This window comes from Oleiagrimonas sp. C23AA (assembly GCF_011759385.1).
GTDB lineage: Bacteria > Pseudomonadota > Gammaproteobacteria > Xanthomonadales > Rhodanobacteraceae > Oleiagrimonas.
In genome coordinates this window covers 1-57,671 of sequence record NZ_JAARLY010000012.1, presented here as the reverse complement: position 1 = coordinate 57,671, position 57,671 = coordinate 1, and the positions used below count along the sequence as shown (strand labels likewise).

Sequence of the window (57,671 nt, the reverse complement as noted above, 5' to 3'; positions counted from 1 at the left end):
TCGTGCTCGTACTCGTCCTTGTACTCCTCATTACCAGCGGAGGTGCGGGTTAGCGGTACGCGTCCAAAGGCAACACCAAGGACCACACCAAAACCCCGCACCCGGCAACGGAGGCGGGGTTTTTTTGTGGCCCCGCACCGACACCCAAGCGGAGCCAGTCATGCCGACATCCCCATCCAGCCCAGCCAGCACGCCGGTCGCCGATGCGACCGACGACCATGTACGCATTTTCGACACCACGCTTCGTGATGGCGAACAGGCGCCGGGCTTTTCCATGAATCGCGCGCAGAAACTTCGCCTGGCGCACGTGCTCGGCGAGCTGGGTGTGGATGTGATGGAAGCGGGTTTCCCGCAGGCCTCGCCGGATGATTTTTCCGCTGTGCAGGCGATTGCCCGCGAGGTACGCAACAGCACCATCTGCGGCCTGGCACGCTGCCAGATCGGCGATATCGAAACCACCGCGCGGGCCATCGAGCCGGCCGCTTCCGGTCGCATCCACGTGTTCATTTCGACCAGCCCGCTGCACCGCGAACACAAGTTGCGCATGGACAAGAGCCAGGTGCTGGAAGCCACCGCCCGCTGTGTGGAACGTGCCCGCCAACTGTGCGACGACGTCGAGTTTTCCGCCGAGGATGCGCTGCGCACCGAGCCGGAATTCCTGGCCGAAGTATTCGGCGTGGCACTGGACGCTGGCGCCACCACACTGAACGCGCCAGACACCGTCGGCTACGTGACACCCGACGAAATCCGCCAGATGTTCACCTATCTGCGCGAGCATGTTCGCGGCGCCGAACGCGCCATTTTTTCTGCGCACTGCCACGACGACCTGGGCCTGGCGGTAGCCAACAGCCTGGCCGCCATCGGCGCCGGCGCACGGCAGATCGAGTGCACCATCAACGGCATCGGCGAGCGCGCCGGCAACGCCTCGCTGGAGGAAGTGGTGATGGCGCTGAAGGTGCGCCCGGCGCTGTACGGCACCGACACCCGCATCGATACGCGCAAGCTGTATCCGGCCTCGCGCCTGCTGAGCCAGCTGACCGGCCAGAGCGTGCCGCGCAACAAGGCCATTGTCGGCGCCAACGCCTTCGCGCACGAATCGGGCATTCATCAGCACGGCATGCTGCGCCATCGCGGAACCTACGAAATCATGCAGCCGGCCGATGTCGGCCTCACCCAGACCAAGCTGGTGCTGGGCAAGCATTCAGGCCGCGCCGCGCTGCGCCAGCGCCTGGCCGAGCTGGGCCAGACCCCGGACGAGGCGGCGATGGATGGCATCTTCGCACGCTTCAAGGCGCTGGCCGACAAGAAGCGCGAGATCTTCGACGCCGACCTGGAAGCACTGGCGCTGGGCCGCGACCCGGACGCCGCCGGCCCCTGGCACATTACCCATCTGCACGCCGCCTCGCACCTGGGCGGCAGCGCTTCGGCCTCGGTCAAGCTGACCCACGAAGATGGCCACGAGGTCAGCGAGGCGGCCATCGGCGATGGCCCGGTCGACGCGGTGCTACGCGCCGTCGAGCGAGCCACCGGCGAAGCACTGGCATTGACTGACTTCAACATCCGCGCGGTCAGCGAAGGCGGCGACGCCCAGGGCCAGGCCACGGTGGACGTGGAACATGCCGGCCGCCGCTGGCGCGGTCAGGGCTTTTCCACCGACATCGTCGAGGCCGCCGCGCTGGCCGCCCTGCAGGTCGCCAACCGCATCGCACGCCACCAGGGCGACGCCCCGACCTCCACACCCGCCCCATCCAACCCGGCCAAACCCGCCGCGGCTCACGCCTGACGGCACGCGAGGACCCCATGAGCGATTCCACCATGATCTGGCACAACGGCACCCTGAAGCCCTGGCACGAAGCCACCGTGCACGTCAGCACGCACGCCCTGCATTACGGCTCGTCGGTGTTCGAGGGCGAGCGCGTCTACGCCACGCCGGACGGCCCGCAGTTCTTCCGCCTGGCCGATCACACCCGCCGCCTGTTTGCCTCGGCGCGCGTCTACGGCATCGACGTCGGCTACGACGAGGCCGAAATCGACACCGCCTGTCGCGAAGTGGTCCTCGCCAGCGGCCTGCCCTCGGCCTATGTGCGGCCGCTGGTGTTCCGCGGCGCCGGTGGACTGGGTGTGCTGCCCAAGGATGAGAGCGCGGTGGAGGTGGCGATCCTGGCGCTGCCCTGGGGCAGCTATCACGGCGATGCCCGCGAGCAGGGCGCCGATGTCTGTGTCAGCAGCTGGAACCGCGCCGCGCCCAACACCTTTCCCAGCTGGGCCAAGGCCGGCGGCAACTATCTCAACAGCCAGCTGATCGCGATGGAAGCGCGACGCGGCGGTTATGCCGAGGGCATCGCGCTGGGCTGCGACGGCATGCTTTCCGAAGGCGCCGGCGAGAACATCTTCCTGGTGCTCAACGGCACCCTGGTCACACCGCCGACCAGCGCCGGCGTGCTGGTCGGCATCACCCGCGACAGCGTGATCACTCTGGCCCGCAGCCTGGGGCTGCGCGTGGAGGAGCGCGAACTGCCGCGCGAGGCGCTGTACTACGCCGAGGAAGTATTCATGTGTGGCACCGCCGCCGAGATCACGCCGGTGCGCTCGGTCGACCGCATGACCGTCGGCAAGGGTGGTGTCGGGCCGATCACGCGCGCGCTGCAGGAAGCCTTCTTCGGCCTGTTCGACGGCCGCACCCACGATGCCTGGGGCTGGCTGTCGCCGGTCGGTGACACCGGCGCCGCCTCAGCCGCTGAAGCTCGCGCGTCGCTGGTCGAGGCCACCGCATGAACCCCGCCATTTCTTCCACTGTTGCCGGAGCCCGCGCATGACCGCTCCCCGTACCCTGTTCGAGAAAGTCTGGGATGCCCACCAGGTAGCCCCCGAAACGGCCGAGACGCCGGCCATCCTCTACATCGACCTGCACCTGGTGCACGAGGTGACCTCGCCGCAGGCCTTCGATGAGCTGCGCAGCCGCAGCCTGCCCGTGCGCCGCCCTGATCGCGTGCTGGCCACGCTGGATCACTCCACGCCGACGCTGCCGGCCGATGCCTCGGGCAAGCGCCCCTACGCCACCGCGCAGGCCGAGGCACAGGTGAACAAGCTGGAGGCCAACTGCGCCGAGTTCGGCATCCACCTGCACGGCTGGGACAGCGACCAGCGCGGCATCGTGCACGTGATCGGCCCCGAAATGGGCGCCACGCAGCCAGGCATGACTATCGTCTGCGGCGACAGCCACACCGCCACCCATGGCGCCTTCGGTGCGCTGGCATTCGGCATCGGCACCACCGAAGTCGGCCACGTGCTGGCCACGCAATGCCTGCTGCAACGCAAGCCGAAAACCTTCGCCATTCACGTCGACGGCGCGCTGCAACCGGGCGTGTCGGCCAAGGATCTGGTGCTGCACATCATCAGCCAGATCGGCATTGGCGGCGGTACCGGTCACGTGCTGGAATTCCGCGGCCCGGCCATCGAAGCGCTGTCGATGGAAGCGCGCATGACGGTGTGCAACATGGCCATCGAGGCCGGCGCACGCGCCGGCATGATCGCGCCGGACGAAACCACCTTCGCCTGGCTGAAAGGTCGCCCCAGCGCACCACAGGGCGAGGCCTGGGAACGTGCCGTGGCGCACTGGAAAGCCCTGGCCAGCGATGAGGGCGCAAGCTACGATCGCGAAGTGCGCATCGACGCCAGCGCGATCACGCCGACCGTCACCTTCGGCACCCATCCGGGCATGGCCTCGGCCATGCATACGCCGATTCCGGCGGCAGCCAACGGCCAGGAGCAACGCGCGCTCAACTACATGGGCGTCAGCGCCGGACAGACCATGGCCGGCACACCGGTCGATGTGGTGTTCATTGGCAGCTGCACCAATTCGCGCCTGTCCGACCTTCGCGATGCCGCCGCCATCCTGCGCGGACGAAAAGTCGCCGAAGGCGTGCGCATGCTGGTGGTGCCCGGCTCTGAAGCGGTACGCCGCGACGCCGAGGCCGAGCACCTGCACGAAGTGTTCCTGGCCGCCGGCGCCGAATGGCGCGTGCCCGGCTGTTCGATGTGCATCGCCATGAACGGCGACCTGGCCCAACCCGGGCAGCTGGTGGTGTCCACCTCCAACCGCAACTTCGAAGGCCGCCAGGGCAAGGGCGCGCGCACCGTGCTGGCCAGTCCCGCCACCGCCGCGGCCTCGGCCATCACCGGCCAGGTCACCGACCCGCGCGAGTACGCCCGCACCGAGGAGGCCGCCGCATGAAGCCGATCACCACCATCCGCTCGCATACGGCCGTGCTGCCGTACGAGAACATCGACACCGACCGCATCATCCCGGCACGTTTTTTGACCACCACCGAACGCGCCGGCCTGGGCAAACACTGCTTCGAGGACTGGCGCTATCAGGCCGACGGCAGCGACAACCCGGAGTTCGAGCTCAACCGTCCCGAGGCTCGCGGCTGCCGCATTCTGGTGGCCGGCCGCAATTTCGCCTGCGGCTCCTCGCGCGAGCACGCGCCGTGGGCCTTGCTCGACTACGGCATCGACGCCGTGCTGTGCAGCGAGATTGCCGACATCTTCCGCAACAACGCGCTGAAGAATGGCCTGCTGGCCGTGGTGGTAAGCGAGGCTGAGCACCGCTACCTGCTCGACCATCCGGGCATCGAGCTGAACATCGACATTGCCGCCGGCAGCATCGAGCTGCCGGACGGTGGACGCTTCTCGTTCGAGCTGGACGGCTTTGCCCGGCACTGCCTGCTCAACGGCGTCGACCAGATGGGCTACCTGCTGCAACACGCCGAGGCCATCGACAGCTACGAGCAACGCACGGCGCAGGCGGCGTGAAGGCGGCCGGTGCCAGCCACAAGCGGCCGCCACGCTCTCTCACTCCTCACTTCTCTGCACTCACTTCTCCGCTCTTAAACTCCAGGAATCAGCATGCAAGCCAATCTGGTCATTCTTCCCGGTGATGGCGTCGGCCCCGAGGTCGCTGCCGCTGCCGTGGAGATTCTCGACGCCGTGGCCGAGCGCTTTGGTCACCGGTTCGACTACACCGAGCAACTGATCGGCGGCGCCGCCATTGATGCCACCGGACAGCCGCTGCCCGAGGCCACGCGCCAGGCCTGCGAAGCGGCCGACGCGGTGCTGCTGGGCGCCGTTGGCGGGCCGAAGTGGTCCGATCCCAACGCGCCGGTGCGCCCGGAGCAGGGCCTGCTGGGCCTGCGCGCGGCGCTGGGCGTCTACGCCAACCTGCGCCCCTTGCGCGTGCATCCGAAGCTGGCGGCCTTTTCACCGCTGAAGAACGAGCGCCTGAAGGACGTCGATTTCGTGGTGGTGCGCGAGCTGACCGGCGGCGCCTATTTCGGCGCCAAGACGCGCACCGATGACGCTGCCACCGACGAGTGCAAGTACACCGTGGCCGAAATCGAGCGCGTGCTGCACAAGGCCTTTGCCATGGCCCGCGAGCGCGGTAAGCACCTGACCTCGGTGGACAAGGCCAACGTGCTGGAAACCTCGCGCCTGTGGCGCCGCGCCGCCACGCGTGTGGCCGCCGAGTACCCGGACGTGACGCTGGAACACCAGCTGGTCGATTCCATGGCCATGCTGATGCTGACGCAGCCGTCGCGTTACGACGTCATCGTCACCGAGAACCTGTTCGGCGACATCCTCACCGACGAGGCGGCGGCGCTGGCCGGCTCGCTGGGGCTGCTGCCCTCGGCCTCGCTGGGCCAGGGCACGCGCGGCCTGTACGAGCCCATCCACGGCTCGGCCCCGGACATCGCCGGCCAGGGCGTGGCCAACCCGCTGGGCACCATCGCCAGCGCCGCGCTGCTGCTGCGTCATTCGCTGGGACTGGAAGACGAAGCGGCCGCCATCGAAACGGCCATCGACCAGGTGCTCGAACACGGCCCCTACCCGCGTGACCTCAGCGGCCAGGCCGGTACCGCCGAAATCACCGCCGCGGTGAAGGCCGCGCTCGGCGCCCAGGGCGCCGCCCGTCACGTGGCCTGAAAGCGGCCCACCACAAGGACTTTTGACTCCGATGCGAAGCGACACCATCAAGAAAGGACCCGACCGCGCGGCGGCGCGCGCCATGTTGCGCGCCACCGGCATGGACGATGACGCCATCGCCAAGCCACTGGTGGCGGTGGTGCACACCTGGTCCAACGTCAGCCCCTGCAACATCAACCTGCGCGACCTGGCCGACGAAGTGGCCGAAGGCATTCGCGCCGCCGGCGGCACGCCGGTGGAATTCAACACCATTGCGGTGACCGATGGCATTGCCATGGGCACCTCGGGCATGCGCAACTCGCTGGCCAGCCGCGAGGTGATCACCGATTCCATCGAGCTGGCCGTGAATGGCCACTGCCTGGACGCGATGGTAGTGCTGTGCGGCTGCGACAAGACCATTCCGGCCGCGGCCATGGCGCTGGGCCGGCTCAACATTCCCGGTGTGGCGCTGTACGGCGGCAGCATCGACCACGGCAAGCGCAACGGCAAATCGATCACCATCCAGAACGTGTTCGAGGCCATCGGCGCGCATGGTGCCGGCAAGATCTCCGACGAGGAACTGAAGGACGTCGAGGTCAAGGCCTGCCCCGGCGCCGGCGCCTGCGGCGGCCAGTACACCGCCAACACCATGGCCATGGTGCTGACCGCGCTGGGTGTCTCGCCGGTGGGCTACAACGACATTCCGGCGCCGCACGCCGACAAGCCCGGCGTGGCCCGCCGCTGCGGCGAGTTGGTGATGGAGTGCCTGCGCGAGAACCGCCGCCCGCGCGACATCATGACCCGCGAGGCCTTCATCAATGCCGCGCGTCTGGCCGCCGCCACCGCCGGCTCGACCAATGCCGCACTGCATCTGCTGGCCATTGCCGCCGAGGCCGAGGTCAAGCTGGACCTGGAAGATTTCAACACCGCCTCCGAACAGACGCCGGTGGTCGCCGACCTGATGCCGGCCGGCCGCTACAGCGCAGTGGAAATGTTCGAGGCCGGCGGCGTGGCCGAAGTCTCGCGCATTCTGCGTGATGCCAAGCTGCTGCACGACGTGCCCACGGTGACCGGGCGCAGCTATTTCGAGGAAATCGATGCCGCCCCCGGCGCTACCGCCGATCACCCGGTGTTTCGCAGCGCCAAGGACCCGCTCAAGCCGCGCGGCGGCTATTCCATCCTCTACGGCAACCTGGCGCCGGACGGCTGTGTGCTGAAGCTGGCCGGTCAGGGCCGCACCGACTTCGAAGGCCCGGCACGCGTGTTCGACTGCGAGGAAGACGCCTTTGCCGCCGTGCAGCACGGCGATATCCAGGCCGGCGATGTGATCGTGATCCGCCACGAAGGCCCGGCCGGCGGCCCGGGCATGCGCGAAATGCTCGGTGTCACCGCGGCCCTGGTCGGGCGCGGCCTCGGCAACGACGTGGCGCTGATCACTGACGGGCGCTTCTCCGGCGCCACGCACGGCTTCATGGTTGGCCATGTGGCGCCGGAAGCGGCGCGCGGCGGCCCCATCGCCCTGCTCGCCGACGGCGACACCATCCGCATCGACAGCGCCACCCGCACGCTGTCCACCGACGCCGATCTGGACACGCGGCGCCAGCAGTGGCAGCCGCCACGCCCGCGCGTCACGCGTGGCGCCCTGGCCAAGTACGCCCAGCTGGTCGGCTCGGCGTCCGAGGGCGCCATCACCCAGCCTTCTGCCCCTTACCAATGGAGAAACCGATGAGCACTGCAGCAACCACCGACGCTTTGAAAGATGCCCGCATCGCGGTCCTCGGCTATGGCAGCCAGGGCAGCGCGCATGCCAAGAACCTGCGCGACTCCGGCCTGGATGTCGTGGTCGGCCTGCGCCCGGGTGGCGCCTCCTGGCCCAAGGCCGAGGCCGACGGTTTCGTCGTCAAGAGCCCGGCCGAGGCGGTGGCCGACGCCGACCTGATCGCGGTGCTGACGCCAGACATGGTGCAACCGACGCTGTACACCGAGTCCATCGAGCAGCAGGCCAAGCCCGGCGCGGCGCTGCTGTTCGCGCACGGTTTCAATGTGCATTTCGGAGAGATCAAACCGCGTGACGACCTGGACGTGATCCTGGTCGCACCGAAAGGCCCGGGCGCGCTGGTGCGCCGCGAGTTCGAGCGCGGCCACGGCGTGCCATGCCTGTATGCGGTGCACCACGATGCCACCGGGCATGCCCTGGACAAGGCACTGGCCTATGCCGCCGGCCTGGGCGGCGCGCGCGCGCTGCTGATCGAGACCGACTTCAAGGAGGAAACGGAAACCGACCTGTTCGGCGAGCAGGCGGTGCTGTGCGGCGGCGCCACCGAACTGGTGCAAAAAGGTTTCGAGGTGCTCACCGAGGCCGGTTACAAGCCGGAGGTGGCCTATTACGAGGTGATGCACGAGCTCAAGCTGATTGTCGACCTGTTCTACGAGGGCGGCATCGCGCGCATGCTCGAGTTCATCTCCGAAACCGCGCAGTACGGCGACTACGTCAGCGGCCCGCGGGTCATCGACGACAGCACCAAGGCGCGCATGAAGGACGTGCTCAAGGACATCCAGGACGGCACCTTCGCCAGGAACTGGACCGCCGAATACAAGGCGGGGCTGCCCAACTACAAGAAGTTCAAGCAGGCCGATCTCGAGCACCCGGTGGAAAAGGTCGGCGCCAAGCTGCGTTCGCGCATGACCTGGCTGCAACCGAAGGACGATGCCGAGCCGATGAAGAAGGCCGGCTAACGGCCACCTCCACCCGCGGCGCCCGTCGCCAACTCGCGGGCGGGCGCCGCGTGACAGTTTAAGGAAACCATTCGACGTGAACGTGCCATTGCAACAGGCCATGGCGGCTGCCAGCCATCCGCGCGCCGGCCAGGCCATGAGCGGGGCCGACGTGATTGTGCAGGTACTGGCCGACGAAGGCCTGGACACGCTGTTCGGCTATTCGGGCGGGGCGATATTGCCGGTGTACGACGCGGTGTTCCGCTACAACGCCGCCCACGGCACGCCCGACAGCGAGCCGCTGCCGCTGGTAGTGCCGGCCAACGAACAGGGCGCCGGTTTCATGGCCGCCGGTTACGCGCGCGCCTCGGGCAAGGTCGGCGTGGCCATCGTCACCTCCGGCCCGGGCGCCACCAACACGGTGACGCCGGTGCGCGACTCGATGGCCGACTCCATTCCGATGGTGGTGATCTGCGGCCAGGTGGGTACCGCCGCGATCGGCTCGGATGCCTTCCAGGAGGCACCGATCACCAACATCATGAGTGCCTGCGCCAAGCATGTGTTCCTGGTCACCGAACCCGAGCGCCTGGAAGCCACCCTGCGCACCGCCTTCAGTCTGGCCCGCTCGGGGCGTCCGGGGCCGGTGGTGGTGGACGTGCCCAAGGATGTGCAGAACGCTGCCGTCACCTTTGCCGGCGAAGGCGAGCTGCCCCTGCCCGGTTATCGCGCACGCCTGGCCGAGATCGAGGCGGCCGAACTGACCGATGCCGATTGCGCGGCGCTGTTCGAAGCGCTGATGGGCTCACGGCGGCCGCTGATCTACGCCGGCGGTGGCGTCATCGCCAGCGAGTCGAGCGACCTGCTGCGCCAGTTCAGCGAGACGTTCGGTCTGCCGGTCACCACCACGCTGATGGGCATCGGCGGCGTTGACACCACCTCGCCGCTGGCCCTGCACATGCTGGGCATGCACGGCACCGCCTACGCCAACTACGCGGTCGACGATTGCGATTTCCTGCTCGCGCTGGGTGCGCGCTTCGATGATCGCGTGGCCGGCAACCCGGAGCAGTTCGCCGCCGGGGCGCGTTTTATCGCACAGGTGGATATCGACCCGGCCGAGGTCAACAAGGTCAAGCCGGTTCATTGGCACCACATCGGCCCGCTGCGCGTGGTGCTCGAGCGCCTGCTGGCCTACGGCAAGGCGCACGGGATCCGTCCGCAGCTGGCCGAGTGGCATCAGCACGTGGCCGTGCTCAAGCGCGACTACGCCATGAACTACGACCGCCGCGCGAAGAAAATCCAGCCTTATGCGGTGCTCGAGGCGATCGACCGCCACACTGACGGGCGCGCCATCATTACCACCGGGGTTGGCCAGCACCAGATGTGGGCGGCGCAATACCTGAGTTTCCGCGAGCCGCGTCACTGGCTGACCTCGGGCTCCATGGGCACCATGGGTTTTGGCCTGCCGGCGGCCATCGGTGCGCAATGCGCCAGGCGCGACGCGCTGGTGATCGACATCGATGGCGATGCCAGCATCCGCATGAACCCCGGCGAGCTGGAAACGGCCACCACCTACGGGCTGCCAATCAAGGTGGTGGTGATGAACAACTGCGGCGACGGCATGGTGCGCCAGTGGCAGAAGCTGTTCTTCAAGGGCCGTTTCATGGCCTCGGACAAGAGCCTGCATCGCAAGGACTTCATCAAGGCCGCCGAGGCCGACGGCTTCGGTTGGGCGCAGCGCCTGGAGACACCGGCCGAGATCGAAACCACCGTCGCCGCGTTCCTGGCCCATGACGGGCCGGCCTTCCTGGAAGTGGTGATCGACCCCGACGCCGGCGTCTACCCGATGGTCGGCCCCGGCGCCACCTACGCGCAGATGATCACCGGCCCGCACATCGCCGCCCGCCAGGACCCGCAAAGTGAAGCGGCCAGCATCACGGCGATGTTCTAGGAGACCTGCCATGAAACATTCGCTCGCCATCCTGTTGCAGAACGAAGCCGGTGCGCTGGTGCGCGTGGCCGGTCTGTTCGCCGCGCGCGGCTACAACATCGACACGCTCACCGTGGCCCCTACGGACGACCCGTCCGTGTCGCGACTCAATGTCACGGTTGAGGGCGATGAGGAAAAGCTGCAGCAGATCCTGAGCCAGATCCGCAAGCTGGTCGACGTATTGAGCCTGGAACACCCAGCACCACGAGTGCGCGTGGAAACGGCGGCATGAGGCCCTGGTCAGTATGAACGCGGCACTGCAGGCGCTCGGCGACTTGAGGCATGCCGTCCCCGAGGCCGCCGATATCACTGAACGCGCACGCCGCGCGCCGGTGTACGCGGTGGCACGTCGCACCGCGCTGGAGCGCGACGCCACCCTCGGCACCCGGCTCGGCCGGCCGGTCTGGCTCAAGCGTGAGGACACCCAGCCGGTCTTTTCATTCAAGCTGCGTGGCGCCTACACGCGCATGGCAGCACTGTCTGTCTCCGAGCGTGCACGCGGCGTGGTCGCCGCTTCGGCCGGCAACCATGCCCAGGGCGTGGCTTTAGCCGCGGCACGGCTGGGTGTGCATGCGCACATCGTGATGCCGGAAACCGCGCCCGCCGTGAAGGTGGACGCAGTGCGCCGCTTCGGCGGCGCACACGTGAGTGTGGTGCTGCACGGTGAATCGTTCAGCGAAGCGCAGGCGCATGCCGATGCGCTGTGCGCCGAGCATGACGCGGTATTCGTGCATCCGTTCGATGACGCGCACGTGATCGCCGGCCAGGCCAGCATCGGCCTGGAAATGCTCGAGCAACACCCGGGCGCACTGGAAGCGATCTTCGTTCCCGTGGGCGGCGGCGGCTTGATCGCCGGTATTGCCAGCGTCATCAAGACGCTGCGCCCGCACACGCGCGTGATCGGCGTACAAGCGGCTGATGCCGATGCCATGGCGCAGTCACTGGAACGCGGCACGCGCGTACAGCTGAGCGAGGTGGGTCTGTTCGCCGATGGCACCGCGGTCAAACAGGTCGGGAAGCTCACCTTCGCCCTGGCCCGCCGGCACGTCGATGCCATCCTACGCGTGGATACCGATGCCATCTGCGCGGCCATGGCCGACGTCTACGCCGCCACGCGCAGCGTACCGGAGCCGTCCGGTGCGCTGGCGCTGGCCGGCCTCAAGCAGTATGCGGCCGAACACCCCGGTGACGGCGCGTTGGCGGCGCTGGTTTCCGGCGCCAACATGAATTTCGACCGCTTGCGCTTCGTCGCCGAACGCGCCGAGGTCGGCGCCCGTCACGAGGCGGTGTTCGCCGTCACCATTCCCGAACAGCGCGGCAGCTTCCGGCGCTTCTGCACGGCGCTGGGCGGCCACCATCTGACCGAGTTCAACTATCGTATTGGCGACCGCCACCAGGCGCACATCTTCGTCGGCGTGCGCATTGCCAACGATGATGAGCGTGCCGCGCTGTCCGAGGCCTTTCGCGCGCGGCAGTTCGACGTGCTCGACCTGACCGACGACGAGCTGGCCAAGCTGCACCTGCGCCACATGGTCGGCGGGCGCACGCCGCTGGCCGCCGACGAGCGCCTGTACCGCTTTGAGTTCCCCGAGCGACCCGGTGCACTGCTGCGCTTTCTCCAGCGCATGCATCCGCACTGGAACATCAGCCTGTTCCACTACCGCAACCACGGTGCCGATTACGGCCGCATCCTGGTTGGCATCCAGGTGCCACCGGCCGAGCGCGCAGCCTTCGAACAGTTCGTCATCGGGCTGGGCTATCCGCATCACGACGAAACTGCGCATCCGGCCTACCGGCTGCTGCTGCGCGATGGTGCCGCGCCGGTGTGAGGTCGGGCCGGCGCCGGCTAAACTGTGTCGATGAGTGCCCGACACCAACACCCTCGACGCCGCCCGTCCCCGCGCCCCGCTACCCCGCAAGCCGCGGCGCGGATCCGCCCCGAAGACAGCTCGCAACGCGCCGGTGCGATTCTGCGCACGCTGCTGCGCGCGCTGCCGCCGAAGTGGCGCGAAAAAACCTACGACTATCTGGTGCTGACACGCATGGATCGCCCGGTCGGCGCGCTGTTGCTGTTGTGGCCGTGCTGGTGGGCGATGTGGCTGGCGGCGGGCGATTTCCCGCCGTGGAAGCCGTTTGTGATCTTCACCCTGGGTGTATTCGTGATGCGCGCGGCCGGCTGCGCCATCAACGACTTTGCCGATCGCAAGCTCGATGCCCAGGTGCAGCGCACCACCGGCCGGCCGATCGCCGCCGGGCGTATTTCGCCGCGCGAGGCGGTGGCTGTGTTCGTTGGTCTGCTTGTGGTGGCGTTCGCGCTGGTGCTGATGACCAACCCGCTGACCATCGGGCTGTCTTTTGCTGGCGCCGCGCTGGCCGTCATCTACCCGTTCTGCAAGCGCTACACGCACCTGCCGCAGGTGGTGCTGGGTGCGGCGTTTGGCTGGTCGATCCCGATGGCCTGGGCGGCGGTGGCCAATGCGGTGCCGCCGCAGGCGTGGCTGCTGTTTCTGGCCAACGTGGTGTGGTCGACGATGTACGACACCGAGTACGCCATGGTCGACCGCGTTGATGACATCAAGGCCGGCGCCAAATCGACCGCCATTCTGTTCGGCGAGGCCGACAAGGCCATCGTTGGTGTGCTGATGGCGACCTTCGCCGGCGCCATGGCACTGGCCGGCCAGCGCGCCGGGCTGGGCGCGGCGTACTGGGCCGGCTGGATGGTCGCCATCGCGCTGATGGCCTGGCAGCAGTGGATGATCCGCGAGCGCCAGCGCGACCAGTGCCTGCGCGCCTTCCGCAACAACAACTGGGTCGGACTGGCGCTGTGGGCCGGACTGGCACTGGCACTGGCTCTACGCTGACGTCAGCCATCTCACGCCGTCGCTGTCGGTGCGTCGCTCGCGTGCGCTCACCGGCTGCCCCGTGCCGGACCCGCCCTGGGCCAGACGAAAGATCGCCACCGACTGCTCCAGCAGCTTGGCCCGGTCGCGCAGGGTTTGGGTGGTGGCCGTCGATTCGGCCACCAGCGCCACGTTGTGCTGGGTCACACTGTCCAGTTGGCTGATGGTGTCGTTGATCTGCGAGACGCCGTTGGCCTGCTCGGCCGTGGCCGAGGAAATATCCTCGATCAGCTGGCGCACACGCGACACCGAATCGACGATCGCCTGCATGCGTGAGCGCGCGCCGTCGACCGCCGTACCGCCGGCCTCGACCTGCTGCATGGAGGTGTTGATCAGTCGACGGATGTCACGCGCCGCATCGGCGCTGCGCTGGGCCAGACTGCGCACTTCGCCAGCCACCACCGCGAAACCACGGCCGTGCTCACCGGCGCGCGCGGCCTCCACCGACGCGTTCAAGGCCAACAGGTTGCTCTGGAAGGCGAGCTCGTCGACCAGGCTGGTGACTTCGGAAATGTTCTGCGAGGCGGCCAGGATGGCCTTCATTGCCGTATCCACCTCACCGATGGCCACGCTCCCCTCATGCGCGGCCTGCTCGGCGGTACCCGATTGCTGCTTCGCCTCCTGCGCCCGCTCGCGCGATTGCTGCAATGCGCCGGTGAACTCCTCCATCGCCGCGGCAGCTTGTTCCAGGCTGGCCGCCTGGGTTTCGGTGCGCGCGGCCAGATCCTGCGCTCCGCGCGACACCTGCGCGGAGGCTTGATTGACGGCCGACACCTCGCCACGGACATCCGACACCACGGCGCGCAAATTGACGTTGAGCTGGTTCAGCGCGCGCGCCAGCGCCATGGCGCTACCCTTCGCCGCCGCCTTGTCATCGCCATCGGCCAGATCGCAAGCGGCCATGGTGTTGGCACTGTCGGCGAAACGCCGCAAGGGTGCCGACATCTGGCTGCGCAGCAGCCGCGTGCCTACCACGATACCCAACACCATGCATGCCAGCGTTGCCACTTCCTCATGTCGCGCTGGCAGGTGGAATACGTGGGGCAGCAGCGGACCGCAGGCGATCAGTGTCGCCGCGGCGACGAGTCGCCATTCGACTCGCCTCGTGAACGCACGTACCAGTCGTGGCAACCAGCCGCGACGTACGGGTTGGCCGGCACGCAGATAGATCCGTGTCGGACGGCCCGCCTTCTCATCCTCGACCATCTGCGCATACAGCTGCTCGGCAACGCGCACGTCCTCGCGTGAAGGATAGGTACGCACCGACATGTAGCCGACCACGTTGTCGCCCGCGATGATCGGCGTGACATTGGCGCGGACCCAGTAATGGTCGCCGTCCTTGCGGCGGTTCTTGACGATCGCCGACCACGGCTGCCTGGACTTGATGGTGGCCCACAGATCGCGGAATGCCTCCCTGGGCATGTCCGGATGACGCAGAATGTTCTGCGGCTGGCCGATCAGCTCTTCACGGGTGTAGCCACTGATCTGGACGAAGGTGGAATTGCAGTAATTGATCTTGCCGCGCAGGTCGGTGGTGGAGACGATCGCGTCGGTTTCCGAATAGGTGTACTCGCGCTGTGTGACGGGCAGATTCGTGCGCATGGTAAGGGCTTCCCTGAAGACACGGGCCGGCACTAAGCCGGCAACATCGGTATCGACCGCCTTCCCTCGCGGCTTGATTGATCCAGATCAACCAACAGGGCCATGCCCGGGAAGGGGCGCCCGCGCCAGCGCCCACACATCCACCCGCGCCACACCCGCCCTTCGCAGCACGCGCGCGCACTCGGCCAGGGTGGCGCCGGTGGTCATCACATCGTCGACGAGGGCTACATGCGACGGCCACGACATCCCCGGGCGCACGACAAAGGCCCCGCGCACATTGCGTCGGCGCGTCATCGCATCCAGTTGGCTTTGCGCGGTGGTGGCCCGCAGGCGCCGCAGACCATCGCTGTGCAGGATCATCCTGTGCGCGCGGGCCAGGTCGCGGGCCAGTTCAAGCGCCTGGTTGTATCCGCGTCGCCGCAGCCGCGCCCGATGCAAGGGCACCGGCAACAACATATCGGGCCGACATGGCAGCGACTGCGTTGCCATCAACCGCGCCAGCGTGCGACCGGCCGCCAGATCGGCGCCGAACTTGAAGCGAGTCTCCAGACGGTCCAGCGGCCAGGCATAGCGAAACGGCACCCAGGCCGAGTGCCATGGCGGCGGTCTGCGCTGACACCGACCGCACATTGCCACATTCAGTGGCAATGGCACCGCGCAGCGCACGCAGCCGTGCGCGTTGTACGGCAACTCCGCACAACAGGCGCAACACAGGTCCAAGCCATCGGCGCCGTAGTCACCGCACAGCAGGCACCGGCCCGGCCAGAAGCGCCGAATCAGGGCGTCCATGCCCACGGCGGCGCGTTAGGCGCGATTGGGCTTGAACATGGCCGCGCTGATGATCGACCACAGATGGATGATCCAGCCCATCCAGATGATCCACAGCGCCGCGGCCAGCACGAACATCACGATCGCCAGCAGCAGGCGCCCCTGCAACAGCTGGCCCAGGCCCGGGATGAAGAAGCTGCAAAGCGCGGCGATGACGTTGCCGGCGCTGCCTTGTCCTGAACTCATATGCGCAACTCCCCTCGGATGACATGGTGGTAGCGAGCGCGCGCCACGGCAGCGGCGCTCTGTCACCGCGATGGTAGGCCAGCGGCGCCAGCCATGCGACCGCCCGCCGTCAACTGTTATCAACTACTGAAAGTTGACAGCCTATCCATGCCGTGGCCACACTCGCGCCTCTTTGCCGCCGCCGTACAGGATTGCCGCCATGGCCCCGACTCTGCGCCACGACTGGACCCGTGAGGAAGTGGCCGCGCTGTTCGCGCTGCCGTTCAACGACCTGCTGGCACGCGCCCATGCGGTGCATGCCGAGCACCACGACGCCAACGCCGTGCAGGTGTCCACGCTGCTGTCGATCAAGACCGGCGGTTGCCCGGAAGACTGCGCCTACTGCCCGCAGGCGCAGCGCTACCAGACCGGCGTCAAGGCCGAGAAACTGATGAGCGTGGAAGCGGTGCTGCAACGCGCCCGCGCCGCCAAGGCCGCCGGCGCCAGCCGCTTCTGCATGGGTGCCGCCTGGCGCGCGCCCAAAGACCGCGACGTGGTCAAGGTGGCCAAGATCATCGAGGCGGTGAAGGGCCTGGGCCTGGAAACCTGCGCCACGCTGGGCATGCTCAACGAGGATCAGGCCAACCAACTCAAGGACGCCGGCCTGGACTACTACAACCACAACCTGGACACCGCGCCGGAGTACTACGACGCCATCATCGGCACGCGCCAGTATCAGGACCGCCTGGATACCCTGGATGCGGTGCGCGGCGCCGGCATGAAAACCTGCTGCGGCGGCATCGTCGGCCTGGGCGAAACCCGTGAGCAGCGCGTGGGTCTGTTGCAGACCCTGGCCACACTTGCCGAGCACCCCGAATCGGTGCCGATCAATCAGCTGGTGCAGGTGGCCGGCACCCCATTGCATGGTACCGACAAGCTCGATCCGTTCGAATTTGTACGCACCATCGCCGTGGCACGCCTGCTGATGCCTGCCTCGATGGTGCGCCTGTCGGCCGGTCGCGAGCAGATGAGCGACGAAATGCAGGCGCTGTGTTTCTTTGCCGGCGCCAACTCCATTTTCTATGGCGAAAAGCTGCTGACCACCGGCAACCCGGACGTCGAACGCGATCGCGCGCTGTTCGATCGCCTGGACCTGAAACCCATGCGGGTCGAGCATGAACCGGGCACGGTGCATGCCGATATCGTCGAACCGGCCTGCCCGGCCCATGCGGAAAGCGCCGCCTGAGCGGCCTCAACGCACGGCGAAGAAAAGTGCACGTGATGCGGGGGACTGAATACCTGCCGGCGACTTTCGCCCGACAGGGTGACCGCGCAGGACGCCACGCATGAACCGCCCCGATCTGCTGGACGGTCTGGCTCACGCGACCGCCGAGCGTCGCCAGCAAGGACTTTATCGCCAGCTCGCCGCCGTACAGCGCGCGGCTCCGGGCCGCGCGGTGATCGATGGTCGCCAATACCTGCTGTTCGCCAGCAACGACTATCTGGGACTGGCGCACCACCCGTTGTTGATTCGCCGCCTGCGCGACGCCGCCGAGCAGGGCGTTGGCGCCGGTGCCGCCCACCTGGTCAGCGGCCACCACCGCGAGCATGCACGACTGGAGGCGATGCTGGCCGAGTGGACCGGGCGCGAGCGCGCGCTGCTGTTTTCCAGCGGCATCATGGCCAACCTGGGCGTGATGCAGGCCCTGCTCGACCGCCCCGGCACGCGTCAGGCGAGTCTTTGTGTGCAGGACAAACTCAACCATGCCAGCCTGATCGACGGTGCGCGCGCCAGCGGCGCCACGCTGCGGCGCTACCCGCATGGCGATGTGGCCGCTGCGGCGCGCCAGTTGGAAAGCGCCCCCGAGGCGCCAGCCCTGCTGGCCACCGACGGCGTGTTCAGCATGGACGGCGACCTGGCACCATTGCCGGAACTGGCTGCGCTATGCGAGCGCCAGGGTGCCACCTTGATGGTCGATGATGCCCACGGTCTGGGCGTGCTCGGGCCCGAAGGCGGCGGCAGCCTGGCCGCCGCCGGGCTTTCGCAGGCACAAGCGCCGGTGCTGATGGGCACGCTGGGCAAGGCACTGGGCACTGCCGGCGCCTTTGTCGCCGGTTCCGCGGCATTGATCGACGGCCTGGTGCAATTTGCGCGCAGCTTCATCTACACCACCGCGCTGCCGCCGGCGCTGGCGTCGGCCACCTGCACCGCCATCGAGCTGGTACGCCAGGAAAGCTGGCGCCGCGAGCATCTCGCCGCGCTGATCGCACGCTTCCGCCACGGTGCGGCGCAGCTGGACCTGCCGCTGATGGACTCGCCAACGCCGATCCAGCCGCTGCGCCTGGGTAGCTCGCACGCGGTACTGGAGGCAAGTCAGATGCTGCGTGACACAGGCTTTCTGGTTGGCGCGATCCGTCCGCCCACGGTGCCCGCCGGGCAGGCACGCTTGCGCATCACGCTCAGCGCTGCGCACCAGCCCGACGATGTCGATCGGCTGCTCGATGCGCTGGCGCGGATACCTCACCCGTCCGATACCTGCGCGAACTGAGCCTCGGTCGCATGTCCGCCTCGTCGCCCCTCGCCATCGCCGTGCACGGCCACGGCCCGCAAGCGCTGGTGCTGATCCATGGCTGGGCCATGCATGGCGGCGTATTCGCGCCGCTGATCGATGCCTTGCGCGCGCAGTGCACACTGTACGTGGTCGACCTGCCCGGCCACGGCGCGTCCGCGCATAGCCGGCTGACGCTGGAGCCGACCGCCTTGGCCCGGGCCATCGTCGAGGCCACTCCCGCTGCGCCCTGGGTCGGCTGGTCACTGGGTGGCCAGCTGGCGCTGCACGGCGCCATCCACTATCCAAACCACGTCACCGCGCTGGGCATGCTGGCCGCCTCGCCCTGCTTTGTGCGCCGTGAGGATTGGCCCCACGGCGTGAAAGCGGGCACCTTCAGTCACTTTGCAAACGCGCTTAACGATGATCGCGAGGCGGCGCTGGCACGATTTTGCGGGCTGGTGGTGATGGGCGACCGCGACGCGCGCGCTAAACTACGCCTGTTACGCGAACTGACCCGCGCCACCGACGGCCCGCAACCGCACGCTCTGGCCAAAGGCCTTGAGCTGCTTGAAACGACCGACCTGCGCGCCCAGATTGACGCCCTGACCGTACCCAGCGTCTGGGTGGGCGGCCGGCACGACCGGTTGGTCCCCTGGCAGGCCATGGCCGCCAGCGCCGAAGCCTGTGGTGGCCAGTTCACGTGCATCGATTCAACCGGGCATGCACCCTTCCTCGGCCAGGCCGAGGCTATGGCCGCAGCCCTGCACCCCTTGTTTGACCCGGAGACGGCATGAGCGACTTCCATCTCGACCGGCGTCAGGTACGCCGAGCCTTCGGCCGTGCCGCCGCCACCTACGAAGACCACGATGTGTTGCAGCAGGCCGTGCAGGCCTCGCTGATCGACCGTCTGGACTTCTATCTGGAAACGCCCGAGCGCGTGCTGGATCTGGGCGCGGGCACCGGGCGCGGCAGCGCGCTTTTGAAAAAGCGCTGGCCCAAGGCGCACATCATGGCCATGGACCTGGCCCTGCCGATGCTGCGCCAGGCGCGCCGCCACGCCGGCTGGATCAAACCGTTCTCGCGCGTGGCCGCCAGCGCCAGCGAGCTGCCGGTGCCCGACCACAGCATCGACGTGCTGCACTCGAACCTGTGCATCCAGTGGATCGACGACCTGCCGCGCCTGTTCGCCGAATTTGTGCGCGTGCTCAAGCCCGGCGGCTACCTGGCGCTGACCACCTTCGGCCCGGATACCCTGCGCGAGCTGCGCGCGGCCTGGGCCGACAGCGACCAGCGCCCGCACGTGGGCCGCTTCCTGGACATGCATGATGTCGGCGACGCCATGCTCGCTGCCGGCCTGCGCGATCCGATGCTGGACGTGGAGCGCTACACGCTCACTTACGAGCAGCCCTCCGGATTGATGCGCGACCTCAAGGGCCTGGGTGCCACCAATGCCGACACCACGCGCATGCGCGGTCTGACCGGCAAGTCGCACTACAAGCAGATGCTGGCCAACTACGAGACCATGCGCGTGGACGGTCGTATTCCCGCCACCTGGGAAGTGATCAATGCGCACGCCTGGGGCCCGCCCACTGGCCAGGCCCGGCGCGATGCCGGCGGCGGCGAGATTGCCAGCTTCTCGATCGATCAACTGCGCGGTTCGCGACGTCGCCCCAGCGAGTAAGGCGCGCGCCCTAAACCTGCGTGCCGGACAAGGCCGGCGACGCACCGGCGCGAAGGTGCAGATGCTGCGCGCGACGGTGACGCACGTGTTCGCGCAAACGCAGGAACGGTCGCTCTATGCTGTAGTGCAGGGCCGCGCCCACCAGCAACACCGCTGCCGCCTCCATCAGCACGGTGAACACGCCGTGGCCTTGCACCCATGGCGCCAGACGCCCGTGCAGCTGGCCATAGACCATCTTGTGGCTCAGATACAGGCTGTAGGAAACCAGCGCCAGCCACTGCGCACCGGGCACACGCAACTGTGCCAGCACGCCGCGCCCGGCGGCGGCAGCCGCCACCAGCGCCGCCATGCCCAGGGCCAGCAAGGGATAGCCAAAGACGTTGGGTACGACATCGATCCGGCGCCCATCAAACAGCACCATGCACGCCAGCGTGATCAGCACGCCAACCACCGCCACGGCATTGGCATGGCGCTCCAGCCAGGCCCAGCCACGGCTGCGGTAGCTGCGCAACGCCGCCAGACCCACACCGGCGACCAGATCATCCAGCCGCGCCCAAGTGGGATCGTAGAGATAGCGCATATAGGGCGCGCCGGCATTGCCGCCGGCCGCCTGTACCGGGGCCACATAGTGCCACCACAGCGCGGCGCGCAAGGTCATGCCGCCAAGTACCAGCGCGGCGAACACCAGCGCCACGCGCCAGCTCCGTGCGCGCCAGGCCAGCATGAGCGCCAGGGCCGGAAACAACAGGTAGAACTGCTCTTCCACGCACAGCGACCAGGCATGCGAGAACGCCGGCCGGTTCAGGTCCACACCCAGATTCATGGTGTAGGTGAGAAAGCGCCACAACGGCATCATCGTCGGCGCCTCGCGCATCGACGGCCAAACCACATAAACGGCCAGCACCACCAGATACGCCGGCAGCGTGCGGAAACTGCGGCGCAGGTAGAAATCGGTCAGATCAAGCTGACGCCCCGCCGCCAACGGCGCAAACACCTGCGAACCAATCAGGAAGCCGGACAGCGCAAAGAACAGATCCACGCCCATCCAGCCGCTCCAGCGCAGCACGCCGCCGCCCGTCCAGCCGGCCAGATAACTGTGGAACACCATCACCCAGACAATGGCCACGGCACGCAGCAGATCCAGCCCGGGACGTCGACTCATCACCACCTTCCTTGAAAACGGGCCACTTGGGACGCAAAAGCAAGCACGAACTCCGAGTATGCCCGAGCGCACCCGGCCATTTATGGCCGGATGCGGGCACCTTCATGACCCGACGCTGACGCCCCTGTCGGCGCGCGTGCATTACACACATTCCGACCACTTTCGCGCGCGCACCATCATCCCAAAACCGGCGTCCCCAGCCGGTGAACATGCAGAGGCGCGACATGCGGCTGGAAAACAAGGTGATCATGGTGACCGGAGCCGGCCAGGGTATCGGCCGCGCGCTGGCGGTGCGCTTTGCCGAAGAAGGCGCTCACGTCATCGTCGAAGACCGGCAGGACAATGCCAAGGCCGAACAAACCCTGGACCTGGTGCATAAAGCCGGCGCCGACGGCTGCGTGGTCAGCGGTGACATCGGCCGCGTTGACGCCGACCGCGACGTGGTCGAACAAGGCGTGCGCCAGATGGGACGCATCGACGTGCTGGTCAACAACGCCGGTGTCGAGCGCCGGGCGGAGTTTCTCGACGTCACCGAGGAAGACTACGAGCTGGTGCTGGGGGTGAACCTCAAAGGCGTGTTCTTCGTCACGCAGGCCTTTGCCCGGCACCTGAAGGACACCGGCCGCGCCGGACGCATCGTCAATATCAGCTCGGTGCATGAGGAACTGCCGTTTCCACACTTTGCCAGCTATTGCGCCAGCAAGGGCGGGCTGAAAATGCTGATGCGCAACCTGGCAGTGGAGCTGGCGCCATTGAACATTGCCGTCAACAACATCGCGCCTGGCGCCATCAAGACGCCCATCAATGCCTCGCTGATGAGCCAGCCGGACAAGGTAGAAACACTGCTGGCCAATATTCCCATGAACCGCCTGGGCGAGCCTTCCGATGTCGCCGCCGCGGCGGTGTTCCTAGCCTCCGACGAGGCCGCCTATGTCACCGGCACCACGCTGTTCGTCGATGGGGGCCTGCTGTGGAACTACCATGAACAGTAAGACCACCACCTTGCCCGAGCCCGGTCCGGCACTGCCGCACGTGGCGCCCTCGGACACGCTCAGCCCGGCCGAGCGCTACCAGGAGCTGTTCGTCGACGTGCAGATGGGCGGCATCTTCGACGACTGCAAGACCTTCGTCGACTGTGTGCCAAGCGACGACCCGGCGCGCATCCTGGAGCGCTATCGCCGCGAAAAGAGCGAGCACGGCTTTGATCTTTCCCGCTTCGTGCGTGCGCATTTCGAGTGCCGCCAGATACACGAAAGCCATTACCAGTCCGACCCGGACCAGTCGCTTACCGACCACATCGATACCTTGTGGGATGTGCTTACCCGTCATCCACACGAGCATCCCGCCCACAGTTCACTGCTGCCGCTGCCTTACGACTACGTGGTGCCCGGCGGGCGTTTCGACGAGATGTACTACTGGGACTCATACTTCACCATGCTTGGCCTGGCCGAGAGCGGACGCCCGCATCTGCTGCGCACCATGGCCAACAATTTCGCCTACCTGATCGACACCTACGGCCACGTGCCCAACGGCACGCGTACCTACTATCTGAGCCGCTCGCAGCCGCCGGTGTTCGCGCTGATGGTGAAGCTGCTGGAGGATCGTGGCGTGGGCCATGCGCTGGATCATCTGCCACAGCTCAAACGCGAATATGCGTTCTGGATGCGCGGCGCCCAGGACCTGAAATCCGGTGACGCCCACGAGCACGTCGTGCGGCTGGACGATGGCAGCTTGCTCAATCGTTACTGGGACCTGCGTGCCGAACCGCGTGAAGAGTCCTATCGCGAAGATGTCGCCACCGCCGCCCGCAGCTCACGACCCGCCGACGAGGTATACCGCGACCTGCGCGCGGCGGCGGCGTCGGGCTGGGACTTCAGCACGCGCTGGCTCGACGGCGCGGACGACCTGGCCACCATCCGTACCACGTCGCTGGCGCCCGTCGATCTGAATGCCTTCATGTTCACGCTGGAACACACCATCGCGCACCTGGCGCGTCGCAGCGGCGACCTGGCCACCGCCGAAACCTTCGACCGCCACGCCGAGTCCCGCCGCAAGGCCATATCGCAGCACATGTGGGATGCCCGCGAAGGCGCCTTTTTCGACTTGGACATCGAACGCGAGCAATGCCGCCAATGCCTGACCGCAGCCGCCGCGGTGCCGCTGTTCACCGGGCTGGCCACGCAGGCTCAAGCCGATGCCAGTGCGCAGACGCTGCGCCAGCGCCTGTTGCAGGAGGGTGGCCTGGGTACCACCGAATATGACAGCCACGAACAGTGGGATCGCCCCAATGGCTGGGCACCGCTGCAATGGATGGCGGTCATGGGTCTGCGCCGCTACGGAGAAATGCGCCTGGCCGACAGCATCGCCCATCGCTGGCTGCACACCGTCGGCGCCGTCTATGAGCACAAAGCCAAACTGGTGGAGAAATACGTGCTGCACGAGATTTCCGGCCAGTCCATGGGCGGCGGCGGTGAATACCCCCTGCAGGATGGCTTTGGCTGGACCAACGGCGTCACCCGCCGCCTGCTGCACGAAGACCCGCGCCATCACGCCCACGGCTGCCGCGCCGGACGCGTGCGCCCGCGCAGTTAAGTCTCCCGCGCCTCGCCCCAGGCAAGATGGAGCCGCTGCATCAACGCCCGCGCGTCATGCGGCGCGCGCACTTTCTGGTCGTTGTCGAAGAACAGGTAGATGTCGCGTGCCTGACGCGCAGGTGGCGCGGCATCGGATATGAGCTGCGCATCCTGCGGCTGGCCGGCTCGGTGCCAGGCACGCAGGCGCTTGGCCCAGGCATCCAGCGCCTGATCATCGTAGCCGCCGGCGTACAGCTCGCCCTGCCCGTGCAGGCGCAGGTACATGAATCCGGCGGTGACATCATGCATCACCGGCCAGCGCCCGTCGCTGTCGGCCACCACCAGCGCCACGCCGTGTCGGCGCAGTTGGCGTATCAGCCGTGCATCGCAGAACGAGTCGTGGCGCACTTCCAGGGCATGACGCAGACGATGGCGCTGCCGGCTGTGCAGCAGGCCGCGGGTTTTCAGGTGATCATCGTGCCCGGCGGCCAGCGCACCGGCCGCATCGGTGTCCTTGGGCAGCAGCTTGAGGAAGGCTTCCAGCAAGTCTTCGTCATAACGCAAGCTGGGCGGCAGCTGCCAGAGCATCGGCCCGAGTTTTTCTTCCAGCGCCAGCACGCCAGAAGCGAAGAAATTGGCCAGCGCCGTGCGCACCTCGCGCAAACGGCGGATGTGCGTGATGTAGCGCGGCCCCTTCACCGCAAACACAAAGCCCGACGGCGTGGACCGATACCAGTCACGATAGCGATCCGGCGTCTGCAGCGAGTAGAACGAGCCGTTGAGTTCGATGCAGGCGAACTGGCGCGAGGCGTATGCCAGCTCGCGCCGTTGCGGCAGGTCATCGGGGTAGAACACCCCTCGCCAGGGCTGGTAACGCCAGCCAGAGATACCGATGCGAATGCGCGCCATGGCGACGATCCTTGCGCGAAAAACCTCGCACCATGGCAACCCGATTCGCGTGAGCGACGGGTGAAGCGTCAGCCGCCCAGCGATGCCTGGCGCGGACAGCCGGCCAGATGATCATTGACCAGACCGGCCGCCTGCATGAACGCATAGCAGGTGGTCGGGCCGACGAAGCGGAAACCCTCGCGCTTCAATGCCCGGCTGAGCGCGCGCGAGGCGTCGGTCTGCGCCGGAATCTGCGAGGCCTGACGGAAACGGTTCTGCCGTGGCGCGCCGTCGACAAAGCTCCAGACAAAGGCGTCCAGCGAGCCATGGCGGGCGATCAGCGCCTGCGCGGCGCGCGCGTTGTCGCGAATGGCAAACAGCTTGGCGCGATGGCGAATCAGCCCGGCATCGCTCAGCGCGGCCTCGACATCGGCATCTTCCATCGCCGCCACCGCGTCGATACGAAAGCCGTGGAACACCTCGCGATAACGAGCGCGTTTGGACAACACCGTGTACCAGGACAGCCCGGCCTGCTGGCCTTCCAGGCAAAGCAGCTCAAACAGCGCGCGATCGTCGTGTTCGGGCACGCCCCATTCGGCATCGTGATAGTCGCGCTCGATGGCCCGATGCAGCGGCCAGGCACAGTCGGCGCCGGTTACCACGGCAATGCCTCCAGATCGACGTTGCCACCGGTCAGAATCACACCGACGCGCTTGCCGGCAAAATGCTCGTGATGGCGCAACAACGCGGCCAGCACGGTGGCGCTGGAGGGCTCCACGGTTTGCTTCAGTACCCGCCAAATCCGGCGCATGGCGGCGATGGTTTCCTCGTCGCTGACCGGCAGCACGGTGACACCATGGCTCTGCAGTGCCTTGAGGTTGACCTCGCCCAGCGTGGCGCGCAGCCCATCGCAAAGCGTGTCGGGCACGATATCGGTGACGCGATGACCGGCGGCCAGCGAGGCGATGGCATCGGCGGCACCTTCCGGCTCAGCGGCCATGACCTTGAGCCCCGGGTGCAGCGCCGCGGCAACCATGGCGGTACCGGCGATCAAACCACCGCCGCCCATCGGCGTCAGCAACACCTCCAGATCCGGCACCTGTTGCAGCAGTTCCAGCGCCGCCGTGCCCTGCCCGGCAATGACTCGCGCGTCGGCGTACGGATGCACCAGGCTGCCACCGGTCGCCGCTACCACATTGGCCGCGGCCTGCTCGCGCGAGGCCTGCGTCGCCGCGCAGCGGTGCAATACCGCGCCGGCGCCGGCAATGGCGGCCAGCTTGGCCTTCACCGCGCCATCGGGCACCACCACGTGTGCCTGCACGCCGCGCGTGGCTGCCGCCAGCGCCAGTGCGGTGCCGTGATTGCCGGATGAATGCGTGACCACGCCGCGCGCAGCTTGCTGATCATCCAGCGACCACACCGCGTTGCAGGCGCCACGAAACTTGAAGGCGCCGCCACGCTGCAGATGTTCGGCCTTGAAGAACACGCACGCGTCGCAGGCCAAGTCCAGCGCGGCATCGCTGAGCACCGGCGTGACGCGAGCGTGGCCGGCGATACGTGCCGCGGCATCGCGCACCGCGGCGATATTCGGCAGATAGTCCCAACCGTCACTCACTGGCCGCCACTCCAGGCCAGACCGCAGTGATAGACGTGACGCGCGCCGGCGGCCAGGGTGATCTCGTCAACGCAGTCCTCGCGGTTGAAGGCGTTGGTCATCGACTGCATCGGCTCCATCGCCACCGAGGTGCGCGGATCACGCGACAGCGTATCGCCGGTGAACATCAGCGCCACGCCGCTGTGTTGCCACATGGTGATGGTGCGGCCGCTGGCCGGATCGGTCAGTTGGGAGCGCACGCAACCTTCGGCATCGGAGACCAGACCGACATAGCCGGCATCAATATGGCGCTCACCAATGACATCGCCTCGGCGGTAATCGCGCTCGGGCCAGTCGTCCAGCGCCACGTAGGCCGCTTCGCCCGGCAATGGCAGCAAGGCCTCGTCGGTGCGCACGCCTTTTTCGGCCGGCACGGTCAGCACCCAGCTGTCGACCGGCGTGCTGCCCGGGCGCAGGTACGGATGCCAGCCGAAGAAACACGGCGCCGACTCTTCGCCGGTGTTGTGCATGTCCACCGATAAAGACAGCGCCCCTTCGCGCAGCGTGAAGCTGACACGCAGATCGATGGCGAACGGATAGCCGTCGAACGCACCGGGGCGGATGCCATCGAAACGCAGCACCACCTTGGCCTGCTCGGCATCGGCCTGGGTCGACTCAAGCTCGAACAGCGCATCACGCACGAAGCCGTGGCGGATCGCGCGCTTGTCCTCATCCACGCCCGGCTGCATGTCGTAGGTCTTGCCGCCGAAGCGATAGCGCGCCTTGTCGATGCGGTTGGCGAACGGCGCCATGATGGCGAAGCGCGAGCCTTTCAGGGAGTCGAAATCGGTGCCGTCCACGTAGCTGTCGGCCAACTCGTGCATGCCCTGCTCGCCGGGCACGCGGATACTCAGCACCGTCGCCCCGCGTCGCGCCAACATCACCTGCGTGCCGTCCGGCGCGCGCAGGCGTAACGCCGCGTGTCCGTCGAAGGCCAGCTCGTCGATCTGATAGCCGCTCATGCGCCGTTCCTAAGTGGGGGAAACACGCATGGTAGCCTGTACGTTTCCGCCTACAAGCCGTTCGTTTCATGAACATGCGCGACGCACAAAGCAATCCCACCATCCGTTTGACCGACTATCAGGCGCCGGCCTGGCGCATCGAGTCGGTGGACTTGAGTTTCGACCTGGACGTGGCGCGCACCGTGGTCGATGCACGCCTGACGCTGCGCGGTTCGGCCGCGCCCGGCACGCCGCTGGTGCTCAATGGCGAGCACATGCAGCTGCTGTCGATCCGACTGGACGAGCGTGAACTGGGGCCGGAGGAATACCACGTCGACGCCGACCGCCTTACCGTCAAGGGTGTGCGTGACGGCAGCGTGCTGGAAACCCAGGTCGCCATCGAGCCGGCCAAGAACACCGCGCTGGAGGGCCTGTACCTTTCCGGCAGCGCCGAGTCCGGGTTCCTGCTGACCCAGTGCGAGGCCGAAGGCTTCCGCCGCATCACCTATTTCCAGGATCGCCCCGACGTGCTGGCCCGCTACACGGTGACGCTGCGCGCCGATGCCCAGCGCTTTCCGGTGCTGCTGGCTGGCGGCAATCCCGATGGCGAAGGCACGCTGGACGACGGCCGCCACTGGGCGCGCTTCGTCGATCCGCACCCCAAACCGGCGTACCTGTTCGCACTGGTGGCCGGCCACCTGGAGAAGATCAGCCAGGACTACACCACCGCCGAGGGTCGCGCGGTCACGCTGAACCTGTGGGCCGAGGCCGACGCCATTGGCCAATGCGACTACGCCATGGACGCGCTGGTGCGCTCGATGAAGTGGGACGAGGCCACCTACGGTCGCAACTACGACCTGGACGTGTTCCACGTCGTCGCCACCCATGATTTCAACATGGGCGCGATGGAGAACAAGGGCCTCAACATCTTCAACGCCAAGTACCTGCTGGCCGATCCGCAAACCTCCACCGACGAGGAATACCGCGGCGTCGAGGCGGTGGTCGCGCATGAGTACTTCCATAACTGGTCCGGCAACCGCGTGACCTGCCGCGACTGGTTCCAGCTCAGCCTGAAGGAAGGGTTCACCGTGTTCCGCGAGCAGAGCTTCTCGGCGGACATGAACTCACAAGCCATCAAGCGCATCGAGGATGTCGGCACACTGCGCCGGCGCCAGTTCCCGGAAGATGCCGGCCCGTTCGCGCATCCGGTGCGCCCGGCCGCCTATCGCGAGATCAACAACTTCTACACCGCCACCGTCTACGAGAAGGGCGCCGAACTGGTGCGCATGCTGGCAGGACGCCTGGGCGAGGCCGGTTTTCGCAAGGGCACCGACCTTTACTTCGAGCGCAACGACGGCAAGGCGGCCACCATCGAGGATTTCCTCGCCGCGCTGGGCGATGCCAACGGTCTGGATCTTTCCAAGTACCTGGCCTGGTACGGTCAGGCCGGTACGCCACGTCTGCAGGCCGAAGGCCGCTATGATGCCCAGGCGCGTCAGTACACGCTGACCCTGCGCCAGCACACCCCGGCCACGCCGGGCCAAAGCGACAAGCAACCAGTACCGATGCCGGTGAAAACTGCGTTGTTTGCCGCCGATGGCCGCATGCTCGATCTGCGCATGCCCGGCGAGGCCGAAGCCGGCGCACCTGAGCGCGTGCTGGAGGTCGATGGCGCCGAGCAGACGTTCGTGTTCGAGGACATCGACACCGCGCCGATTCCATCGCTGCTGCGCGGTTTTTCCGCGCCGGCCATTCTCGAGTGCGACTACGCGCCGGAACAGCTGGCCGTGCTGCTGCGTCACGACATTGACGGCTACAACCGCTGGGAAGCCGGCCAGCAACTGGCCTCGCGTGCCTTCGATGGTCTGCATGACGGCGACGACGACAGCGCGCTGGCCACCTGGACCGAGGCGCTGGGCGCACTGTTTGACGACACCGACCTGGATCCGGCGCTGCTGGCCGAACTGCTGACGCCGCCAGGCGAAACCGAACTCAGCGAGCGTGTCGATGCCTACGATCCGCAGGCGGTACACGACGCACGCCGACGCATGCAGCAGGCACTGGCCGATACCATGGGCGCCAAGGCGCTGAAAGCGCGCTACGACATGCTGCACGCGCAACGTGGCGTGGACCTTTCCGGCCCGGCGCAGGCGCGCCGCCGCCTGAAGCGGCGCGTGCTGGAGCTGCTGTGCCTGGCCGATGCCGAGGTCGCCTGCACCCTGGCCAGGGATCAATACGCACAAGCGAGCGACATGAGCGACCGCCTGGCGGCGCTGCGCTGCCTGCTGCGTCTGGGCGGTACCGCCGGGGACGAGGCCGCCGCCGACTTCCGCCAGCGTTTCGACGGCCAGCCGCTGGCCATGGACAAGTGGTTTGCCAGTCAGGCCGCGGTGCCCGGCGAGGACGCGCTCGCCCGTGTGCAGGGCTTGATGGGCGATGCCGCCTTCACGCTGCGTAACCCCAACCGCGTCAATTCGCTGCTGGGCAGCTTTGCGCGCATGAACCCGACCGGCTTCCATCGCGCTGATGGCGAAGGCTATCGCTTCCTCACCGCCCAGCTGGCCGAACTGGATGCGCTCAACCCGCAGGTCGCCGCGCGCCTGGCCACGGCCTTCAACGGCTGGCGTCAGCTCGAGCCGGGCCGTCGCGAACATGCCCATCAGGCGCTGGCCGAACTGTCGGCCAAGGGTGGTCACTCACCCAACCTGGGCGAGATCATCGATCGCGCGCTGCAAGGCTGATTAACCTGCCTCGAGGCCTACGCCCACGTTAAGCGCGTGGCGCGTAGGCTTCGAGGTCGGTCTTATAGGAGAAGCGCATGCATATCGCGCGCTTGCGCCAAGGTACCGCCGCCCTTCTCGCCATCGGCACGCTGCTGCTCAGTGGCTGCGTGATGCACGATTATCGCCAGGCCGATGGCTACTACGTCGGCGAATCGGTGCGCACCTCGCCCTATCGCGGTGGCTATGGGGATGACGGCTTCGCTCCCTATGGCTGGGGCTACAGCGATCCGTTCTATTACGGCGGCGGCTACTACAGCGAAGGTCGCCGACGGGTCATCGTGCGCCGTGACGACGCGTATCGGCACCGTGGCCACTGGCGCCGGTTCGATCATCATGACCGACATGAATGGCGTCACGATCGTGACAGGGATCATGACCACCGGCCGCGTCACCATCATCGTCAGCCGCAACCGTCCTGGCACCGCCCAGCTCACCCGCGTCCGGATCATGAACCGCGCCGGGTCACGCCGGACTCGCGCCGTCACCCTTCCCACCATAATCGCGCCCGCGAACATGGACGGCGCGATCGCAGCTGAATCGCAGCCTAGACACGATCAGCAGTGAGTGCGATGTGCGTCACATCAAGACGCGAAGTGCATTGCGGATTGACGCGGTACGTCGCATTGTGGACTGAAGGCGTCATCGAGGCGGGGCAGTAAGCGCGGTGTCTGGAGTCACCGCACGTTCATGCTGACGGGTCGACCATGACGCTGTAGCGTAGGCGCAACACCACGCCAGTATTCGACTTTCCGGTTTCTGGCGCCCGGCATACGGTCATCCTGGATTCCCCCTGTTCCTGAGGACCGCCGGGCGCCAGATCCTTCCCGTGTAGTGCCAATCCATGGCGGTGCCACCCAAACGGGGCGGCATTGGCTTCCCTTCGTCGGCACGCGGCCGGACCCTGTTCACTCCAGCCTTCCGCGCGGTAGAACGCTGCGTCAGCCCGGCGAAGGTACCGCGGATGTATTAGCAACTTGCATGCCATGTTGAGCACAGCCACGTGGGCAGCTGACTGGCAAACTGGCTAAAATATCGTCAGCTCATCGACACCTGCGGTTCTCTCCATGCAGCACCCCGAACACTTCGACGTTATCGTCATCGGCGGCGGCCATGCCGGCACCGAGGCCGCGCTCGCTGCGGCACGCAGCGGCGCGTGCACACTGCTGCTGACCCACAACATCGAGACCGTCGGCCAGATGAGCTGCAACCCGGCCATCGGCGGCATCGGCAAGGGTCACCTGGTGAAGGAAATCGACGCCCTGGGGGGGGCCATGGCGCATGCGGCCGATCGTGCCGGTATCCAATGGCGCACGCTCAATGCCTCCAAAGGCCCCGCTGTGCGTGCCACGCGCTGCCAGGCCGATCGCGTGCTGTACAAGGCCGCCGTCCGCCGCATGGTCGAAACCCAGCCCAACCTGAGCCTGTTCCAGCAGGCAGTGGACGATCTGATCATCGAGGGGGGGCGCGTCACTGGCGTGGTCACGCAGATGGGCCTGAGCTTCCGTGCCGGCGCCGTGGTGCTAACCGCCGGCACCTTCCTGGGCGGACGCATCCACATCGGCGAAGCCCAGCACGCCGGTGGCCGTGCCGGCGATCCACCGGCCACCACACTGGCCATGCGCCTGCGTGAACTGCCCGTTGCCGCCGATCGTCTGAAGACCGGCACGCCGCCGCGCATCGACAGCCGCAGCATCGACTTCAGCGGTCTGCAGGCCCAGCCCGGCGACCACCCCGTGCCGGTATTCTCCTACCTGGGCTCGGTCCAGGAGCATCCGCGCCAGGTCGATTGCTGGATCACCCACACCAGCGAGCGTACCCACGAGCTGATCCGCGGCGCGCTGCACAGATCGCCCATGTACAGCGGCCAGATCGAGGGTACCGGCCCGCGCTACTGTCCCTCGATCGAGGACAAGGTGGTGCGCTTTGCCGACAAGGCCTCGCATCAGATCTTCATCGAGCCGGAAGGTCTGGACACCTTCGAGATCTATCCCAACGGCATTTCCACCTCACTGCCGTTCGATGTGCAGCTGGCGCTGGTGCGCTCGATTAAGGGCTTTGAGCAAGCGCACATTACTCGCCCCGGTTACGCTATCGAGTACGACTATTTCGATCCGCGCGGCCTCAAGCCATGGCTGGAGACCAAGGCCATTGGCGGTCTGTTCTTCGCCGGTCAGATCAATGGCACCACCGGTTACGAGGAAGCCGGTGCGCAGGGTCTGATCGCCGGCCTCAACGCGGCGCGCCAGGTGCAGGACAAGTCGCCGTGGTATCCGCGCCGCGACGAGGCCTACATCGGCGTGCTGATCGACGACCTGACCACCAACGGCACACTGGAGCCGTACCGCATGTTCACCTCGCGCGCCGAATACCGGCTGCACCTGCGCGAGGACAACGCCGACCTGCGCCTGACCGAGACCGGCTTCGAACTGGGCGTGGTACCCCAGGCACGCTATGACGCGCTAAGACGCAAGCGTGATGCCGTGGAGACGGAAAAAGCCCGTCTGCGCGGTCTGTGGGCGGCGCCCACCAACGCGCTTGGCCAGGCGCTGGAACGCCAGCACGGCATGGCCTTGAGCCGCGAAGCCAATGCCGAGGAGCTGCTGCGTCGCCCGCAGCTCGATTACGCCGGCCTGACCGCGGTGGAAGGCTTCGGCCCGGCAGTCGACGATGCCGCCGTCGCCGAGCAGGTGCAGGTACAGATCAAATACGCCGGCTACCTGGAGCGTCAGCGCGAGGACATCGCCCGTCAGCGTCGCCACGAACACACTGCCATTCCAGAGCATTTCGACTATGGCGGCGTGCGCGGCCTTTCCGCCGAGGCACTGGCCAAACTGCAGTCTGCCCGCCCGCAGACCATCGGTCAGGCCATGCGTATCAGCGGCATCACGCCCGCCGCGATCTCGCTGTTGCTGGTGCACCTGAAGCGCCGCCACGCCGCCTGAGCACACACGCTCGCCATGGCGGCCCATGGCATTGCTAGAATCGACGCCGCTTACGGTGTGCCGCCCGGCGGCATACCGGCTTTCGTAACGATTACGCCGCAAGGATTTTTAGCAAAGCCTCATGCTCAGCATCGAACAACGCATCGCCGAAGACGTCGGCGCCCAGGCAGCCCAGGTTCGCGCCGCCGTGGAGCTGCTCGACGGTGGCGCCACCGTCCCCTTCATCGCACGGTACCGCAAGGAAGTCACTGGCGGCCTGGATGACACACAACTGCGCCTGCTGGAAGAGCGCCTGCGCTACCTGCGCGAGCTGGAAGATCGCCGTGCGGCGATCCTTGCCAGCGTCGAGGAGCAGGGCAAGCTGAGCGACGCCCTGCGCGGGCAGATCGAGGCCGCCGAGACCAAGGCGCGACTGGAAGATCTGTACCTGCCGTACAAGCCCAAGCGCCGCACCAAGGCGCAGATCGCGCGCGAGGCCGGGCTGGAGCCACTGGCCACCGCGCTGCGCGAAGACCCATCGGTGGCGCCGGAAACACGCGCAGAGGGCTTTATCGATGCCGACAAGGGCGTGGCCGATATCAAGGCTGCGCTGGACGGCGCGCGTGCGATCCTGATGGAGGCGATCGCCGAAGACGCCACGCTGGTCGGCGAGTTGCGTGACTGGCTGTGGGACGGCGGCCAGATCCGTGCCCGCGTCATCGAAGGCAAGGAGCATGAGGGTGCCAAGTTCCGCGACTACTTCGACCACAGCGAATCGATCGCGAAGATTCCCTCGCACCGACTGCTGGCGCTGATGCGCGCACGCAACGAGGGCATCATCGAGCTGGATCTGGTACCACCCGGCGCCGATGCCGAGCAAGGCCATGCCGACGGCGAGGCCCGCGTGGCCCATCATGCCGGCATCACTAACCAGGGTCGCCCCGCCGATGCCTGGCTGGCCGATACCGTGCGCCTGACTTGGCGCGTCAAGCTGCACCTGCACCTGACGCTGGACCTGTTCGGCCGCGCCCGCGAGGCGGCCGAGGATGGCGCCATTTCCGTGTTCGGCGACAACCTGAAAGACCTGCTGCTGGCCGCACCTGCCGGGCCGAAGGCGGTGATGGGCCTGGACCCGGGCATCCGCACCGGCGTAAAGGTGGCGGTGGTGGACGCCACCGGCAAACTGGTCGACACCACTACCATCTATCCGCACGAGCCGCGCCGGCAGTGGGATCAGTCGGTCGCCGAGTTGGGCAAGCTGTGTCAGAAGCACGGCGTGGCCCTGATCGCCATCGGCAACGGCACCGCCTCGCGCGAGACCGACAAGCTGGCCGGCGAGGTGATCAAGAAACAGACCGCGCTGACGCTGGCCAAGATCGTGGTCAGCGAGGCCGGCGCCTCGGTGTATTCGGCCTCCGAGTCGGCCGCGCGCGAATTTCCCGATCTGGATGTGTCGCTGCGCGGCGCCGTGTCCATTGCCCGGCGCCTGCAGGACCCGCTGGCCGAGCTGGTCAAGATCGAACCCAAGGCCATTGGCGTGGGCCAGTATCAGCACGATGTGAACCAGGCCAAGCTGGCACGCTCGCTCGATGCCTGCGTGGAGGACTGCGTGAACGGCGTCGGCGTCGACGTCAACACCGCCTCGGCGCCGCTGCTCGCGCGCGTGGCGGGGCTTTCGGCAAGCGTGGCCGAAAACGTGGTGCGGTACCGCGACAGCCACGGCGCGTTCCGCACCCGCAAGGCGCTGATGGACGTGCCGCGCCTGGGCGAGAAGGCCTTCGAGCAGTGCGCCGGCTTCCTGCGTATTGGCCAAGGCGATGACCCGCTAGATGCCAGCGCGGTGCATCCGGAAGCCTATCCGGTGGTCGAGCGCATCGTTGCCCAGTGCGGCCGCGAGGTGCGCAACATCATCGGCGATGCCTCGTTCCTGCGCGGCCTGAAAGCCGAACAGTTCACCGATGAGCGCTTTGGCCTGCCGACCGTGCGCGACATCCTGAAAGAGCTGGAAAAGCCCGGTCGCGATCCGCGCCCCGAGTTCGTCACGCCGTCCTTCGCCGAAGGCGTGGAGGACATGAAGGACCTGGACGTGGGCATGGTGCTGGAAGGGCGCATCAGCAACGTGGCCGCGTTCGGTGCCTTCGTCGACATCGGCGTGCACCAGGACGGCCTGGTGCACGTCTCGGCGCTGTCGCACCAGTTCGTCAAGGATCCACGCGATGCGGTCAAGGCCGGCGATATCGTGAAAGTGAAGGTGATGGAGGTGGATCTGGCACGCAAGCGCATCGCGCTGTCCATGCGCCTGGACGATATCCCCGGCGAAGCCCGCGGCGGCGGACGCCCGGCGCGTGAGGAAAAGCCGCGCGGCAAGGCGCCGCGCGGAGGCGTGCCCAAGGCAGCGGCGGCACCGGCCAACAATGCCTTGGCCGACGCTTTCGCACGCGCCCAGAAGCGCTGATAGAGACGCTTGGAAGCGCACGGCCCGTGCCGTGCCGTGCGCTCTATCACGATGCGATGCAGTGCAGCATGCGCATGCGTATGGATTGCTTTACCGTAGCCACAGGGATTGCCCCCAGGGAGAAAAAGTCATGCCCCGTTTGCGCGTTCTGAGCGGCGCCATCGTCGCCGCGCTCGTTTTCAGCAGTGGCGCCCACGCCACCACCTACAAGAACGTTGTCGTGTTTGGCGACAGCCTGAGTGACAACGGCAATATTTCGCTGGCCAGCGGCGCGCAGACGCCCTCGCGCTTCACCACCAACCCCGGAGAGGTGGCCATCGAGCATGTCGCCGATGGTTACGGCATCACCCTGTCGCCATCATTGCTTGGCGGCAGTGACTACGCCTGGGGTGGCGCCGGCGTCAATACCAACTCGCCGGGCACGCCAGCGGCGGTGCCGACCATCAGTACCCAGGTCAGCGGCTACCTCGCCGCCGCCGGTAGCGCCGACCCCAATGCGCTCTACTCCGTCTGGGGCGGGGCCAATGATATCTTCTACCACGCCACCGCGGCCGGGGCCTCGGCCCAGGCCGATGCGCTGATCGCTGCCAATACGGCCGGCCTGCCGCCGGCCGTGGCCGACCAGGTCGCCGCGCAGATCCGCGGGCAGGTCGCCAGTGCCGCTGGCGTCAGCTCGCTGGAAACGGCCGACCAGGCGCAGGCCAACGTGGCCGCCGCCGCTGTCACCGAAGTGGGCCTGATCGACAATCTGCAATCGGCCGGTGCCAAGCATATTCTGGTGTTCAACCTGCCGGATATCGGTTCCACGCCGAGCGCTGCGGCGCAGGGCGCCGATGCCGCCACCTCGCTCACGGGCCTGTCGCTGATCTACAACAGCCAGCTCAACACCGGTTTGTCTCAGGCCGGTGACGGCATCGTGCCGGTGGATGTGTACAGCCTGTTCAAGGAAATCATCGCCAATCCGTCGGCGTATGGCTTCAGCAATGTCACCGATGCGGCCTGTGGCGCCGGCTCCAGTTCGGTACAGTGCGGCCCGGCGGGATCGGGCGCGCCCTACACCTACGCCGATGGCACGCAGAATAGCTACCTGTTCGCCGACGGGGTGCACCCGACCACCGCCGCCCACGCGCTGCTCGGCCAGTATGTGGCTGCCGAACTGGCCGCCCCGGAACAGGTCTCTCTGCTGGCCGAGGCACCATTGGCGATGAGCCGATTCCAGGCCACCACGCTGACCCAACAGATGACCGCCGACGTGATGGGTGCCGGCACGCGCACCTTTGCCCGCGTCGGCTATGGTCGCCAGAGCTTTGATGCCAACAATGGCGCACCGGGTGCCGACAGCGACAACGCCAATCTGTCGCTGGGCGCGGCCACGCAGGCCGGCGACAACGTCAGCATGGGTGTGGCGCTGGGCCTGGGCCACGCCAAGGCCGACGTTGACCACAACGCCGGTGGTTACAAACTGACCACGCTCAGCGCCTCCGGCTATGCCATGCTCCATCAGGACGGCGGCTTTGCCGGCGTCTACGCCAGCTTCGGACAGCTGAGCTACAAGGATATCAACCGGCGTTTCGCATTGGGTGCGGCCACGCGTACCGAGACCGGCAAGACCGACGGCTCGCAGCTACTTGGCGGCGTCACCGCCGGCTGGTGGTTTGGGGATGGCGGCCTGAAGACCGGTCCGTTCGCCAAGTTCGAGTGGCAGCGTATTCGCGTCAACGCTTACAGCGAATACAGCGGTGACAGTTCGGCGATGTGGTTTGGCAAGCAGGAGCGCAACGCCGCCGTCGCCAGCCTGGGCTGGCGCCTTGCCGGCAGCTGGCAGGCCGGCTCCAGCACCATCAGTCCGTATGTGGAAGTGGCCTGGAATCACGACAGCCGCGCTGGCGCCGACCGGGTACAGGCAGGCCTGGTCAGCATGAACGGTCACTTCACCAGCACCGGCTTCACCTCCGACAGCAGCTGGGGCAGCGCCGATATCGGTCTGGCCATGCAGGTAACCTCTGCCACCAGCACCTGGATCGGCTACCAGGGTCACTTCGGTGACAATACGCAGAAGCTCAATGCGCTCAGCCTGGGCATGAAGTACAGCTTCTAAGCCCATCTTTGGGGCGGGTGCGCCCGCCCCTGTTTCGGGCGGGATATCAAGCGTACCGCTTGCTTTATAGAAAAGAAAAAGCCGTCCAGATGTCTGGACGACTTTTTCATGTCTACCGGTTGCAATGGGCGACCGGCTTCATGCGAGCAAGAACAAGATTACTTCTTCTTGCCGTGGTCGACATGCTTGTAGATGGCCTCGGCTTCCTTCTTCAGGTCCGCGGCATCCGAATCGGAAAGCTTGCTCACCTTGCCATTAACTTCATGCTGCTGCAGCGTCAGGTTGCCCTTGGCATCCCAACCGGCACGGTTGATGGCATCCGGCTTGGCGTTCTGGCTCGGCTTCTTTTTCTGCACGGCCACCCACGGCTGACCGTCCTTATAGGCAAAGTCGGTGGAAGTGAAGCCCTTCTTGCCGTAATCGACCAGCTCGCGGATGAACTGGATCTGCCCATCCTGACTGAACACCTGCCAGGCGCGCGACACGCCCTTCTCCAGCTTGGTGCCCTGGGTGCGCTTCATGCCGCCGATCTGCTGCTCGACCTTCTTGTAGTCGTCCAGCTGCTTCTCTTCCGGCGTGGCCTGCGCCACCAGCTTGATATTGGCGGTGTTGCTGGCGCCCTTGGTCAGCACCGGGGCCTGCAACTGCATGGTGAAATCACGCTGGCCATCGATCATCTCGGCCTGCACCACGTAAAGATCGGACGGATTGACCTTGGACGGGTCCACGTCCAGCTTGAACTGCACCGGCATCTGCGTGACCGGAGCGATGGTCTTGCTGGCCAGCGGCTGGGCGGCATCGTTCGATGCGTCCACCAGCTTGATGGTCAGCTTGGCCTGATCGGACAGCTGACGCGGCTGGGTCAGCGACACCGTACCCGAAACCGAATGCGCCATCGCCTTCTGCGACTGGCCGTCGGCATCCGAGCCATTATCCGAGCCATTGTTGTGGGAGCAGCCAGCCGCGCCGAGCGCCGCCAGCATCGTCAGCGACAAGACGATCCTGCGCATGAGGGAAACCTCTTCGATGATGAATTTCACGGCAGCGCCGAAGCCGTTTGTGCCTGACGCTTCCCGCGGGGGAAGTGTCCAAGCATAGCGGCAAAGCGCGTGACAGAAAAGTCAAGATCCAACGACGTTCCGCATCATCGTTGGATCATAAAAAAAGCCGCCGACCCGAGGGCCGGCGGCTCGATTGCGCTACATCCCAAGCCGGAGCTTAGAAGTCGTAGGTGATACCAAACTTCACGTAACGCGGGGCCTCAGCACTGACAGTGGTGCCATAGTCAGAAATGACCGAACCGGCACGGCCATAACGCGGACGCGTCTGCAGTGTACGCTGCTGATCGAGCACGTTATACACGTACATCTGGAACGCCAGCTTGTTGTCGGCGAACGCCGGACGGTAGGACACGTTCAGATTCAGCTGTTCGGTCCACGGGTTGCGACCCGCGGCACCCGGCTTGGACGGCTTGCCATCGCAGAAATGGTAGTAGGCGCCGTAACCGGTCGGGTTGGTCTGGTACGGGCCATAGTAACCCAGGCAGCTCTTGGGCATGCCCGAGTTGACCATCAGCAACGCGCCGACCATCCACTCCGGGTTGATCTGATAGGTACCACGCGCCTTCAGCTGATGACGGCGGTCGTTGGCCAGGTAACCATTGGAGTAATGGGAGAAGTAACCGTAATCCCAATCCACCGTGGCACCGACATTATCCTGACCGATATCTGAGCGTACCTGACCCTCGGTGTTGCCGCGGCTCATTGACCAGGTGTAGTCGACACGGAAGTCCCACTTGCCGTCGAACGGATGCTCAAGATGCAGGTTCACCGACGTGTAGGTGCGCTTCATCTTGATCATGTTTTCGAAGTACGACGGGGTCACCTTGACCGCCGTGTAACCACCATTGCCATTGGCGATGTTGTACGTGTTGGTCTCGCCGGGATTGGACAGGTAGCACCCATGCACACTGCTAGCATCGATATTGATACCCTGGGCCGCAGCGGCGTCAAGGATGCCACCGCCATCGCAGATATCGTCCAGGCCAGTACGCAGCTTGCGGTAGGTCAGGTTGGCACCGTATACCCAGTTGGCGTTGAGCTTCTTGTCGAAGCCCAGCATCAGCTCATCCTGGTGCTCGGCCTTGATGTTCTTGGACGCGACGGTCTTCGGGTCTGGGGCCTGACCATACTCGGCGTTGGCCGAGACCGGCTGGCCGGCACCGTTGACGGTATTGATCGGCGTCAGGCCGGTCGGCACGCCGTTGGAATCGATACCGGTATAGGTGTAGTAGGTACGGGTGTACAGCGAACCGCCAGCGGAGCGCAGTGCCACCGAGGCCGGCATGGCCAGGTAGTAGCGACCCAGGTTGCCGAACACCTTGAACGAGGAATCACCGTTCACATCCCAGCTGAAGCCCAGGCGCGGCGACCACTGCGGGCTGGTCAGCTTCAGGAAGGGCTTGCCGTCCGGGTTGTAGTTGGTGAACTGGTCGTTACGCACACCAATCTTGACCAGCAGGCGATCATTGACCTGCCAGTTGTCCTGCAGGTACTGGGCACGCTGCTTGACGCGCACCGAGGCCGAGGTGCTGTAGATGTACTTGGCGACGTAGTAGCCCTGGCCGTCAGCACCCACACCGCCCGGATAGCCGCCCGGCGCGTCGACGAACGGCTGATCGGAAATCGGCTTGCCTGGGTTAACGGTGTTGTATTCCCACGCGTAACCGGGACCGGAGGTCGAGGTACCGTCGTTGACGTCATGCGTCTTCAGGTTGTCGATACCAGCCGAAATGGTGTGATCACCCAGCACGTAGCTGACATCCAGTCGCAGATTCTCGCTGGTGGCATGGTGCGTCGGGTCATCCAGGGTCGCAATGGCGTTCGGGCTGGTGATGCCCGGGGCGCCAGCGATATCCGGATTCTGCTGATCCGCCTGATAGATGTAGGCGTAGGTCGGATCGTAACCCGGTGTGTTGTTGTAGTAATCGATCTTCTGCTTGCCGTACAGCGCCGACACGGTCAGGCTGTCAGTCAGGTAACCGGTGTACTTCAGGATGTCGTCACGCGCCGAGGTCTTGGTCGACGTGTCGTAGCTGTTGAAGTCGGTGGTCTGGCGGGCGTCGTAGTCGTAGTTGTAGATGGAACCTTCGTACTGATCCTTGTTGGTGACGTGCGTGTACTCAAGGATGTTGTTGTCGTTGATGTTCCAGTCCAGCTTCACATACGCCTTGGGATCCTTGTACGTATAGAAGGTGGTGTAAGGCGAGTTGACGCTGCCGGTGAGGCGACCCTTAGTCTTGCTCTGCTCGGCCGACACGAAGAAGAACAGCCGGTCCTTGATCAGCGGACCGCCCACGTAGACGTCTTCGGTCGTATTCCAGGACTTGTCCTTGGTGTTGGCGTTGTAGATCTGGCCCGCACTCGAGCTGGTGTTCTGCGGGTAATAATAATCGTTCTTGTCGGCACGACCAAAAGTCGGCGTCCACAGCACCTGCGCACCGAAATGCCATTCGTTGGTGCCGCGCTTGCCGATCATGTTCAGCACGCCGCCATCGGAACGACCGTACTTGGCGTCATAGCCGCCGGTCAGCACTTCTTCCTGGTCGATGGAACCGTACGGCAAAGCGATGCCGCCGAAGCCGCTGAGCGGATCGGTGGTGTTGAAGCCGTTGATGTAGTAGGCGTTCTCGGTCACCGAGGAACCGCCGAACGATACCAGCTGGTTACCCAGCGGACCGGTGAAGTAGGCGCTACCCTCGACCGCACCCGGTGCCAGCAGCGCGGCAGCCTCGGCCGAACGGGCCAGCGGCAGCTTGGCCAGTTCCTGCGAGGTGACGACGGTGGACACGTTGGTGCTGGTCACATCGATGGACGGCAGCGCGCTGGCGGTGACGGTCAGACCGGCCACCGACTGTGCATTGGCTTCGCTGGCGGCGTTGCCGCCAAGGCTCAGCTGGGTACCGGTGCCCACGTGCACGGTGACATTCTTGCGCGTATCGACAACGTTGCCACTGGCATCTTTCAGCGTGACCGTGTAGGTGCCGACCGGCAGCGAGCTGGACGAGAAACGACCGCTGGCGTCAACACTCATGGTACGGGTCAAGCCGCTCGAGTTGACGACGGTGACGGTGTCGCCAGCCGGCGCCTGGCCGAACAACGAACCGGTGGTTGCCTGACCAAAGGCAAGGCCCGCGAAGCCCATGCCGATGGCAAGCGCAAGCGCCGAACGGGTCAGCTGCTTGGTCGCGAAGGAATTTCGGTTAACCATAAATTGCTCCCCAGATGGTGCCTCAACATGGACACCAAAAACGTAGACACTGTCGCCAGTGCATCACTCGCGTCGGGAAGCGTTCAATCACCCTGGTAAGGTTGTCGATCGCCTCCCAACGATCTTCCGGCGCCCTCCCTCGACCCCCGGGGAGGGACGCCTACACCTGAACCTAAGACGAGTTTAACAACTTGTCAACTATTTATTCCCTTGCCCACCCCGTGGCAGAGAGATCGAAGAGGTTGGGCTAACCCGCTGATACATTTACGTTGAAGTCTGACTGAACCGCGCAGGTTCGGGACAACCGGCTTGCACCTGCCAAGGGTCGGCTACCCCCGGGAAGGGCGGCCGGCTATACAAGGCCCTAACAAAAATCCATGCCGGCTTGCGATGTCACATAACCTGCAGGCATAAACTATTCGCACGAATACCCGACTGCAGCACGCAGCCCCTTTCCAGGCACAAAAAAGCCACGCCCTGATCGGACGTGGCCATGCTGGTACCCGGTGCAGGACGCATCCTGCACCGGGTGACGATCTACCTGATGACTTACAGCGAGAAGTCGTACTCGGCCTGCAGGCGGAAGTAACGCGGCTGCGTGTAGTACTTGGCAATGTGGTAGGTCGAGTTGTAGTACGTGGTGGTACCCGACGAACGCGCTTCTTCACCTGTCACGTAGACCGAGGTCGGTTTGACGTTGTTGAAGATGTTCAGCGCCGACAGGGTGAAGGTCAGACCCTTGGCCCAGTTCGGCTTGTAGATCACGTTCGGGCTGACCGTCCAGATCCACGGCGTACGGCCATTGTCACCACGCTTGGTCATGTGACCGTTGCAGTAGTAGTAGGCACCGGAGTAGCCGGGGATACCGTAGGTCGGCTCACCACCGCCCAGGCAGCTCTGCGGACGACCGGACTGCACCAGCAGGTTCATGCCCACGGACCATTCCGGGGTGAACTTGTAGGCGCCGTACACCTTGAAGGTATGGCGACGATCGTTGGGCAGATAGCCGTTGGCGCCGTACTCGATCTCCGGATAGTCGAAGTCCTGCGTGGTGCCAGTATCGGTCTGGCCGATGTCCGACTTCACCAGGCCCTCGGTGTTGCCGTAGTTCTTGGCGAAGGTGTAGGACGCGTCGACGTACCACTTGTCGGTGCTCTTCTTGGCGCTGAAGACCAGACCCTGGTACGAGCGCTTGGCCTTCGGACCCAGCTTCGAACCCGGAATGGTTACTTCACGCACGTTGCCGCTGCCATCCAGGTCCAGGTTCAGGGTCAGCGCACTACCCGGGTTGTAGATGAAGCAGCCCGGCGTGCCCGACGGCGGGTTGAACTGGTCCGATCCCATGTCCAGGCCCAGCGACTGGCCATAGTTGTAGAACGGACGCCAGTCGCAGGTATCGTCGATGGCGTTGCGCAGCTTGCGGTAGGTTGCCTTGACGCCGACCACCCAGCCGTTCAGGAAGTCATTGTCGCTCTGGATCTGCTTCTTGAAGCCCAGGATGTACTCATCCTGCGAATACGGCTTCAGATCCTTGTCGCTGACCGAGTGCGGGTTCGGCACCGAGCCGTCCTCGCCGTTGACGGCCACCAGCGGACCGGTCGGCGCACCCAGGGCCGGGGTGCCGGTGACCGGGTCGACGTTGGAGTAGTCGAAGGTCTGGTAGGTGAAGTACGAGGCGCTGGCGGCACGCAGGGCGACGTTGGCGGCGATCGGCAGCGAGTAGCGGCCGGCCGAACCGAACACCTTCAGCGAGGAGTCGCCGTTGACGTCCCACGAGAAGCCCAGACGCGGCTGCCAGATATTGTCCTGCTTGACGAAGGTTTCGCCATTGCCGTTCTTGTTCTCGAACGAGTCGTTGCGAATACCCATGTAGGCCATGAAGCGATCGGTGACCTGCCAGTGGTCTTCCAGGTAGAACGACTTCTGGTCGATCTTCACCGAACCGCCGGTGCGGTAGTTGTCCTTCTCGACCACGTTCTGGCCGTCAGCACCGGTGTAGTAGTAGTACAGCGCGCCACCGGCGTAGGTCTGGCCGGCGTCGGAATTCCACTTCTCGTCGCTGTAGCCGACACCGATGTCGTGGTCGCCCAGGTGCCAGTCGATATCGGCGCGCCATGCGGTGCGCTCGTCCTGGCCGCCGTAAATGTCGTTGGTGGAGGAAATCCAGCACGAGTTGTAGGCGGGGGTGTTGCCGGCCAGCACGCTGTCGCGGTAGTCCAGCACGTACGGGCAGCCGCCAACCTGGCTGTTGATGCCGCCGTCGTACTTGGTCTGCACGCCGCTGTTGGAAATGTAGTAGGTCGAGTTCTGGCTCTTCATGCGGCCCCACTGGGCCGAGAAGGTCAGGTCGTCGGTCAGGTAGCTGGTGTACTTGAAGATGTTGGTCTGACCACCGGTCTTGACCTTGCGCGTACCCAGGAAATCACCCGTAGACGGCTCGTTGTCGGCACCGTAGAGCGACGTGTAGTAGTCGTTCGTGGTGTGCTTGGTGTTGTCGAAGCCGGTGTACTCGAGGATGTTGTTGTCGTTGATGTTCCAGTCCAGCTTGACCAGCCAGAACGGGCTCGAGTAATCGCTGCGTGCTGCCGGCGAAGTGGACGTGGCCGATGGGTAGGAGGTGGTGTTCTCCTGTTCCTTCTGCACCAGGCCGAAGAAGAACAGTTTGTCCTTGACCAGCGGGCCGCCAACCCAGGCGGTGTAGACGTTGTCGGTATCGGAGTTCTTGTTGTACGTGCGGTACAGCGAACCGTTGTTCTGATACTCGGTCGGACGATTGGCGCGCGCCCAGTTCGGCGTGGTGGTCCAGCTGACGCCGCCCTTCCACTGATTGGTGCCGCGCTTGGTGTTGACCGAGGTCACACCGCCAGTGGAGAAGCCGTACTGCGCCCCGTAACCACCGGTCTGCACGTCCAGCTGATCGATCGCCTGATACGGGATCTGCGAGAACGACAGGTTGTTGTAAAGGTTGGTGACGTTGAAGCCGTTGACGTAGTAGCTGTTCTCGGCCACCGAGGAGCCACCGAACGAAGCCAGGTTGCCAAACGCGCCATCGCCCTGCACGGCGCTGGGCGCCAGCAGCGACACGGACACTTCGTCACGCGGCACCGGCAGCGAGTTCAGCTGATCGGCGGTGAACGTACTGCGCGACTCGGTGCTGGTCACGTCGATCGGCGGCAGCGAATTGGCGGCCACGGTCACGCCGGTGACAGCCTGGGCATTGGCCTGGCTACCGCCAAAGTTCACCTGCACCGCCTGACCGGCGACCACGTTCACCTTGCGGGTGGCTTCGGCCTGGCCATTGACGACCAGATTGACCACATAGTGACCGATCGGCAGCGACGGGGCGCGGAAGTTGCCCTGGGCGTCGACGGCGATCTGGCGGGTCTGGCCGTTGTCCAGATTCTGCACTTGGATCACTTCGCCAGCCGCCGGAGCGGCGGTGCCGTAGATGTCACCGGAGGTGCTCTGCGCGAACGCAGGAGCGGCTACCAGACCGGCGGCCACGGCAGCAGCCAGGGCGGAGCGACGCAGCGCCCCACGGGTAAAGCTGAAACTACGCATTGTGATGATCTCCCCAGATCAAAAAAAACGACAACAGGCCCACGCCGGCCGAAAGGTCAGCGATCAAGCCATCCGTTCCTTCATGTGAACCCCGGGAAGCGTCCTGCCCGACCGTGCCGCGCACGGCCTGATCAGTCTCCCGAGGCTATGACCGGCGCGCTTGCCAAAGGGGCGTGCACCAAAGAACCGGTCAACTCCGACCATCGAACCTACAGTTTTTGCCGCGAAACTGTCAACTGAAAATTTAACATTCGCGCTTACTGTCACAGACCGCTATATGCAGCGCAAAAAAGAAAGCCGCCGGTGGAGGGCCGGCGGCAAGATCTGAGGAGTGCACCGGGCGCGTAGAGCCCGGTTTTCTTGTTGTACTCGCAGGTCGGCGAGGTACAAAGAGCGGGATAACCTTTCAGACGAACCCGGCTCGGCTACGAGCCGTCCGAGCACCCTGAGGTTGACATGCCAACGCGCCACAGTGGCGTCATTGCGGCGCAGCCTAATGGCCAATCAAAAGGATGGAGTGCGACGCGAAAAGCGTCAATTGATGCCCCCTCTAAACATAGGAGTCGTATATGACTCCTCCCCGGCACAGTGCCCCCCGGCACAGCGCAACCTTGAAGAAAAGTTAAGACGATATCAAAGCATTGTCAACTTGTTACGGTCCGCCTCCAAGGTGTGCCGCTTGCCACCACCGGCTCCAACGCCATCGATCTTATTGTGCTTAGCGATCACGCATCGCAACCTGCAGTCACAGCAACATCAATCAGGCACGTTGAAGGGTAGTAGGCCCTGCCGCTCTCCATGAAAACAGACCCACAGCCACATGTCGCTGCGCATACGTTGTCAGAAGCTCTGATCGCGACATGCCCCTCAAATACACTTCGACAACTTTCCACAGAGAGCCCCTGCTTTGTCGTACATTCTTGCGCTTACGGGCTACCCTGTTACACCAAAGGCCACGCACGGAGACCTCCAGATGCTGCATGGCCGCATGCCATGGCATCCGCGAGGTGCCTCAAGCAGGCCTGACAAGCCGCGGACACAAATGCCACACGCAGGGCGTACAATCACCACAGCGAGCTATTGACATGCCCACCCCCCGCATGCCGCAAGATGTTGCGACTACCAATTCATCGTCGAATTTGGTCTTGAGCGCTTGGCCAAAGAGCAGGAAGTTCATGAAATCACCCGCGCCAACACGCATATCAACGAACAGGCGAGCACATGATGCCGAGTTACCCAGCTTTTCCGATCGCATCAAACTGCTGATCAAGGCCTGCGGGAGCGTGACCCAGGTGGCCCGCACCTGTGGTTTTTCCGAAGGGGTGGTGCGTAGCTGGCGCGATGGACGCTCCGATCCGTCACGCGAGCGCTGCCTGACGCTGGCGCGCGGGCTTGGCGTGTCGCTGCTGTGGCTGATTGCCGGCGAAGGGGCCATGTGGGACGACGCCGAAGCCAACCCGACCGTGACGGCTCGTGAGATCACCGCCGATTCCGACGCCAGCAGCAAGGTCAGCGCGGGCAGCAAAGTGATGGACGCCAACCGCCTGAGCGCCGCGGTACGCATGCTGCAATCGACGCTGGAGTTGACCGACTCTGGGCTGACCGTTTCCGACGCTCCGGATCTACTGGGCGAAATCTACGCTCTGATGGGCTTGAGTGATCCGCTGAAGCGCGCCGAGGGCTTAAGCCAGGTGCATACAAAGATTGCCGAGCGCGTTCGCGCCCATCGCGAGCAGCAGTCGAGCTGAGTTCGGTATCCCGACAAACATAAAAAAGCCCCGGCATGTCCGGGGCTTTTTTATTGGTGTTAAGCGCCTGGTTATGCGCTTGGCGCTACAGACGGGCGATATCGGCAATGGCAAGGAAGCGCTGCTGCAGCAAGCCAAGCAACGCCAGACGGTTGGCGCGTACCGACGGATCGTCGGCCATCACCAGCACCTCGTCGAAGAAGCGATCGACCGGCGCCTGCAATGCGGCCAGCCGGGCCAGCGCGCCGGCGTAGTCGCCTTCGGCCACCCGCGCATCGGCCTCACTGCGCGCCGCTTGTAGCGCGGCAGCCAGGTCGGCCTCGGCACCGGCTTCGGCTTTGGCTGCATCGAAACTGACCGCTTGCTCACCGACTTCTTCGGCCTGCTTGCGCAGCAGGTTGCCGACACGCTTGTTGGCGGCCGCCAGGCTGGCGGCCTCGCTGCGGTCGGCAAAGGCATGCACGGCGCGCAGGCGGCGATCAAAATCGGCCAGGCTGGCCGGCTGCACCGCGGCCACGGCATCAAAGGCGCCGGCAGGCATGCCCTGCTCGGTGTAGTAGCCGCGCAAACGCTCGAGCACAAAGCCATACAGCTCGTCAGCCAGGGCCTGACGACGCGCGCCGAGGTCGACCTCGACCTTGGCCCCCTTCTTCGCCGGCTTCACGCCCGCGACCAGGGCGGCTTCGGGCAATAGCTCCAGCGCTTCGGCAAAAGCGGCCCGCAGGTCCAGCGACAGATTCGCTTCGACCAGCGTACGTGCCAGGCCCAGCGCGGCACGGCGCAGCGCGAACGGGTCCTTGTTGCCCGATGGCTTCAAACCCACGGCGAAGATGCCGGCCAGCGTATCCAGGCGCTCGGCCACGGCCAGCACGCGCCCGACAGCGCCGGCAGCAATGGCGTCACCGGCAAACCGTGGCTGGTAACCCTCATCCAGCGCGGCGGCGACCTCGGCGCTTTCGCCTTGGGCATTGGCGTAATAACGGCCCATCACACCCTGAAGCTCAGGGAATTCACCGACCATGCGCGTCATCAGATCGCACTTGGACAGCGCCGCCGCGCGCGTCGCCTCGCCGGCATCGACTCCGACCCGATTCGCGACCACGCGGGCCAGTTCGGCCACGCGCACGGTCTTGTCCCACAGCGAACCCAGCTGCTGCTGATAGGTGACGTTCTTGAGCGTTGCCTGATAGTCGGCCAGCGGCGTTTTCAGGTCTTCGTCCCAGAAGAATTTGGCGTCGGCAAAGCGCGGACGGATGACGCGCTCGTAGCCCTTGGCAATTTCGGCAGGATCGCGGCTTTCGATGTTGGCCAGGCCGATGAAATGCTCGCTGAGTTTGCCGGCATCGTCGAACACCGGCACAAATTTCTGGTTGGCTTCCATGGTGGTGACCAACGCTTCAGGCGGCACTGCCAGGAAGGCGCGGTCGAAGGCGCCGGCAATGCCCACCGGCCACTCGTTGAGATTGGTGATCTCGTCGACCAGGGCGTCGGAAAGCTGCGGCACGCCGCCGGTCTGCTTGGCCACGCGCGCTACTTCGTCACGTACGCGCTGACGGCGCTCGGCCGGATCGGCCAGCACATATATCTCGCGCATGGCCTCCAGATAGCTGTCGGCATCACGCAGGGTGAAGCCTTGCGGGTGATGGAAGCGATGTCCATGCGTCACGCGGCCGGCATCCAGACCCAGTACACGGCCTTCGATCACCGTTTCGCCGTGCAGCATGACCAGCCAGTGCGCGGGACGCACGAAGGCGTAATCGTGATCGGACCAGCGCATGGGCTTGGGGATCGGCAAGCCCTTCAGCGCCTCGACCACAATCTCTGGTACCAGCGCCTCGATCGGCTGGCCCGGCTTGGTGGCGCGATAGACAAACCATTCGCCCTTGTCGGTGGCGAGCGTCTCCAGCGCCTCGACCTCGACACCACAGGAGGCGGCAAACCCACTCAGCGCGCGGGTCGGCTTGCCATCACCATCGCGACCGGCGGCCACCGCCGGGCCACGGCGCTCGATACTCTGCTCGGGCTGCGATTCGCCCACCGCGGGCACCAGTACGGCCAGACGGCGCGGCGAGGCAAACGTGCGCGCGGCCGCCACATCGGCCTGTACGCCGCGCTTTTCCAGGCCATCGACCACACCGCGGGCAAACGCCTCGGCCAGCGTATCCAGCGCCTTGGGCGGCAGCTCTTCGGTGCCCAGTTCGATCAATAACGACTGCTTACGCATCGGCCGTCTCCTTGCTGCTGGCGGCAGATTTCAGGCCGGGAAAGCCCAGCTTTTCGCGCTGGGCGACATAGGCCTCGGCCACGCTTCGGGCCAGCGTGCGCACGCGCAGGATGTAGCGCTGGCGCTCGGTCACGCTGATGGCGCGGCGCGCATCGAGCAGGTTGAAGGTGTGACTGGCCTTCATCACCTGCTCGTAGGCCGGCAGCGGCAGGCCGGCATCGATCAGCTTCACGGCCTCGCCCTCGCACACGTCGAACCAGTGCAGCAGTTCGGCGACGTTGGCGTGCTCGAAGTTGTAGGTGCTTTGCTCGACCTCGTTCTGGTGGAACACATCGCCGTAGGTGACGGTGCCGTGCGGGGCCTGCGTCCAGACGATGTCGTAGATCGAATCGACGTTCTGCAGGTACATCACCAGGCGCTCCAGGCCGTAGGTGATTTCACCCGTGACCGGCCGGCACTCCAGGCCGCCGGCCTGCTGGAAGTAGGTGAACTGGGTCACTTCCATGCCGTTGAGCCACACTTCCCAGCCCAGGCCCCAGGCGCCCAGCGTCGGCGATTCCCAGTTGTCCTCGACAAAACGCAGGTCGTGCACCAGCGGATCGATGCCCAGCGCCTTGAGCGAGCCGATGTACAGCTCGAGGATGTTCTCGGGGTTGGGCTTGAGCATCACCTGATACTGATAGTAATGCTGCAGACGGTTGGGGTTGTCGCCGTAGCGGCCATCGGTGGGCCGACGGCACGGCTGCACGTAGGCCGCGGCCCACGGCTCGGGACCGAGCGAGCGCAGGAAGGTGGCAGGATGGAAGGTGCCGGCGCCGACCTCGGTGTCGAGCGGCTGCAGCAGCACGCAACCCTGATCCGCCCAATAGCGGTTCAGGGTCTGGATGACGTCCTGGAAAGTGGGCGCGGACATAATCACCATGGCCTTGAATAAAGCGCGTTAGTATAGCCGGGCACGGACCTCGCCACGACCGCACGCAGCGTGATCGGCGGCGTTTTTCGCGCGATACGGACACTTTGCCGCGAGGTACGCATGGCCGCCAGCCCCCAATCGCTGCCCACTCTCGGCCGTCGTGGCCGGCTGGAGCTGGACGAGACCCTGGCCGCGCTGGTGGTCGATGGTTATCTCACCGGCGAGGACGCCAAGCACGTGCGGCTGGGCCAGCGTCAGGGCCGATCCACGCTGGAGCTGCACCCGCTGGTGGTGATCGGCAACGCCAAGCTGGAAAACCGGCGTGATCCAGGCCGCCCGTTGAGCGTGGAAGTGCTCACCGAATGGCTGGCGCGCAAGGCCGCCCTGGATTACCTGAAGATCGATCCGATGAAGATCGACGTGGCCTCGGTCACGCAGGCGGTCAGCCATGCCTATGCGCAGCGCCATCGCATCCTGCCGGTCGAGGTCAGCGCCGGCATCACCACGTTTGCCACCTGCGAGCCCTTCGAGCAACGCTGGGCCTTCGACCTGGCGCACATGCTGCGCCGTGAGATCCGCCTGGTGGTGGCCAACCCGCTGGACATCAACCGCTACCTGACCGAGCTGTACGGCGTGCAGCGCTCGATCATGCTGGCCCGCGATGCCAAGTCCGAAAGCCATGACGCCAACGCGGCGATCATGAATTTCGAGCAGCTGGTGGAGCTGGGCAAGACCGGCGAAATCGGCGCCGACGACCGCCACGTGGTGCACATCGTCGACTGGCTGCTGCAATACGCCTTCGAGCAACGCGCCTCGGATATCCATCTGGAACCGCGTCGCGATGCCGGACGCATGCGCTTTCGCATCGATGGCGTGATGCATCAGGTATTCGAGCTGCCACCGCCGGTGATGACGGCAGTGACCTCGCGCGTGAAGATTCTCTCGCGCCTGGACGTGGCCGAGAAACGCCGTCCGCAGGATGGCCGCATCAAGACGCGCTCGGCCGGCGGACGCGAGGTGGAACTGCGTATCTCGACCATGCCCACCGCTTTCGGCGAGAAGGTGGTGATGCGCATCTTCGATCCGGACATCGTGGTCAAGGATTTCGGCCAGCTGGGCTTTTCCGAGACCGAGGGCGCGATGTGGCGCGACATGGTCGAGCGCCCGCACGGCATTGTGCTGGTCACCGGCCCGACCGGTTCGGGCAAAACCACCACGCTGTATTCCACGCTCAAGCATCTGGCGCGACCCGAGCTCAACGTGTGCACGGTGGAAGACCCGATCGAAATGGTCAGCGCCGAGTTCAACCAGATGCAGGTGCAGCCGGCCATCGACCTGGATTTTGCCGCTGGCGTGCGCACGCTGCTGCGCCAGGATCCTGACATCATCATGGTCGGCGAGATCCGCGACCTGGAAACCGCGCAGATGGCAGTGCAGGCCTCGCTGACCGGCCATCTGGTGCTGTCGACGCTGCATACCAATGATGCGCCCAGCGCGCTGACGCGCCTGCTCGACCTGGGCGTGCCGCACTACCTGATCCACTCCACGCTGACCGGCATCGTCGCCCAGCGCCTGGTGCGCACGCTTTGCCCGCACTGCAAACGCGCTACCAAGCAGGATGCGCAGTCCTGGTCGGTGCTGACCCATGGCTGGGAGGTACCCTGCCCCGAACAGGTCTACGAGCCGGTGGGTTGCCTGGAGTGCCGCAATACGGGCTTTCTGGGCCGCACCGGTGTCTATGAAATGCTGCATCTGACACCGCGTCTGCGCAGCCTGATCACCGCGCAGATGGACCTGGACGCCCTGGCGCGAACCGCGCTGGCCGAGGGCCTGAAGCCGCTGCGCATTTCGGCCGCCGCCCAGGTGGCGCGCGGCCTGACCACGGTGAGCGAAGTGCTCACCGTGCTACCACCAGGTGATCGCGGCGCCGACGCGCTGACAACGTCCTCTTGACGGTAGCGGGCCTAGGCTCAAGGCCATGAGCTGCCCGCTATTGATCATCCAGACCGGCCATACCCCCGACCCGATCCGCGCCCGACACGGTGATTTCGATCACTGGTTCCGCTTGGCGACCCGATGTCGTCGCGATCAGGTGCAAACCGTCGATGTCGGCGCCGGGCAGCCGCTCCCGGCCCTGGCCGAGGTCGAGCGCGTGCTGGTGACCGGTTCATCGGCAATGCTGACCGATCCACCCGACTGGGTCGACCCGGTCAGCGACTGGTTGATGGAAGCATTCAAGGCCAAACGCCCGATGTTCGGCGTGTGTTTCGGCCACCAGCTGATGTGCCGCGCATTGGGTGGCCAGATCGACTGGCTGGACGGTCCGCGCGAGATGGGCACCAAACGCATCGAGCTGCTGGAAGCGATCGATGACGATCCACTGTTGCGCGGCTTTCCAAGGCAGTTCTACGGCCACACCACGCACAGCCAGACCGTCTGCAAGGCACCGGACAGTGCGCAGGTACTGGCCCGCTCGCGGCGCGAACATCACCACATCGTGCGTTATGCACCGCACGCCATGTCCACGCAGTTCCACCCGGAGATGAGCGTGGCGGTGATTCGCGATTACATCAAGCTGCGCCGCGATGGACTGCGCGAAGAGGGCCAGGTTCCCGACTGCCTGCTGCGCGCCACCCGCCCCACGCCCTGGGCGCGCCGTCTGCTACACCGTTTCGCACGGCTATAGCTTTGTCCGGGCACGCGCCCGAAGCGGCGCCCCGGATGCTAGGATTTGCGCATCTGACGCACGCGCTAACGCTAGAGGAACACGCTCCATGGCCAAAGTACGCGCCGGCCAAGGCTGGCACTGGGTGGGACAGGCACTGGGCATGGCTCGCAAGTATCCGGGCATCTTCCCGGTGATGGGCTTGATCGTCTCGGCGATCGCACTGGTGCCGCTGCTGGGCGGTCTGGCGATTGCCATCCTGGGACCGGCACTGGTCGCCGGCAGTGTCATCGCCACGCGTGACGCGACGGCCGGGCGCAAGCCGCAGATCGGTCAGCTTTTCCAGCTGTTTGCCGAGCAACGCGCCGGCGGAGGCATTGCACTGTGCCTGCCGGTCATCCTCAGCCAGATCGTGGCCGGCATGGTGCTGGTCGGTGCCGTCAGCGCACGCCTGACCCGTGCGGGCGTGGACCTCAAGAGCCTGGAGTCAAACCCGTCTGAACTGATGCAGAACCTCACCCAGTACATCGGGCCGGGTTTCCTGGGCTGGATAATAGTCGCGGTGATTATTGCGCTGATCGGCTATGCCTTTGCCGCGCTGGCCATTCCGCGCGTGGGCCTGGATCGCAAGCCGGCGATGCAGGCCATGGCCGAAAGCTTTCGCACCGTGCGCCGGCATTGGGGCGCCTGGCTTCTGACCGGTTTGGCGCTGTTCCTGTGCATGTTCATACCGGTGGTGGTGTTCTACGTCCTGGGCTCCAGCCTGATAGCGCAATTTGTCGCCAATGCCGTGCTTTACACGCTGCTGGGTCCGACGCTGTATTTCGCCTACAGCGATCTCTACGGCGGGCCAGACGCAGCCACCGATGATCACGGCACCGCGCCCGACGCCAGCGCGCCACCTCCGCCGCCCTCGTTCGAAGCCTGAACCGGGTCAGCCGCGCGGACGGCCGGGTGGCATCGGAAATGGTGTCACCTTGTCGCCACCGGTGGCGTCGCGGATGGCCATGGCGCCCTTCTTGCGTACTTGCTCAATGCGCACGATTGCCTGCATCGGCAAATGCAGGGTCTGGGTATCGGCGAACTCCTCGCGCAAGCGCTCCTCGGTAGGATCGACGACCAGACTGTCGGCCTCGGCAAACACCAGCTCGCCAACCTCGGTGAAGCCCCACAGGTGGCTGGACGCGACATGGCGCGCGTACAGCTCATAGCTTTTGCCCAGGTGCAGGAAGGTAATCTTGTAAAGCGTTTTCTCGGACATATCCCCATTGTCCGATGTGTGACGCAAAAGCTCTAGCCGCGCATGCGCCGCATCACCGCACCACGCGATACAAGCGCAAACACCACGCCAAACAGGAAGCCGGCGATGTGACACCACCAGACCACGGCGCCAAAACCGGGGCCGGCGTAGGTGAACATCAATTGCAGCAACACCCAGATGCCGATCAATAGGGACGCCGGCACCCGCACGAACTCCAGAAACAGCCCCAGCGGTAACACCAGCCCCAGCCGCGCCCGCGGAAACAGCGCCAGGTAAGCGCCCACCACAGCCGACACCGCGCCACTACAGCCAATGATGGGCGCGTGTACGCCCGCCAGGGTGATGGCGCCGACGAGGTTGGCGAAAGTGCCGCCAAACAGGAACAGCACCAGGAAGCGGGGTGAGCCCAGGGCGCGCTCGGATGACAGGCCGAAGATGACCAGGAACATCAGGTTGCTCAGAAGATGCACCCAGGCCACGTGAATGAACAGGGCCGTGGCCAGGGTGACCACGTCGCCGCGCGTGATGTGCGTCCACCAAGGACGATCCAGTGAAAACAGGCGCGCTGGAATGGCGCCCCAGCGCATCACCAGCGACAGCTGTTCCGCGGCCGGGCTCAGCGCCAGCACCATGAAGCAGGAGACACACGCCACCACCAACACGCCAGTGGCCCAGTACCAGCGTTGACGGCGCCTCGTGTCTACCTGGACGAACATCGGCGCCAATCAGTCCACGTTCCGCGCCAGATGCGGGCCGTCCGGTGACAGCGACGATAGGGCAAACAGCGTTTCCGGGCCGACGATGCCGTCGGCGGGAATGCCAAACGCCTGTTGCACCTTGCGTACACGAGCTTCCATTTGGGCATCGAACAATGCTGGGCGATAGGCGCTATCGGTATTGCTGTCCAGACGTTCCAGACGCTCGCTGACCCAGGCTACAGCCTTGCCGGCGTCGCCGCGTTTGACCGACGGCGGCATCCAGGTCGGCAGCCGGCAAGGTGCATAGAACCGCCCGTGCCAGAGCAGTTTCAACGCCTTGCGCGATACCGTGACATCGCGCGGGCCGATGTCCAGACGCACGTTGTGTCGGCCGACTCCAAGCAATAACACGTCACGTGTTCCGTCAGCGACATCCAGCTCAAGAATCAAAGGGCGATCGAAGCGCTTGAGCTGGTCCAGCGAGCCGGTTCCCCCCACGCAGTCAAACCCGGGAAAGATCTGTGCTGTGCAACGGGCTGCCGCGGACACCGAGACATCCTCCGATCCCACCTGCCAGCGCGCCAGCAGCTCGCTCCAGGCCAGCAATTTGGCCGTGGGAGCGGGCGGAAGCGACTTGGCCAGCGCCTGCGAAGCCTGGGTCACCGCCAGATCAGGGTCCACCACAGGCTTGACCGGAGGCGGCGCCGGCCTCGGCCACAGCACCACCACCAGCACCACCACCAGCATGCCCAACAGGGCCGAGGCCCACCAACGATAGCGTTGCAGCGTATAACGCATGCGTCCCTGCAGGCACTCGCGAGCCACCTGCTGCATCAAACGCTCACCGACCACGCTTTCGCCAGCCGCGGCAGCACGATGCAGGGCCCGATCAGCCATTCGGTTGATCAGGCGGGGCTGGCCGCGACTGTAGCGATACAGCACCCGCAGCGCCAGCCGCGAAAATGGCGATTGCGTGCCGCCAGCGATCTCCAGGCGGTGACGCACGTAAGCGTCGGCGTCGGCCGCCGACAGCGGCTCAAGGCGTTCATGCACGGCCACGCGCTGTGCCAACGGTTGCAACGCACTGCCCTGGAGCCGAGCCTCGAACGTGGGTCCTGCCAACAGCAGAACGTGAATCAACTTGTGCGCAGGCGTCTCCAGATTGGTCAGCAAGCGCAGCTGTTCCAGCGCCTCATCGGAAAGATTCTGTGCCTCATCGACCACCAGCAGCACACGCTGTCCCTGGGCATAGATATCCATCAGGAAGGCGCTGAGTGCATCGACCAGGGACTTGCCACTGTCGCGCTGCTCCGGCTCCACCGGCACCCGCAGCGCATCGCACACGGTCTGCACCAGCTCTACGGCGCTGAGTCCGGGATTGAGCACTCGGGCCACGCGCACGGAGCGCTCTTCCAGTCGCTGCAGCAGCAGTTGCGACAGCAGCGTCTTGCCGCTGCCATATTCACCTGTAAGCAGCAGTATGCCACCGCTGCCGGCCATCACCTCCTGCTGCAGGCGGTCCAGCGAGGTCTGCGTAGCGGCAGGAAGATAGGCGAAGCGCGTGTCTGGCGCCGCCGCGAACGGCGCCTCACGCAAGCCGAAACTGTCAAAGTACATGGCGCTACTGTAACGGAGAAGCATGTGCTGCGGGCGAACTTCGTTGCATCGCACAAGACATTGCCTCTATGGCGTCGGCTAATCCGCACCAGGCTTGCCACGCAAGCTCAGCTAGCAGCCTGTCAGCAGGAGTATTGACCGCCTGTACCGTCGCTCCAGAGCTGAATCGGCGGCGGGGTGCTTGACCTGGATCTGTTCCGGCGAGTGCTTCATGCAACACCGCGTCCGATTTGCCGTCGGCTACATTCAACGCAACGATGAGCGGGTTTAAGAGAATTTTGCCCCATTTTCGGCACGTGATGCATAGCCACCGACGATCAGCCCAGGTCAGAGCACGTGCGTCCACGCATCCCCCGCCGGCATGGTGATGCAACCACAGTCACCACTCGCGGCCGCAGATGTTGCCGGCGGCCCACGGATGGACCTTGCCGTCGTAGCCGTCCTACCGCCTCCGCGCCTGACCGCGGTCGTCGCGGTCCACTCCAGCGCTGATATTCAGGTGCCAAGCAGAGCATTCACTCTGTCGTTTATGAGGACTCGTTCGCACTCAAAGGCGACATCTTGGCCGACGATAAAGACAATCTGGCCCCGCTGGGCCCACCCTGGGTCAAGCACTGCCCCGGTGCAGCGGTCCGCTACCCTGCAAGCAGGTGATCGCGAGGGGGGCTCGGTCCGCCACCGGTGGCCGGCCGGGGTCGCGGTGACCTGGTGGGGGAGTTTTCCTTTGGCGCATAGCAAAACACCCCCAAGCGTGAGCTTGGGGGTGTTGCTGTAAAAGGTCCCTGGCGGTGACCTACTCTTGCATGGCTTGAGCCACACTACCATCGGCGCGGACACGTTTCACTGCTG

42 protein-coding genes are annotated in these 57,671 nt (G+C 65.6%); 26 read left to right on the top strand and 16 right to left on the bottom strand.

Annotation, left to right across the window (positions count from 1 at the left end; all coding sequences use genetic code 11):
* Nucleotides 1–160: 160 nt before the first annotated feature.
* The 11 genes from HBF24_RS16380 to ubiA all read left to right on the top strand — a co-directional run bounded on the left by HBF24_RS16380 (nt 161) and on the right by ubiA (nt 13,524).
* Nucleotides 161–1,783: a 2-isopropylmalate synthase gene (locus tag HBF24_RS16380; RefSeq protein ID WP_167175444.1), complete on the top strand. Its 1,623-nt coding sequence runs from the start codon at nt 161–163 to the stop codon at nt 1,781–1,783.
* Nucleotides 1,784–1,800: 17 nt separating this feature from the next.
* Nucleotides 1,801–2,775, top strand: coding sequence for a branched-chain amino acid transaminase (locus HBF24_RS16375; protein ID WP_167175441.1), 975 nt, complete (start codon nt 1,801–1,803; stop codon nt 2,773–2,775).
* A 37-nt stretch (nt 2,776–2,812) separates the two neighbouring features.
* Nucleotides 2,813–4,234: a 3-isopropylmalate dehydratase large subunit gene (leuC, locus tag HBF24_RS16370; protein ID WP_167175438.1), complete on the top strand. Its 1,422-nt coding sequence runs from the start codon at nt 2,813–2,815 to the stop codon at nt 4,232–4,234.
* Nucleotides 4,231–4,815 carry a 3-isopropylmalate dehydratase small subunit gene (gene leuD, locus HBF24_RS16365; protein WP_167175435.1) on the top strand — a complete coding sequence of 195 codons (585 nt, stop codon included), beginning with the start codon at nt 4,231–4,233 and terminating at the stop codon, nt 4,813–4,815. The genes leuC and leuD overlap by 4 nt, the downstream gene beginning before the upstream one ends.
* Before the next feature lie 93 nt (nt 4,816–4,908).
* Nucleotides 4,909–5,982, top strand: a complete 1,074-nt coding sequence (leuB, locus tag HBF24_RS16360) for a 3-isopropylmalate dehydrogenase (protein WP_167175432.1) — start codon at nt 4,909–4,911, stop codon at nt 5,980–5,982.
* 31 nt (nt 5,983–6,013) lie between these two features.
* Nucleotides 6,014–7,690, top strand: a complete 1,677-nt coding sequence (gene ilvD / locus HBF24_RS16355; protein ID WP_167175429.1) for a dihydroxy-acid dehydratase — start codon at nt 6,014–6,016, stop codon at nt 7,688–7,690.
* Nucleotides 7,687–8,697, top strand: coding sequence for a ketol-acid reductoisomerase (gene ilvC / locus HBF24_RS16350; RefSeq protein ID WP_167175426.1), 1,011 nt, complete (start codon nt 7,687–7,689; stop codon nt 8,695–8,697). The genes ilvD and ilvC overlap by 4 nt, the downstream gene beginning before the upstream one ends.
* 100 nt (nt 8,698–8,797) lie before the next feature.
* A complete protein-coding gene (gene ilvB, locus HBF24_RS16345; RefSeq protein WP_240922648.1) occupies nt 8,798–10,624 on the top strand; it encodes a biosynthetic-type acetolactate synthase large subunit in 1,827 nt (608 codons plus the stop codon).
* A gap of 10 nt (nt 10,625–10,634) precedes the next feature.
* A complete protein-coding gene (gene ilvN, locus HBF24_RS16340) occupies nt 10,635–10,895 on the top strand; it encodes an acetolactate synthase small subunit (RefSeq protein ID WP_167175422.1) in 261 nt (86 codons plus the stop codon).
* Between the two features lie 13 nt (nt 10,896–10,908).
* Nucleotides 10,909–12,492 carry a threonine ammonia-lyase, biosynthetic gene (gene ilvA / locus HBF24_RS16335; protein ID WP_167175419.1) on the top strand — a complete coding sequence of 528 codons (1,584 nt, stop codon included), beginning with the start codon at nt 10,909–10,911 and terminating at the stop codon, nt 12,490–12,492.
* A gap of 102 nt (nt 12,493–12,594) precedes the next feature.
* Nucleotides 12,595–13,524: a 4-hydroxybenzoate octaprenyltransferase gene (gene ubiA / locus HBF24_RS16330; protein ID WP_343162788.1), complete on the top strand. Its 930-nt coding sequence runs from the start codon at nt 12,595–12,597 to the stop codon at nt 13,522–13,524.
* Here the strand turns inward: ubiA and HBF24_RS16325 are convergent.
* From HBF24_RS16325 to HBF24_RS16315, 3 genes are all read right to left on the bottom strand, one after another.
* Nucleotides 13,516–15,165, bottom strand: a complete 1,650-nt coding sequence (locus HBF24_RS16325; RefSeq protein WP_167175413.1) for a PAS domain-containing methyl-accepting chemotaxis protein — start codon at nt 15,163–15,165, stop codon at nt 13,516–13,518. The genes ubiA and HBF24_RS16325 overlap by 9 nt on opposite strands.
* Nucleotides 15,166–15,252: 87 nt before the next feature.
* Nucleotides 15,253–15,954 carry a ComF family protein gene (locus HBF24_RS16320; RefSeq protein ID WP_167175410.1) on the bottom strand — a complete coding sequence of 234 codons (702 nt, stop codon included), beginning with the start codon at nt 15,952–15,954 and terminating at the stop codon, nt 15,253–15,255.
* A 15-nt stretch (nt 15,955–15,969) separates the two neighbouring features.
* Nucleotides 15,970–16,179, bottom strand: coding sequence for a hypothetical protein (locus tag HBF24_RS16315; RefSeq protein WP_167175407.1), 210 nt, complete (start codon nt 16,177–16,179; stop codon nt 15,970–15,972).
* A 199-nt stretch (nt 16,180–16,378) separates the two neighbouring features.
* Between HBF24_RS16315 and bioB the strand changes: the two genes are divergently transcribed.
* The 4 genes from bioB (at nt 16,379) to bioC (ending at nt 20,391) form a co-directional block, all read left to right on the top strand.
* Nucleotides 16,379–17,404 (top strand): biotin synthase BioB, encoded by a 1,026-nt coding sequence (bioB, locus tag HBF24_RS16310; protein ID WP_167175404.1) that lies wholly within the window; start codon nt 16,379–16,381, stop codon nt 17,402–17,404.
* 100 nt (nt 17,405–17,504) lie between these two features.
* Nucleotides 17,505–18,707 carry an 8-amino-7-oxononanoate synthase gene (gene bioF / locus HBF24_RS16305; RefSeq protein ID WP_167175401.1) on the top strand — a complete coding sequence of 401 codons (1,203 nt, stop codon included), beginning with the start codon at nt 17,505–17,507 and terminating at the stop codon, nt 18,705–18,707.
* 11 nt (nt 18,708–18,718) lie between these two features.
* Nucleotides 18,719–19,504 carry a pimeloyl-ACP methyl ester esterase BioH gene (gene bioH / locus HBF24_RS16300; RefSeq protein WP_167175398.1) on the top strand — a complete coding sequence of 262 codons (786 nt, stop codon included), beginning with the start codon at nt 18,719–18,721 and terminating at the stop codon, nt 19,502–19,504.
* Complete coding sequence (gene bioC, locus HBF24_RS16295) at nt 19,501–20,391, top strand: malonyl-ACP O-methyltransferase BioC (protein ID WP_167175395.1); 891 nt, start codon at nt 19,501–19,503, stop codon at nt 20,389–20,391. Before bioH ends, bioC begins: the two co-directional genes overlap by 4 nt.
* A gap of 10 nt (nt 20,392–20,401) precedes the next feature.
* Here bioC and HBF24_RS16290 read toward each other — a convergent pair whose 3' ends face one another.
* Nucleotides 20,402–21,553, bottom strand: a complete 1,152-nt coding sequence (locus tag HBF24_RS16290; protein WP_167175391.1) for an acyltransferase — start codon at nt 21,551–21,553, stop codon at nt 20,402–20,404.
* A gap of 209 nt (nt 21,554–21,762) precedes the next feature.
* On the opposite strand from HBF24_RS16290, the gene HBF24_RS16285 reads away from it, so the two are divergent.
* Together HBF24_RS16285 and treF are read left to right on the top strand one after the other, a co-directional pair.
* On the top strand, nt 21,763–22,545 hold the full coding sequence (locus HBF24_RS16285; RefSeq protein WP_240922642.1) for a glucose 1-dehydrogenase: 783 nt from the start codon (nt 21,763–21,765) through the stop codon (nt 22,543–22,545).
* On the top strand, nt 22,535–24,145 hold the full coding sequence (gene treF / locus HBF24_RS16280) for an alpha,alpha-trehalase TreF (RefSeq protein WP_167175388.1): 1,611 nt from the start codon (nt 22,535–22,537) through the stop codon (nt 24,143–24,145). The genes HBF24_RS16285 and treF overlap by 11 nt, the downstream gene beginning before the upstream one ends.
* Here treF and HBF24_RS16275 read toward each other — a convergent pair.
* From HBF24_RS16275 to HBF24_RS16260, 4 genes are all read right to left on the bottom strand, one after another.
* A complete protein-coding gene (locus tag HBF24_RS16275) occupies nt 24,142–25,035 on the bottom strand; it encodes a DUF72 domain-containing protein (RefSeq protein ID WP_167175384.1) in 894 nt (297 codons plus the stop codon). The genes treF and HBF24_RS16275 overlap by 4 nt on opposite strands.
* Nucleotides 25,036–25,103: 68 nt before the next feature.
* Nucleotides 25,104–25,676 (bottom strand): DNA-3-methyladenine glycosylase I, encoded by a 573-nt coding sequence (locus HBF24_RS16270; protein WP_343162786.1) that lies wholly within the window; start codon nt 25,674–25,676, stop codon nt 25,104–25,106.
* The gene (locus tag HBF24_RS16265) at nt 25,670–26,629 is read right to left on the bottom strand and encodes a pyridoxal-phosphate dependent enzyme (protein ID WP_343162785.1); all 960 of its coding nucleotides are present in this window, start codon (nt 26,627–26,629) and stop codon (nt 25,670–25,672) included. The genes HBF24_RS16270 and HBF24_RS16265 overlap by 7 nt, the downstream gene beginning before the upstream one ends.
* Nucleotides 26,626–27,630, bottom strand: a complete 1,005-nt coding sequence (locus HBF24_RS16260; protein ID WP_167175380.1) for an aldose epimerase — start codon at nt 27,628–27,630, stop codon at nt 26,626–26,628. Before HBF24_RS16260 ends, HBF24_RS16265 begins: the two co-directional genes overlap by 4 nt.
* Nucleotides 27,631–27,698: 68 nt before the next feature.
* Between HBF24_RS16260 and pepN the strand changes: the two genes are divergently transcribed.
* The 5 genes from pepN (at nt 27,699) to HBF24_RS16235 (ending at nt 37,866) form a co-directional block, all read left to right on the top strand.
* Nucleotides 27,699–30,350 carry an aminopeptidase N gene (pepN, locus tag HBF24_RS16255; RefSeq protein ID WP_167175376.1) on the top strand — a complete coding sequence of 884 codons (2,652 nt, stop codon included), beginning with the start codon at nt 27,699–27,701 and terminating at the stop codon, nt 30,348–30,350.
* 77 nt (nt 30,351–30,427) lie between these two features.
* Nucleotides 30,428–30,928: a hypothetical protein gene (locus tag HBF24_RS16250; RefSeq protein WP_167175374.1), complete on the top strand. Its 501-nt coding sequence runs from the start codon at nt 30,428–30,430 to the stop codon at nt 30,926–30,928.
* Between the two features lie 528 nt (nt 30,929–31,456).
* Nucleotides 31,457–33,334, top strand: a complete 1,878-nt coding sequence (gene mnmG / locus HBF24_RS16245; protein ID WP_167175371.1) for a tRNA uridine-5-carboxymethylaminomethyl(34) synthesis enzyme MnmG — start codon at nt 31,457–31,459, stop codon at nt 33,332–33,334.
* A gap of 121 nt (nt 33,335–33,455) precedes the next feature.
* On the top strand, nt 33,456–35,768 hold the full coding sequence (locus HBF24_RS16240) for a Tex family protein (protein WP_167175368.1): 2,313 nt from the start codon (nt 33,456–33,458) through the stop codon (nt 35,766–35,768).
* 130 nt (nt 35,769–35,898) lie between these two features.
* The gene (locus tag HBF24_RS16235; RefSeq protein WP_167175365.1) at nt 35,899–37,866 is read left to right on the top strand and encodes an autotransporter domain-containing protein; all 1,968 of its coding nucleotides are present in this window, start codon (nt 35,899–35,901) and stop codon (nt 37,864–37,866) included.
* A 158-nt stretch (nt 37,867–38,024) separates the two neighbouring features.
* Here the strand turns inward: HBF24_RS16235 and HBF24_RS16230 are convergent, their stop codons facing one another.
* The 3 genes from HBF24_RS16230 to HBF24_RS16220 form a co-directional block, all read right to left on the bottom strand.
* Nucleotides 38,025–38,876: a DUF1481 domain-containing protein gene (locus HBF24_RS16230; RefSeq protein ID WP_167175362.1), complete on the bottom strand. Its 852-nt coding sequence runs from the start codon at nt 38,874–38,876 to the stop codon at nt 38,025–38,027.
* 208 nt (nt 38,877–39,084) lie between these two features.
* Complete coding sequence (locus tag HBF24_RS16225; RefSeq protein ID WP_240922641.1) at nt 39,085–42,135, bottom strand: TonB-dependent receptor; 3,051 nt, start codon at nt 42,133–42,135, stop codon at nt 39,085–39,087.
* A gap of 549 nt (nt 42,136–42,684) precedes the next feature.
* On the bottom strand, nt 42,685–45,696 hold the full coding sequence (locus HBF24_RS16220) for a TonB-dependent receptor (RefSeq protein ID WP_167175359.1): 3,012 nt from the start codon (nt 45,694–45,696) through the stop codon (nt 42,685–42,687).
* A 1,085-nt stretch (nt 45,697–46,781) separates the two neighbouring features.
* Between HBF24_RS16220 and HBF24_RS16215 the strand changes: the two genes are divergently transcribed.
* On the top strand, nt 46,782–47,444 hold the full coding sequence (locus HBF24_RS16215) for a helix-turn-helix transcriptional regulator (RefSeq protein ID WP_167175355.1): 663 nt from the start codon (nt 46,782–46,784) through the stop codon (nt 47,442–47,444).
* An 85-nt stretch (nt 47,445–47,529) separates the two neighbouring features.
* On the opposite strand, the gene glyS is transcribed toward HBF24_RS16215, so the two are convergent.
* Together glyS and glyQ are read right to left on the bottom strand one after the other, a co-directional pair.
* The gene (gene glyS / locus HBF24_RS16210) at nt 47,530–49,668 is read right to left on the bottom strand and encodes a glycine--tRNA ligase subunit beta (protein WP_167175353.1); all 2,139 of its coding nucleotides are present in this window, start codon (nt 49,666–49,668) and stop codon (nt 47,530–47,532) included.
* Nucleotides 49,661–50,581: a glycine--tRNA ligase subunit alpha gene (gene glyQ / locus HBF24_RS16205; protein ID WP_167175350.1), complete on the bottom strand. Its 921-nt coding sequence runs from the start codon at nt 50,579–50,581 to the stop codon at nt 49,661–49,663. Before glyQ ends, glyS begins: the two co-directional genes overlap by 8 nt.
* A 120-nt stretch (nt 50,582–50,701) precedes the next feature.
* Here glyQ and HBF24_RS16200 point away from each other — a divergent pair, with 120 nt between their 5' ends.
* The 3 genes from HBF24_RS16200 (at nt 50,702) to HBF24_RS16190 (ending at nt 54,174) form a co-directional block, all read left to right on the top strand.
* Entirely contained in the window at nt 50,702–52,534 is a 1,833-nt protein-coding gene (locus HBF24_RS16200) for a GspE/PulE family protein (protein WP_167175347.1), read from the top strand.
* Between the two features lie 25 nt (nt 52,535–52,559).
* On the top strand, nt 52,560–53,267 hold the full coding sequence (locus tag HBF24_RS16195; RefSeq protein WP_167175344.1) for a glutamine amidotransferase: 708 nt from the start codon (nt 52,560–52,562) through the stop codon (nt 53,265–53,267).
* 88 nt (nt 53,268–53,355) lie between these two features.
* Complete coding sequence (locus HBF24_RS16190) at nt 53,356–54,174, top strand: BPSS1780 family membrane protein (protein ID WP_167175341.1); 819 nt, start codon at nt 53,356–53,358, stop codon at nt 54,172–54,174.
* Between the two features lie 6 nt (nt 54,175–54,180).
* Here HBF24_RS16190 and HBF24_RS16185 read toward each other — a convergent pair whose 3' ends face one another.
* The 3 genes from HBF24_RS16185 to HBF24_RS16175 are packed head-to-tail and all read right to left on the bottom strand — an operon-like array spanning nt 54,181 to nt 56,846.
* Entirely contained in the window at nt 54,181–54,507 is a 327-nt protein-coding gene (locus tag HBF24_RS16185; protein WP_167175338.1) for a DUF1820 family protein, read from the bottom strand.
* Between the two features lie 32 nt (nt 54,508–54,539).
* On the bottom strand, nt 54,540–55,223 hold the full coding sequence (locus HBF24_RS16180) for a rhomboid family intramembrane serine protease (protein ID WP_167175335.1): 684 nt from the start codon (nt 55,221–55,223) through the stop codon (nt 54,540–54,542).
* A gap of 9 nt (nt 55,224–55,232) precedes the next feature.
* Complete coding sequence (locus tag HBF24_RS16175) at nt 55,233–56,846, bottom strand: ExeA family protein (protein ID WP_206064396.1); 1,614 nt, start codon at nt 56,844–56,846, stop codon at nt 55,233–55,235.
* Between the last annotated feature and the right edge of the window lie 825 nt (nt 56,847–57,671).

Bases quoted from the DNA above. Each gene is read 5' to 3' on its own strand.
- HBF24_RS16380 (WP_167175444.1), top strand. From the start codon at position 161: ATGCCGACATCCCCATCCAGCCCAGCCAGCACGCCGGTCGCCGATGCG.
- HBF24_RS16375 (WP_167175441.1), top strand. From the start codon at position 1,801: ATGAGCGATTCCACCATGATCTGGCACAACGGCACCCTGAAGCCCTGG.
- leuC (WP_167175438.1), top strand. From the start codon at position 2,813: ATGACCGCTCCCCGTACCCTGTTCGAGAAAGTCTGGGATGCCCACCAG.
- leuD (WP_167175435.1), top strand. From the start codon at position 4,231: ATGAAGCCGATCACCACCATCCGCTCGCATACGGCCGTGCTGCCGTAC.
- leuB (WP_167175432.1), top strand. From the start codon at position 4,909: ATGCAAGCCAATCTGGTCATTCTTCCCGGTGATGGCGTCGGCCCCGAG.
- ilvD (WP_167175429.1), top strand. From the start codon at position 6,014: ATGCGAAGCGACACCATCAAGAAAGGACCCGACCGCGCGGCGGCGCGC.
- ilvC (WP_167175426.1), top strand. From the start codon at position 7,687: ATGAGCACTGCAGCAACCACCGACGCTTTGAAAGATGCCCGCATCGCG.
- ilvB (WP_240922648.1), top strand. From the start codon at position 8,798: ATGGCGGCTGCCAGCCATCCGCGCGCCGGCCAGGCCATGAGCGGGGCC.
- ilvN (WP_167175422.1), top strand. From the start codon at position 10,635: ATGAAACATTCGCTCGCCATCCTGTTGCAGAACGAAGCCGGTGCGCTG.
- ilvA (WP_167175419.1), top strand. From the start codon at position 10,909: ATGAACGCGGCACTGCAGGCGCTCGGCGACTTGAGGCATGCCGTCCCC.
- HBF24_RS16325 (WP_167175413.1), bottom strand. From the start codon at position 15,165: ATGCGCACGAATCTGCCCGTCACACAGCGCGAGTACACCTATTCGGAA.
- HBF24_RS16320 (WP_167175410.1), bottom strand. From the start codon at position 15,954: ATGGACGCCCTGATTCGGCGCTTCTGGCCGGGCCGGTGCCTGCTGTGC.
- HBF24_RS16315 (WP_167175407.1), bottom strand. From the start codon at position 16,179: ATGAGTTCAGGACAAGGCAGCGCCGGCAACGTCATCGCCGCGCTTTGC.
- bioB (WP_167175404.1), top strand. From the start codon at position 16,379: ATGGCCCCGACTCTGCGCCACGACTGGACCCGTGAGGAAGTGGCCGCG.
- bioF (WP_167175401.1), top strand. From the start codon at position 17,505: ATGAACCGCCCCGATCTGCTGGACGGTCTGGCTCACGCGACCGCCGAG.
- bioH (WP_167175398.1), top strand. From the start codon at position 18,719: ATGTCCGCCTCGTCGCCCCTCGCCATCGCCGTGCACGGCCACGGCCCG.
- bioC (WP_167175395.1), top strand. From the start codon at position 19,501: ATGAGCGACTTCCATCTCGACCGGCGTCAGGTACGCCGAGCCTTCGGC.
- HBF24_RS16290 (WP_167175391.1), bottom strand. From the start codon at position 21,553: ATGAGTCGACGTCCCGGGCTGGATCTGCTGCGTGCCGTGGCCATTGTC.
- HBF24_RS16285 (WP_240922642.1), top strand. From the start codon at position 21,763: ATGCAGAGGCGCGACATGCGGCTGGAAAACAAGGTGATCATGGTGACC.
- treF (WP_167175388.1), top strand. From the start codon at position 22,535: ATGAACAGTAAGACCACCACCTTGCCCGAGCCCGGTCCGGCACTGCCG.
- HBF24_RS16275 (WP_167175384.1), bottom strand. From the start codon at position 25,035: ATGGCGCGCATTCGCATCGGTATCTCTGGCTGGCGTTACCAGCCCTGG.
- HBF24_RS16260 (WP_167175380.1), bottom strand. From the start codon at position 27,630: ATGAGCGGCTATCAGATCGACGAGCTGGCCTTCGACGGACACGCGGCG.
- pepN (WP_167175376.1), top strand. From the start codon at position 27,699: ATGAACATGCGCGACGCACAAAGCAATCCCACCATCCGTTTGACCGAC.
- HBF24_RS16250 (WP_167175374.1), top strand. From the start codon at position 30,428: ATGCATATCGCGCGCTTGCGCCAAGGTACCGCCGCCCTTCTCGCCATC.
- mnmG (WP_167175371.1), top strand. From the start codon at position 31,457: ATGCAGCACCCCGAACACTTCGACGTTATCGTCATCGGCGGCGGCCAT.
- HBF24_RS16240 (WP_167175368.1), top strand. From the start codon at position 33,456: ATGCTCAGCATCGAACAACGCATCGCCGAAGACGTCGGCGCCCAGGCA.
- HBF24_RS16235 (WP_167175365.1), top strand. From the start codon at position 35,899: ATGCCCCGTTTGCGCGTTCTGAGCGGCGCCATCGTCGCCGCGCTCGTT.
- HBF24_RS16230 (WP_167175362.1), bottom strand. From the start codon at position 38,876: ATGCGCAGGATCGTCTTGTCGCTGACGATGCTGGCGGCGCTCGGCGCG.
- HBF24_RS16225 (WP_240922641.1), bottom strand. From the start codon at position 42,135: ATGGTTAACCGAAATTCCTTCGCGACCAAGCAGCTGACCCGTTCGGCG.
- HBF24_RS16220 (WP_167175359.1), bottom strand. From the start codon at position 45,696: ATGCGTAGTTTCAGCTTTACCCGTGGGGCGCTGCGTCGCTCCGCCCTG.
- HBF24_RS16215 (WP_167175355.1), top strand. From the start codon at position 46,782: ATGCCCACCCCCCGCATGCCGCAAGATGTTGCGACTACCAATTCATCG.
- glyS (WP_167175353.1), bottom strand. From the start codon at position 49,668: ATGCGTAAGCAGTCGTTATTGATCGAACTGGGCACCGAAGAGCTGCCG.
- glyQ (WP_167175350.1), bottom strand. From the start codon at position 50,581: ATGTCCGCGCCCACTTTCCAGGACGTCATCCAGACCCTGAACCGCTAT.
- HBF24_RS16200 (WP_167175347.1), top strand. From the start codon at position 50,702: ATGGCCGCCAGCCCCCAATCGCTGCCCACTCTCGGCCGTCGTGGCCGG.
- HBF24_RS16195 (WP_167175344.1), top strand. From the start codon at position 52,560: ATGAGCTGCCCGCTATTGATCATCCAGACCGGCCATACCCCCGACCCG.
- HBF24_RS16190 (WP_167175341.1), top strand. From the start codon at position 53,356: ATGGCCAAAGTACGCGCCGGCCAAGGCTGGCACTGGGTGGGACAGGCA.
- HBF24_RS16185 (WP_167175338.1), bottom strand. From the start codon at position 54,507: ATGTCCGAGAAAACGCTTTACAAGATTACCTTCCTGCACCTGGGCAAA.
- HBF24_RS16180 (WP_167175335.1), bottom strand. From the start codon at position 55,223: ATGTTCGTCCAGGTAGACACGAGGCGCCGTCAACGCTGGTACTGGGCC.
- HBF24_RS16175 (WP_206064396.1), bottom strand. From the start codon at position 56,846: ATGCTTCTCCGTTACAGTAGCGCCATGTACTTTGACAGTTTCGGCTTG.